Source organism: Microbacterium gorillae (assembly GCF_050990725.1).
Lineage (GTDB): Bacteria > Actinomycetota > Actinomycetes > Actinomycetales > Microbacteriaceae > Microbacterium > Microbacterium gorillae_A.
On sequence record NZ_CP158844.1, the window covers coordinates 3,481,226 to 3,538,265 of the forward strand.

51 protein-coding genes and 1 tRNA gene (2 of these 52 cut by a window edge) are annotated in these 57,040 nt (G+C 68.1%); 17 read left to right on the forward strand and 35 right to left on the reverse strand.

Annotated features, from left to right (window positions below):
- Positions 1–980, forward strand: partial view of a thiol reductant ABC exporter subunit CydC gene (cydC, locus tag ABTV68_RS16110; RefSeq protein ID WP_433674708.1) — the 3' portion only. Its footprint begins 691 nt before the window's first position; only the last 980 of its 1,671 coding nucleotides appear in the window; its start codon lies off the left edge, out of view; it ends in the stop codon at positions 978–980.
- An 89-nt stretch (positions 981–1,069) separates the two neighbouring features.
- Here cydC and ABTV68_RS16115 read toward each other — a convergent pair whose 3' ends face one another.
- Together ABTV68_RS16115 and ABTV68_RS16120 are read right to left on the reverse strand one after the other, a co-directional pair.
- Positions 1,070–1,672 (reverse strand): GNAT family N-acetyltransferase, encoded by a 603-nt coding sequence (locus tag ABTV68_RS16115; protein WP_433674709.1) that lies wholly within the window; start codon positions 1,670–1,672, stop codon positions 1,070–1,072.
- A gap of 45 nt (positions 1,673–1,717) precedes the next feature.
- Positions 1,718–2,947 carry a multidrug effflux MFS transporter gene (locus tag ABTV68_RS16120; protein WP_433677632.1) on the reverse strand — a complete coding sequence of 410 codons (1,230 nt, stop codon included), beginning with the start codon at positions 2,945–2,947 and terminating at the stop codon, positions 1,718–1,720.
- Between the two features lie 380 nt (positions 2,948–3,327).
- Between ABTV68_RS16120 and ABTV68_RS16125 the strand changes: the two genes are divergently transcribed.
- Together ABTV68_RS16125 and ABTV68_RS16130 are read left to right on the forward strand one after the other, a co-directional pair.
- Entirely contained in the window at positions 3,328–4,581 is a 1,254-nt protein-coding gene (locus ABTV68_RS16125; protein WP_433674710.1) for a hypothetical protein, read from the forward strand.
- 285 nt (positions 4,582–4,866) lie between these two features.
- On the forward strand, positions 4,867–5,451 hold the full coding sequence (locus ABTV68_RS16130) for a nitroreductase family protein (RefSeq protein ID WP_433674711.1): 585 nt from the start codon (positions 4,867–4,869) through the stop codon (positions 5,449–5,451).
- Positions 5,452–5,589: 138 nt separating this feature from the next.
- On the opposite strand, the gene ABTV68_RS16135 is transcribed toward ABTV68_RS16130, so the two are convergent.
- The 3 genes from ABTV68_RS16135 to ABTV68_RS16145 form a co-directional block, all read right to left on the reverse strand.
- On the reverse strand, positions 5,590–6,561 hold the full coding sequence (locus ABTV68_RS16135; RefSeq protein WP_433674712.1) for a carbohydrate ABC transporter permease: 972 nt from the start codon (positions 6,559–6,561) through the stop codon (positions 5,590–5,592).
- Complete coding sequence (locus ABTV68_RS16140) at positions 6,561–7,883, reverse strand: carbohydrate ABC transporter permease (protein WP_433674713.1); 1,323 nt, start codon at positions 7,881–7,883, stop codon at positions 6,561–6,563. The genes ABTV68_RS16135 and ABTV68_RS16140 overlap by 1 nt, the downstream gene beginning before the upstream one ends.
- A gap of 104 nt (positions 7,884–7,987) precedes the next feature.
- Complete coding sequence (locus tag ABTV68_RS16145; RefSeq protein ID WP_433674714.1) at positions 7,988–9,331, reverse strand: ABC transporter substrate-binding protein; 1,344 nt, start codon at positions 9,329–9,331, stop codon at positions 7,988–7,990.
- 287 nt (positions 9,332–9,618) lie between these two features.
- Here ABTV68_RS16145 and ABTV68_RS16150 point away from each other — a divergent pair, with 287 nt between their 5' ends.
- Complete coding sequence (locus ABTV68_RS16150) at positions 9,619–10,629, forward strand: LacI family DNA-binding transcriptional regulator (RefSeq protein ID WP_433674715.1); 1,011 nt, start codon at positions 9,619–9,621, stop codon at positions 10,627–10,629.
- 250 nt (positions 10,630–10,879) lie between these two features.
- On the opposite strand, the gene rplL is transcribed toward ABTV68_RS16150, so the two are convergent.
- Positions 10,880–11,263, reverse strand: a complete 384-nt coding sequence (gene rplL, locus ABTV68_RS16155; protein WP_433674716.1) for a 50S ribosomal protein L7/L12 — start codon at positions 11,261–11,263, stop codon at positions 10,880–10,882.
- Between the two features lie 51 nt (positions 11,264–11,314).
- Positions 11,315–11,803 carry a 50S ribosomal protein L10 gene (rplJ, locus tag ABTV68_RS16160; protein ID WP_231091777.1) on the reverse strand — a complete coding sequence of 163 codons (489 nt, stop codon included), beginning with the start codon at positions 11,801–11,803 and terminating at the stop codon, positions 11,315–11,317.
- A 257-nt stretch (positions 11,804–12,060) separates the two neighbouring features.
- On the opposite strand from rplJ, the gene ABTV68_RS16165 reads away from it, so the two are divergent.
- The gene (locus ABTV68_RS16165; RefSeq protein WP_433674717.1) at positions 12,061–12,825 is read left to right on the forward strand and encodes a hypothetical protein; all 765 of its coding nucleotides are present in this window, start codon (positions 12,061–12,063) and stop codon (positions 12,823–12,825) included.
- Positions 12,826–12,849: 24 nt separating this feature from the next.
- Here the strand turns inward: ABTV68_RS16165 and ABTV68_RS16170 are convergent, their stop codons facing one another.
- The 4 genes from ABTV68_RS16170 to ABTV68_RS16185 form a co-directional block, all read right to left on the reverse strand.
- A complete protein-coding gene (locus ABTV68_RS16170; RefSeq protein ID WP_433674718.1) occupies positions 12,850–13,857 on the reverse strand; it encodes a sugar phosphate isomerase/epimerase family protein in 1,008 nt (335 codons plus the stop codon).
- On the reverse strand, positions 13,850–14,959 hold the full coding sequence (locus ABTV68_RS16175) for a Gfo/Idh/MocA family protein (RefSeq protein ID WP_433674719.1): 1,110 nt from the start codon (positions 14,957–14,959) through the stop codon (positions 13,850–13,852). The genes ABTV68_RS16170 and ABTV68_RS16175 overlap by 8 nt, the downstream gene beginning before the upstream one ends.
- Before the next feature lie 74 nt (positions 14,960–15,033).
- A complete protein-coding gene (locus ABTV68_RS16180) occupies positions 15,034–16,155 on the reverse strand; it encodes a Gfo/Idh/MocA family protein (protein WP_433674720.1) in 1,122 nt (373 codons plus the stop codon).
- On the reverse strand, positions 16,152–16,964 hold the full coding sequence (locus tag ABTV68_RS16185) for a sugar phosphate isomerase/epimerase family protein (RefSeq protein ID WP_433674721.1): 813 nt from the start codon (positions 16,962–16,964) through the stop codon (positions 16,152–16,154). Before ABTV68_RS16185 ends, ABTV68_RS16180 begins: the two co-directional genes overlap by 4 nt.
- 102 nt (positions 16,965–17,066) lie before the next feature.
- Between ABTV68_RS16185 and ABTV68_RS16190 the strand changes: the two genes are divergently transcribed.
- The 4 genes from ABTV68_RS16190 (at position 17,067) to ABTV68_RS16205 (ending at position 21,028) form a co-directional block, all read left to right on the forward strand.
- Positions 17,067–17,798 (forward strand): TetR/AcrR family transcriptional regulator, encoded by a 732-nt coding sequence (locus tag ABTV68_RS16190; RefSeq protein ID WP_433674722.1) that lies wholly within the window; start codon positions 17,067–17,069, stop codon positions 17,796–17,798.
- A gap of 121 nt (positions 17,799–17,919) precedes the next feature.
- A complete protein-coding gene (locus ABTV68_RS16195) occupies positions 17,920–18,600 on the forward strand; it encodes a YqaJ viral recombinase family protein (RefSeq protein WP_433674723.1) in 681 nt (226 codons plus the stop codon).
- Positions 18,601–18,802: 202 nt separating this feature from the next.
- Positions 18,803–20,530, forward strand: coding sequence for an MDR family MFS transporter (locus ABTV68_RS16200; RefSeq protein WP_433674724.1), 1,728 nt, complete (start codon positions 18,803–18,805; stop codon positions 20,528–20,530).
- 9 nt (positions 20,531–20,539) lie between these two features.
- Entirely contained in the window at positions 20,540–21,028 is a 489-nt protein-coding gene (locus ABTV68_RS16205; protein WP_433674725.1) for a MarR family winged helix-turn-helix transcriptional regulator, read from the forward strand.
- A gap of 62 nt (positions 21,029–21,090) precedes the next feature.
- On the opposite strand, the gene ABTV68_RS16210 is transcribed toward ABTV68_RS16205, so the two are convergent.
- Together ABTV68_RS16210 and ABTV68_RS16215 are read right to left on the reverse strand one after the other, a co-directional pair.
- Positions 21,091–22,800, reverse strand: coding sequence for an AMP-binding protein (locus ABTV68_RS16210; RefSeq protein ID WP_433674726.1), 1,710 nt, complete (start codon positions 22,798–22,800; stop codon positions 21,091–21,093).
- 75 nt (positions 22,801–22,875) lie between these two features.
- Complete coding sequence (locus ABTV68_RS16215) at positions 22,876–23,784, reverse strand: LysR family transcriptional regulator ArgP (protein ID WP_433674727.1); 909 nt, start codon at positions 23,782–23,784, stop codon at positions 22,876–22,878.
- 70 nt (positions 23,785–23,854) lie between these two features.
- On the opposite strand from ABTV68_RS16215, the gene ABTV68_RS16220 reads away from it, so the two are divergent.
- On the forward strand, positions 23,855–24,511 hold the full coding sequence (locus ABTV68_RS16220) for a LysE/ArgO family amino acid transporter (protein WP_433674728.1): 657 nt from the start codon (positions 23,855–23,857) through the stop codon (positions 24,509–24,511).
- A gap of 114 nt (positions 24,512–24,625) precedes the next feature.
- On the opposite strand, the gene rplA is transcribed toward ABTV68_RS16220, so the two are convergent.
- The 7 genes from rplA to ABTV68_RS16255 all read right to left on the reverse strand — a co-directional run bounded on the left by rplA (position 24,626) and on the right by ABTV68_RS16255 (position 28,156).
- Positions 24,626–25,312, reverse strand: a complete 687-nt coding sequence (gene rplA / locus ABTV68_RS16225) for a 50S ribosomal protein L1 (RefSeq protein ID WP_231091765.1) — start codon at positions 25,310–25,312, stop codon at positions 24,626–24,628.
- Positions 25,313–25,325: 13 nt separating this feature from the next.
- Complete coding sequence (gene rplK, locus ABTV68_RS16230; protein ID WP_433674729.1) at positions 25,326–25,757, reverse strand: 50S ribosomal protein L11; 432 nt, start codon at positions 25,755–25,757, stop codon at positions 25,326–25,328.
- Positions 25,758–25,871: 114 nt separating this feature from the next.
- A complete protein-coding gene (locus ABTV68_RS16235; RefSeq protein WP_433674730.1) occupies positions 25,872–26,288 on the reverse strand; it encodes a type II toxin-antitoxin system VapC family toxin in 417 nt (138 codons plus the stop codon).
- Positions 26,285–26,548 (reverse strand): hypothetical protein, encoded by a 264-nt coding sequence (locus tag ABTV68_RS16240; protein ID WP_433674731.1) that lies wholly within the window; start codon positions 26,546–26,548, stop codon positions 26,285–26,287. Before ABTV68_RS16240 ends, ABTV68_RS16235 begins: the two co-directional genes overlap by 4 nt.
- A gap of 99 nt (positions 26,549–26,647) precedes the next feature.
- Positions 26,648–27,718, reverse strand: a complete 1,071-nt coding sequence (gene nusG / locus ABTV68_RS16245; protein ID WP_433674732.1) for a transcription termination/antitermination protein NusG — start codon at positions 27,716–27,718, stop codon at positions 26,648–26,650.
- 64 nt (positions 27,719–27,782) lie between these two features.
- Positions 27,783–28,046: a preprotein translocase subunit SecE gene (secE, locus tag ABTV68_RS16250; protein ID WP_433674733.1), complete on the reverse strand. Its 264-nt coding sequence runs from the start codon at positions 28,044–28,046 to the stop codon at positions 27,783–27,785.
- A gap of 37 nt (positions 28,047–28,083) precedes the next feature.
- Positions 28,084–28,156 (reverse strand) — tRNA-Trp (locus ABTV68_RS16255).
- 297 nt (positions 28,157–28,453) lie between these two features.
- On the opposite strand from ABTV68_RS16255, the gene ABTV68_RS16260 reads away from it, so the two are divergent.
- Entirely contained in the window at positions 28,454–30,253 is a 1,800-nt protein-coding gene (locus ABTV68_RS16260; RefSeq protein WP_433674734.1) for an HSP90 family protein, read from the forward strand.
- A gap of 19 nt (positions 30,254–30,272) precedes the next feature.
- Positions 30,273–33,059, forward strand: a complete 2,787-nt coding sequence (locus tag ABTV68_RS16265) for a hypothetical protein (protein WP_433674735.1) — start codon at positions 30,273–30,275, stop codon at positions 33,057–33,059.
- A gap of 72 nt (positions 33,060–33,131) precedes the next feature.
- Here ABTV68_RS16265 and ABTV68_RS16270 read toward each other — a convergent pair whose 3' ends face one another.
- The 6 genes from ABTV68_RS16270 to gabT all read right to left on the reverse strand — a co-directional run bounded on the left by ABTV68_RS16270 (position 33,132) and on the right by gabT (position 41,290).
- Positions 33,132–34,502, reverse strand: a complete 1,371-nt coding sequence (locus tag ABTV68_RS16270; protein WP_433674736.1) for an NAD-dependent succinate-semialdehyde dehydrogenase — start codon at positions 34,500–34,502, stop codon at positions 33,132–33,134.
- A gap of 16 nt (positions 34,503–34,518) precedes the next feature.
- Entirely contained in the window at positions 34,519–35,982 is a 1,464-nt protein-coding gene (locus tag ABTV68_RS16275; protein WP_433674737.1) for an NAD-dependent succinate-semialdehyde dehydrogenase, read from the reverse strand.
- Between the two features lie 28 nt (positions 35,983–36,010).
- Positions 36,011–37,594 carry an APC family permease gene (locus ABTV68_RS16280; protein WP_433674738.1) on the reverse strand — a complete coding sequence of 528 codons (1,584 nt, stop codon included), beginning with the start codon at positions 37,592–37,594 and terminating at the stop codon, positions 36,011–36,013.
- 2 nt (positions 37,595–37,596) lie between these two features.
- Entirely contained in the window at positions 37,597–38,472 is an 876-nt protein-coding gene (locus tag ABTV68_RS16285; RefSeq protein WP_433674739.1) for a universal stress protein, read from the reverse strand.
- Positions 38,469–39,827 (reverse strand): flavin monoamine oxidase family protein, encoded by a 1,359-nt coding sequence (locus tag ABTV68_RS16290; RefSeq protein WP_433674740.1) that lies wholly within the window; start codon positions 39,825–39,827, stop codon positions 38,469–38,471. Before ABTV68_RS16290 ends, ABTV68_RS16285 begins: the two co-directional genes overlap by 4 nt.
- 104 nt (positions 39,828–39,931) lie before the next feature.
- Positions 39,932–41,290, reverse strand: coding sequence for a 4-aminobutyrate--2-oxoglutarate transaminase (gene gabT, locus ABTV68_RS16295; protein ID WP_433674741.1), 1,359 nt, complete (start codon positions 41,288–41,290; stop codon positions 39,932–39,934).
- 224 nt (positions 41,291–41,514) lie between these two features.
- Here gabT and ABTV68_RS16300 point away from each other — a divergent pair, with 224 nt between their 5' ends.
- The 4 genes from ABTV68_RS16300 (at position 41,515) to ABTV68_RS16315 (ending at position 47,283) form a co-directional block, all read left to right on the forward strand.
- Positions 41,515–43,044 carry a PucR family transcriptional regulator gene (locus ABTV68_RS16300; RefSeq protein WP_433674742.1) on the forward strand — a complete coding sequence of 510 codons (1,530 nt, stop codon included), beginning with the start codon at positions 41,515–41,517 and terminating at the stop codon, positions 43,042–43,044.
- A gap of 138 nt (positions 43,045–43,182) precedes the next feature.
- The gene (locus ABTV68_RS16305) at positions 43,183–43,968 is read left to right on the forward strand and encodes a DeoR/GlpR family DNA-binding transcription regulator (protein WP_433674743.1); all 786 of its coding nucleotides are present in this window, start codon (positions 43,183–43,185) and stop codon (positions 43,966–43,968) included.
- Between the two features lie 254 nt (positions 43,969–44,222).
- Complete coding sequence (locus ABTV68_RS16310) at positions 44,223–45,167, forward strand: 1-phosphofructokinase family hexose kinase (protein ID WP_433674744.1); 945 nt, start codon at positions 44,223–44,225, stop codon at positions 45,165–45,167.
- A gap of 91 nt (positions 45,168–45,258) precedes the next feature.
- The gene (locus ABTV68_RS16315; protein ID WP_433674745.1) at positions 45,259–47,283 is read left to right on the forward strand and encodes a PTS fructose transporter subunit IIABC; all 2,025 of its coding nucleotides are present in this window, start codon (positions 45,259–45,261) and stop codon (positions 47,281–47,283) included.
- A 207-nt stretch (positions 47,284–47,490) separates the two neighbouring features.
- Here the strand turns inward: ABTV68_RS16315 and ABTV68_RS16320 are convergent, their stop codons facing one another.
- Positions 47,491–49,005, reverse strand: coding sequence for a PfkB family carbohydrate kinase (locus ABTV68_RS16320; RefSeq protein WP_433674746.1), 1,515 nt, complete (start codon positions 49,003–49,005; stop codon positions 47,491–47,493).
- The gene (locus tag ABTV68_RS16325; protein ID WP_433674747.1) at positions 49,002–49,520 is read right to left on the reverse strand and encodes a flavin reductase family protein; all 519 of its coding nucleotides are present in this window, start codon (positions 49,518–49,520) and stop codon (positions 49,002–49,004) included. Before ABTV68_RS16325 ends, ABTV68_RS16320 begins: the two co-directional genes overlap by 4 nt.
- A gap of 98 nt (positions 49,521–49,618) precedes the next feature.
- On the opposite strand from ABTV68_RS16325, the gene ABTV68_RS16330 reads away from it, so the two are divergent.
- Positions 49,619–50,212, forward strand: a complete 594-nt coding sequence (locus ABTV68_RS16330; RefSeq protein ID WP_433674748.1) for a PadR family transcriptional regulator — start codon at positions 49,619–49,621, stop codon at positions 50,210–50,212.
- A gap of 55 nt (positions 50,213–50,267) precedes the next feature.
- On the opposite strand, the gene ABTV68_RS16335 is transcribed toward ABTV68_RS16330, so the two are convergent.
- From ABTV68_RS16335 to phnE, 7 genes are all read right to left on the reverse strand, one after another.
- Positions 50,268–51,620: an NtaA/DmoA family FMN-dependent monooxygenase gene (locus ABTV68_RS16335; protein WP_433674749.1), complete on the reverse strand. Its 1,353-nt coding sequence runs from the start codon at positions 51,618–51,620 to the stop codon at positions 50,268–50,270.
- A 36-nt stretch (positions 51,621–51,656) separates the two neighbouring features.
- A complete protein-coding gene (locus tag ABTV68_RS16340) occupies positions 51,657–52,508 on the reverse strand; it encodes an ABC transporter permease (protein WP_433674750.1) in 852 nt (283 codons plus the stop codon).
- Positions 52,501–53,295, reverse strand: a complete 795-nt coding sequence (locus tag ABTV68_RS16345) for an ABC transporter ATP-binding protein (RefSeq protein ID WP_433674751.1) — start codon at positions 53,293–53,295, stop codon at positions 52,501–52,503. The genes ABTV68_RS16340 and ABTV68_RS16345 overlap by 8 nt, the downstream gene beginning before the upstream one ends.
- A complete protein-coding gene (locus ABTV68_RS16350; RefSeq protein WP_433674752.1) occupies positions 53,292–54,401 on the reverse strand; it encodes an ABC transporter substrate-binding protein in 1,110 nt (369 codons plus the stop codon). Before ABTV68_RS16350 ends, ABTV68_RS16345 begins: the two co-directional genes overlap by 4 nt.
- Positions 54,402–54,556: 155 nt before the next feature.
- Positions 54,557–55,483 carry an endonuclease domain-containing protein gene (locus ABTV68_RS16355; RefSeq protein WP_433674753.1) on the reverse strand — a complete coding sequence of 309 codons (927 nt, stop codon included), beginning with the start codon at positions 55,481–55,483 and terminating at the stop codon, positions 54,557–54,559.
- A gap of 144 nt (positions 55,484–55,627) precedes the next feature.
- Positions 55,628–56,503, reverse strand: coding sequence for a MurR/RpiR family transcriptional regulator (locus tag ABTV68_RS16360; RefSeq protein ID WP_433674754.1), 876 nt, complete (start codon positions 56,501–56,503; stop codon positions 55,628–55,630).
- Positions 56,487–57,040, reverse strand: the 3' portion of a protein-coding gene (gene phnE / locus ABTV68_RS16365; RefSeq protein WP_433674755.1) for a phosphonate ABC transporter, permease protein PhnE. It continues 274 nt past the right edge of the window; the window shows 554 of its 828 coding nt (coding positions 275–828); the start codon falls outside the window, past its right edge; its stop codon occupies positions 56,487–56,489. The genes ABTV68_RS16360 and phnE overlap by 17 nt, the downstream gene beginning before the upstream one ends.

Here is a 57,040-nt window from a genome sequence, read left to right on the forward strand (position 1 = left end):
GGCTGGTCACCCGCACGACGAGCGCGCAGGGGGCGTCGTCTGCCGTCCTGTCCGCCCTCGCGGGAATCGCCTCACTTGCGGCCGTGGCCGTCACCGCACCCACCATCACCGACCCGGCGTCCGGGGCGTGGCTGGCGGTGGTGGCGCTCGTGCCGATGGTCGTGTTCGAGACATTTGCCGCGGTGCCGCTGGCAGCTTCGTCGTGGCGGCGCGTGCACTCCGCGGCGGGACGGCTCGCCTCGCTGCTTCCTGCCGAGCTGCCCGCTGAGCTGGCTCCGGATCTGCCAGAGGACCCCGAGGGCGACGTCCCGATCGGGACCGGTGTGCGCCTGCGCGATGTCCGGGCCGGATGGCCGGACGGTACGGGACGGGATGTGCTGCGTGGCCTGGACCTGGATATCGCTCCCGGCGAGCGCATCCTGGTCACGGGACCGAGCGGCGCGGGGAAGTCGACGCTCGCGCACGTGCTCGTGCGTTTCCTTGAGAGCCGCGGCAGCTTCACCGTCGGCGGAGCGGATGTTCATGACGTCGCCGGTTCGGCGATCCGCCGCACCATAGGGATGAGCGAGCAGCAGCCGCACCTGTTCGACGAGGACATCCGGCAGAACCTGCTGTTCGCTCGTCCCGACGCGTCCGATGCCGAGTTGGAAGCCGCGTTGGAGCGCGTAGGCCTCAGCGACTGGCTACGCCAGCGGGGCGGACTCGACGCGCGCGTGGGCGAGCGTGGTGCGCTCGTGTCTGGTGGTCAGGCCCAGCGACTCGCGCTGGCTCGCGCCCTGCTGCACGACGTGGATGTCCTCGTCCTGGACGAGCCCACTGCGGGGGTGGATCCGGCCATGTCCGACGCGCTGCTGCGGGACCTGCTCGGTGCGTCCGCGGGAGAAAACGACCGCGCGGTCGTCCTCATCTCGCACGTCGACGTGCCCGCCGAACTCATCGATCGCGCGCTGCGGCTGGAGGACGGCAGACTGGTTCAGTGAGTTCGGCGTGACCAGGATGATCTGACGCCGGCGCGATGAACTGGCGTAGGCGCGATGAACTGGCGTAGGCCCGCCCCGCCGCTTCTGGTTCAGTCGAAACGCCGGCCGAACGCCTGCGATCCTGGCGCCGACGGCAGCCGGGTGAAGCCGAGTCGGTCGTAGAAGCCGAGCGCGTTCTCGTTGCGCGACGACGCCACGAAGTGCAGACCTCGAACGCCGCGTCGCCGCAGCTCCGCCTCCATCGCCTCGATGAGGCCACGTCCAAGACCCCCGCCCTGCCCCTCGGGGAGGATGTCGATGTGCAGGTGCGCCGGGTACTCCGCCGCGTACTCGATGGGCTCCGTGCCGACCCGTTCGGCGCCCGCCAGCATCGCCGCGTCACGCTCGGCCACCTCGTCGCCCGCGTACGTGTCACGCACCGACGGCCACCACTCGTCGTGGAACCAGCGATTGAACGACTCGGTGTCGTCGGTGGCGATCACGTAGCCGATGGCCCGGCCGGCGCCGTCGTCGATGACGAACGCGAGATCAGGATGACGCTCCACATACGGCACCGCGTAGATGTCACCGAGCAGGGAATCGTGGCGATACAGTCCCTCCGCGTTGGCCCCGGAATCTCCGGTCTTCACGCAGATCTCGGACATGGCGGAGCGGTCGGAGTCGCGATAGGGGCGAATGGTGCGAGCGGTCATGCTCTCATCCTTTCAGCACGCAGCGGAAGACGAGGAAGCGGTCCATCACGGCGTCAGCATCGCCACCGTGCGGGGGCGCACGATGAACCACAGCGCGAGGATCCCGATCACCGCACAGCCCACCATGACGGCCGCCATGGTGGTGGGCGTGATGCCGGCGTCGGTCGAGATGAGCCCGACGAGCGGCGACACCAGCGCGGCGATGACGCTGTTCGACATCCCCAGCACGCTCGCCGCGGTCCCGGCGGCCTTGCCATGCCGGTCGAGGGCCAGCACCTGCACGCACGGGAAGGTGAATCCGCAGGCGGACATGAAGAAGAACAGCGGGATGATCGTTCCCCACATGCCGAGGTTCAGCAGGTCGCACACGACGATGCCGAACCCACCCAACAGCATCGCGATGGTGGAACCCGCCAGCACCCACTGCGGACCGATCCGTGCGGCCAGCCGCGAGGCGATCTGGTTGCCGATGACGAGACCGACGGAGTTGGCGGCGAACAGCATGCCGTACTGCAGCGGCTCGAAGCCATAGGTCTGCTGGAAGAGGAAGCTCGAGGCGGACAGGTAGGAGAACAGGCCGCTGAAGGTCATCGCCCCGATGATCAGCACGCCGATGAAGACGCGGTCGCTGAAGACGCTGGCGTACCGCTGCCAGATGGTGCTGGAGCCCTTGCCCTGGCGCCGCTCCTTCGGCAGGGTCTCGGGCAGGAAGAAGATCGAGCACACGAACATCAGCACGCCGTAGGCGGCGAGGAACACGAAGATCCCGCGCCAGGGCATCACCGTGAGCAGCGCTGACCCGATGAGCGGCGCGATCACCGGTGCCACGCCCGAGACCAGCGCGAGCCGAGAAAGCATGATCACGAGGCGCCGCCCACCGAACAGGTCGCGCACGATCGCCATCGCCACGACGCCGCCCGCGGCGGCCCCCATCCCCATCACCACGCGTGTGACGCCGAGCAGCAGGAGGGTTGGCGCGATGACGGCGCAGATCGACGCGGCGACGTGCAAGGCCGTAACCACGAGCAGCGGGACACGCCGACCCACCTTGTCGCTCAACGGTCCCACGATCAGCTGGCCCAGGCCGAAGCCGAGCATCGTGCCCGTGAGCGTGAGCTGAATGGCCGCGGCCGTGGCATCGAAGTCGTGCTCCAGCTGCACGAATGCCGGAAGGTACAGGTCGACGGTGAAGGGACCGAGCGCAGTGAGCGCGCCCAGCAGCAGAACGTAGAGCACCCGGCGTCGGGGGGAGATGGCGTCGCCGGGGTGCAGCATGATCGGCGCCGTCGCGGGGTTCGACCCCAGCGTCCGAATAGCGGCGGTGGGCGACGACGGCAGGCGGATCGACCCGGTCAGCGTGCGGATTGACCCCGTCGACGTGCGGGTCTCCCCCTCGCGCAGTTCTGATTCGGGGAGGGCGGATTCCGGGGACGCAGAGGCAGGGTCGTTGTGAGAGGTCACGGGATCTTCCAGCAGAGGGGGCGGGCGCGGCGATCGGCCAAACAGCTCGAATCGATTCGAGGTCGACTGATCAACTCTACTCCTCCTCCGCGCCGGGCGTGAGGCGGCGAGCACGCACGCGCCGACAGGCGTACGGTCGGAGGCGTGCCCGTCAGCGCGACGCGGATCACATCGCCGAGTCGGGGAGATCACTCATGACCGTGAAGGTCGGTGCGGCACGAACGGACGTCCCTGTTCCCACGGGAACGAGGATGAGCGGATACGCCGCACGGACGAGCGGAGCGACCGGAATCCACGATCCGCTGACCGTCCGAGCACTCGCGATCGACGGTGTCGTGTTCATCGCCGTCGACTGCTGTGCTCTGCACGAGGACTCCTGCGATGCGATCCGCGGACAACTCATCGCGGCGGGCGCTACCGACGCGGTCATCGCCGCAACGCACACGCACTCCGGGCCCTGCATTGCGCGCGGTCGCGTCGGCATCGACGACCCCGCCGTTCGCGTCGATGTCGAGCGGGCGGCCGCAGACACCGGCAGGCGATCGCTCGCTGCCACGCGTGTCTGTCGCGTCGGGGCGCGGGAGGCGACCGGTGTGGGAGTCGCACGGGATCGACGACACCTCGACGCCGTCATCGATCCTCCCGTACAGGGCCTCGTCTTTCGTGATGTGACCGACGGGACGGCCGTTGCCTCCCTCGTCACCTACCCCTGTCATCCCGTCGTGCTGGGTGCGGCGAACACTCAGGTCAGCGCCGACCACGTGGCCGCGTTGCGAGACGAGGTGGAGGCCGCACTCGGCGGCGCACTGTGCGTATTCCTGACGGGCGCTGCCGGTGATGTCAACGACGGACACGCTGCGTCCGCGTCATTCCACGCCGACGTCACCTCAGGGCGAGACTTCGCCACCGCCGCGGCACGCGGTCAACGGATCGCCCGCGCCCTGCTCGAAGCGGCGGAGCATGACGTCGCGGTCGACGCCGTGCGATTCTCATCCGCCACGGTGGCGCCGGAACTCGCTCCCGTCGATCGCGATGTCATCGCTCGACAGCGCGAACGCTGGCTCCGCGAGCGGCGGTCAGCGTCGTCCGGCCTGCGTGCGCTGCTCGACATCTGGATCGCGTGGGCGGACTCGCTCCCCACCGACCCGCCCAGCCATTGGCTCGGCCGCATCAGCTGCACGCGCATCGGCGCCGTCCGCATCGTGACGCTCCCCGGGGAGCCCTTCCTCGTTGCGGCGGATCTTCTTCGATCGAGCACCTCCGATCCAGTGTTCGTGCTGGGGTATTCAGACGGTGTTCCGGGCTACTTGCCCAACCGCGACGCCTATGCGGAGGGGGGCTACGAGGTGGAGGACGCACACCGCTACTACGGCATGCCGTCGCCGTTCGTCGCGGGCTCTCTGGAAGAGCTGATCGCCGCCGCACGAGCCTTGATGCACGAGGAATGATGTCGTTCCGACGTGGAGCGAGCGCGGAATCTTGCAGAGCGAGCGCGGAATGTTGCAGAACGAGCGCGGAATGTTGCAGAGCGAGCGCGGAATCTTGCGGAACGAGCGCGGAATCTTGGAACGAGCGCGGAATTTTGCAGAGCGAGCGCGCCCTTCTGCGTCCGCATCTCCCCGATGGGAGACCGACGACGACTCACGGGAATATTCGCCCGTATGGATCGTTGGACCCTCCAGACGGACGACGAGGTCCCGTGTCAGAACATCGATCCGAAAGGCCTCATCCCCATGAGCACCCCCACCTCCGGCCGCACCGCGGTCACCGACGCCCCGATCCTCGACGTTCTCGCCGAGCGCTGGAGCACACGCATCTTCGACGCGACCTCGACGATCGACGAGGACGCCCTGGCCAGCGCGCTCGAGGCCGCCCGCTGGGCGCCGACCGCCGCCAACACCCAGCCGTGGCGTGTGATCGTGGCCCGCCGCGGTTCCGACGCCCATGCGAAGGTTCTCGGCACCCTCGCCGGCTTCAACAGCGCGTGGGCCGGCGACGCCGCGCTGCTCGTCGTGTTCGTGGCAGAGACCACCCGCGACGACAAGCCGATGACCTGGGCCCTCTACGACACCGGCCAGGCTGCCGCGCACTTCACCGTGCAGGCGCACGCCAACGGCCTTTCCACTCACCAGATGGGCGGATTCGACCGTGCCGCGATCTCGGCCGCGTTCGACCTGAGCGACGACTTCACGCCGATCTCGGTCATGGCCGTCGGCGAGCTCGGCGACATCCGCACCGCGTCGGAGGAGCTGCAGCAGCGCGAGAACGCACCGCGCGAGCGCCGCCCGATCGCAGATGCCCTCATCGTCAACGACTGAACCGGTCAGGTCTCCGGCCTGACGCGTCCCTGATCAGGACGACCTGCTGAGCGACCCGCGTGACTGGTACCACCGGGGAGCAGACGACAATGCCCGCCGGCTCCGTGGAGCCGGCGGGCATTGTCGTTGTGTGTGCGTTCAGCCCTTCGTCGCACCGGCCAGAAGGCCGCGGACGAAGAAGCGCTGCAGGGCGAAGAACACGATCAACGGGACGATGATCGAGATGAACGTTCCCGCGGACTGCAGGAACCACCTGTTGCCCCAGGTTCCCGACAGCGAGTTCAACGCCTGCGTGATCGGCAGGGCACCCGGCGAGGCGAAGATCGTCGCGACGAGCAGATCGTTCCAGACCCAGAGGAACTGGAAGATGCCGAACGAGGCGATCGCCGGCATGGCCAGCGGCAGGATGATCCGGAAGAACACCTGGCCGTGACCGGCACCATCGACGCGTGCCGCCTCCACGACCTCACCTGGAATCTCCGAGATGAAGTTGTGCAGCATGAACGTCGCCAGCGGCAGCGCGAAGATCGCGTGCGCGATCCACACACGGGCGAAGGAGTAGCTCACATCGTTGAGCCCGAAGCCGGGGAAGATCTGCACGCCGTTGAGCGTGAGCCCCTCGGAGAACAGGCTCAGCAGCGGCACCAGGGCCATCTGCAGCGGCACGATTTGCAGCGCGAACACGAACACGAACAGCAGGTTGCGACCCTTGAAGTCGATCCAGGCGAACGCGTAGGCGGCCAGTGCCGCGATGACGATCGGGAACACCGTCGCCGGGATCGTGATCGCCAGCGAGTTGATGAACGCCGATGCCAGCGTGGTGGAGGTCCCACCCGCGGTCAGCGCTTCGACGTAGTTCTCCAGGGTGAATCCCGGGTTGGTGAACACAGTCCACCAACCCGTGGACTGGGTGTCCGCACCCGGACGGAACGACGTGACGAACAGGCCGAAGGTCGGAATCGTCCAGAAGATCGCGATGATGATGGCCGCGATCGTGGCGCCCTTGGACGTCAGCTTCTTCTGGGCGATCGCCTCGTTGCGACGAGTGTCGCGCGCGACCTGACGCTTGGTCCGGTTGTCGGCCGTGATGACGGCTTGCGTGGCACTCATCAGCGGATCTCCCTCTGCTTGCGCATCGATCGGGCGTTGTAGATGATCAGCGGCAGCACGAACAGGAACAGCACCACGGCCAGCGCCGAGGAGTGTCCGTAGCTCTGGAACCGCTGCTGCTGGTTGACCATCTCGAAGCCGAGCACGGTGGTGTCATCACGACCACCGGTCATCACGGCCACGATGTCGTACACCTTCAGCGAGGCGATCGTCACCGTGGTGAGCACGACGATCAGCGACGAGCGGATGCCTGGGACGGTCACGTTGGTGAAGCGCTGCCACGCGTTGGTGCCATCCAGCTGCGCGGCCTCCAGCTGCTCGGTCGGAACGGCCTTGATGGCGGCGGAGAGGATCACCATGGCGAATCCGGTCTGCGTCCAGATGAACACGATCAGCAGCATCAGGGTGTTGATCAGCGGCTTGACCGCCAGCCAGTTCACCGGATCTCCGCCGAACAGTGTGACGATCGCGTTGAGCAGACCGAGCTGGTCGCCCTGGCGGTAGTCGTACATGAACTTCCAGATGATGCCCGCACCCACGAACGAGATCGCGACGGGCATGAAGACCAGGACCTTGAGCACCTTCTCGCCGCGGGCACGGTCGATGAAGACGGCGTAGGCCAGTCCGATGACCACCGAGATGGTGGGGGCGAGAACGGCCCAGATCAGGGTGTTGACCACCGAGACCCATCCGGCCGAGTTCGTGAAAACCCACACGTAGTTGTCCAGGCCGACGAACTCCGCGCCTTTCTTGTCGAAGAACGACTTGAAGAACGTCGAGACGGCCGGGTAGATGAGGCCGAGCAGCAGCATCAGCGCCGCGGGAGTCATGAACAGGATCAGCTGGAACAGGTAGCCGGCCCCCTGACGGGAACGGAAGTCGGCGAAGAAGAGCAGAGCTCCCGCGAGCAGCGCGATGGCGACGACGTAGAACACCGCATTGGAGTACGGGCGCAGCAGCATGAAGCCGAGCACCGGGATCGCGAGGCACGCGACGAGTCGCATGATCATGTAGCCGCGCCCCGGGCGGGGAGCGAACTCGATCAGGACGAGGACGATACCGACGACGGCGGCGAAGATCACCAGGATGATCGGAATCTGCAGGAGCGGGTGAAGACCACCCATCCAGACGAACAGCTGGTTGAGAGAGAACCCGATGGAGATCCGCTTGGGATCCTCCACGGGGGCGCTGAAGATCAGCACGAGGAAGAGCGCGACGATGATGGCGAAACCGATGACGACGAGGGTGCGGGTGAGCGCGCGCCCCTTCGCGTCGGTCCCGTGCGTCGTCGTCGGCGGACTGACGGCGGTCTGCTGGGACATGGAGACCCCTTCTGAGTGCTTCGGCGCACTCGGTCGGTGCTGAGAGATGCGGGGCCGGGCCCCCAGGACCCGACCCCGCATCCACTCAGCGGGTTGCGATCAGATTAGTTCTCGTAACCGGCCTGGATGTCGCTCAACACCGTCTTGGTGTCCTTGCCGTCGATCCAGTCGACCATGCCCTTCCAGAACGAGCCGGAGCCCACGGTGGCCGGCATCAGGTCGGACGCGTCGAAACGGAACACCGTGTTCTCGTCCTGGAGCGTCTTCATGGCGTCCTGCAGGAACTCGCTGGAGGCCAGCGTCGGGTCGGCGTTCTTGTTGGCCGAGATCACGCCACCGAGCTTGACGCGGGCGTCAGCGAACTCGGGCGAGGCCATGAACTCGAGCACCTTCTGGGTGGACTCGTCGTCGGAGAAGCCGGCGACGAACTCGCCACCACCCTCGACCTGGAGCGCACCCTCGGTCACACCCGGCAGGATGAACGCGTACACGTCGCCGTCAGCGGCGACCGTCGGCGTCTCACCCGCGGCGTTCTTCACGTCGAGGAAGTTGGCCGAGAGGAACGACGCCTGGTGCGTCAGAGCGCACGAGCCGTCAGCGACCTTGGCGGCCACGTCCGCGAACGCGGTGGAGTTGATGCTCTTGACATCACCGAAACCGGCGTTGACGTAGTTCGGGTCCTTCAGGATCGTGCCCACGGCGTCGAAGGCCTTCTCGATGTCAGGGTCGGTGAACTTCACGTCACCGGAGACCCACTTGTCGTAGACGTCGGGGCCGGCCTGGCGAAGAACGAGGTCCTCGATCCAGTCGGTGCCCGGCCATCCGGAGGCGTCGCCCGAGGCGAAGCCGGCGCACCAGGGAGCCGCACCGGTCTTCTCCTGGATGGTCTTCGTGAGCGTCATCAGCTCGTCCCACGTCTTGGGGACCTCGACACCCCACTCCTCGAACTTCGCCGGCGAGTACCAGACGTAGCCCTTGAGGTTGGCGAGCATCGGCGCAGCGTAGAACGTGCCGTCGAACGTGCCGTAGCTCTTCCAGTCCTCAGACCAGTTCTCGTCAACAGCCGTCGAGACGGCATCCGGCGCCGCCAGGACCTTGCCGGTCTCGACGAGGGTCTTCAGCAGACCGGGCTGCGGGACGATGGCGATGTCGGGTGCGTCGCCACCGGTCACCTTCGTGACGATGTTTCCCTCGAAGCTCTTGTCACCGGTGTACTCGACCGTGATGCCGGTGTCCTTGGTGAACTGCTCGAACGATGCGTTGAGGTCGTCCGCCTCGGAGCCGGTGATACCGCCCGAGATGCGGACGGTCTTGGTCGAGCCGCCGTCTCCGCTGCCGGAGCCTCCGCCGGTGCCGCCGTCGCTCTCGGCACAGCCCGCGAGTGCGAGACCGAGGATGCCTGCGAAGGCCAGGGGTGCAAGCACCCGACGTCGCTGAGACATGCCCATTCGTTCCTCCTTTGGATCGCGCGGGGAGCTCTTCCTCGCGCTCGGGTTCAATCAGGAACCGCTTCCAGGCGAACGTAGTCGGTTGCGGCGCGAATCACAACATTTGGGAAGTCACAACTCGATAACCGCCCAAACCGGTCCGCGGGAGCGCTCCCAAATGCACTTCGACACTCCCGGCGCTGAGAACAGGCTTCACAACCGGTTCCACATCAGTGCTGGTATGGATTACAGTTGACCGACACGGACCGCGATCGGGGTCTGCGAGAACGGAAAGCGGAGGGCGTGCGATGAGTGGAATCGCCGAAGTGGCACGCCGCGCGGGCGTGTCGAAATCCACCGCGAGTCGCGCTCTGAGTGGCCGCGGCTATGTCTCCCCCGCCACACAGGAGCGGGTACAGGAGGCCGCGAACGCCCTCGGCTACGTTCCCTCGACCAACGCCGTCAGCCTGGCCACCGGGCGCACGCAGACCATCGGCGTGATCGTCCCGCACGCGAATCACTGGTTCTTCGGGGAGGTTCTGGAGGGCATCCAGCGAGCGCTCATGGAGCGCGGTTTTGACCTTGCCCTCTACTCCGCACAGCCCGGAAGCCTGGAACGCTCCCACGTGTTCGAGACGTATCTCGGTCGCAGCCGATTTGACGGATTGATCACGGTGGGCATCGAGCCCGATCAGCAGGAGCTGGAGCGCATCGCGGCGCTCGGGAAGCCCTTCGTGTCGATCGGGAGCTACGACATCGGCAACAGCGCGGTCTCGATCGACGACGCTGCCTCCGCCCGGATCGCGACCGAGCATCTGCTGGCGCTGGGACACACGGACATCGTGTTCCTCGGCGGTGAGGCGAACAAGGCCTGGCCGAGCTTCGGCGACGCCCACCGCGTCACCGGCTACGCCTCGGCGATGCGTGCGGCGGGGCTGGAGAGCACGATCCGCCTGGCCCCCTGTGCGGTGTCCATGCCCGCCGGCTACGACGCGGCCGTCGATCTCTTGAGCGACGCGCGCAACCGCCCCACGGCGATCGTCGCCGTCGCCGATGAGGTCGCGATCGGCTCGATCATCGCGGCGCGACGCATGGGCATCTCCGTGCCCGCGCAACTCAGCGTCGTCGGCATCGACGACCACGAGAACGCCGAGATGTTCGCCCTCACGACGCTGCGGCAGAGCCCGCGCGAGCAGGCCGCTCTGGCTGTCGAACTGTTGGAGGAGCACATCGACAGCCCCGACGCTCCCCCGCGCCGCATCTGGGCTCCCACCCGCTTCGTGATCCGCAACTCTACCGCCGCTCCCACCGACTACTGACGCGCTCCGTCCCGGACCGCGAAACTTCCGTCTGTGGGTGACAATCGCCGCACTGCGCGGGTTCTCGCCCACAGACGGAAGTCTCACGGGTATGACACCCGCCTCAGGGGACGCGAACGGCGGCGCAGGCGGGAGCGGCGCAGGGGAACGGCGCGGGCGGGAACGGCAGGCGGGAACGGCGAAGGCCCCCGGAGTGAACCGGGGGCCTTCGTGGAACGGTGTGCCGGAGATCCGGCGAGCGTTCGAGAAATTACTTGACGGAAACCGTCGCGCCAGCCTCTTCGAGGGCAGCCTTCGCCTTGTCAGCGGTCTCCTTGTTGGCGCCCTCAAGGACAGCCTTCGGAGCGCCGTCGACGACAGCCTTGGCCTCACCCAGGCCGAGCGAGGTGAGCTCGCGGACGACCTTGATGACCTGGATCTTCTTGTCGCCAGCAGCCTCGAGGATGACGTCGAAGGAGTCCTTCTCCTCTTCCTCGACAGCGGCAGCGCCCGCACCAGCGGCGCCGGCAACGGCGACCGGAGCGGCAGCGGTGACGTCGAACTTCTCCTCGAACGCCTTCACGAACTCGCTGAGTTCGATGAGCGTGAGGCCCTCGAACTGCTCGAGCAGCTCTTCGGTGGTGAGCTTCGCCATGATGTATCTCCTACTGAGTGTTTGTGGTTTGTGAAAGAGAGCGGGGACCGCTTACGCGGCCTGAGCGCCCTCGAGCTTCTCGCGAAGAGCGTCGATGGTGGCGGCAGCCTTGCCCATCGTCGCCTTCATCATTCCCGCTGCCTTCGCCAGCAGAACCTCGCGGCTCTCCAGCGACGCGTACTTCTCGACCTCGGCAGCGCTGAGGGTGTTGCCCTCGAAGACGCCGCCCTTGATCACGAGAAGCGGGTTGGCCTTGGCGAAGTCACGCAGAGCCTTCGCGGTGGCGACGAAGTCGCCGTGCACGAATGCCACGGCCGACGGACCCTTGAGGTCGTCGTCCAGAGCGGTGATCCCTGCGTTGTTGGCAGCGATCTTGGTCAGCGTGTTCTTCACCACGGCGTACTGCGCGTCCTGACGGATGCTGTTGCGCAGCTGCTTGAGCTGGGCAACCGTCAGACCGCGGTACTCGGTCAGCAGGACGGCGTTCGAGTTCTCGAAGTTCTTCGTGAGCTCGGCGACCGATGCATCCTTCTGCGCCATGGTCACTCCTTGATGTGCTTGTGACATCACGCGGGTGCGTGGTGTCCGCCTCGACCGCTCGCAGTGCAAACAAAAACGCTCCGGCGCAAGCGCACGGAGCGTGATCCCAGAGGGAAGATTCTCTATGACACCTGCGCGGGCCCCTGCTTTCGCAGTGCTTCGATCCTCGAAAGGACGACCGGCGGTCTTCGGCTCCGATAACTCTAACAGCGCGCGGGACGCCCACCAAATCGACCGCAGCCACCTAGCATGCAGGAATGGCGAACCTGTTCCTCGACCTGGTCCGCAGCGGCCAGGTGACCGAGCGAGAGCAGCGCCGCCTCGACATCATCGCCCGCGACCCCGCACCCCGATTCCCCGCGCTGGAGACGCTGTCCGACGGTGCCGGGCGCGACGTGGAGTTCGAGGGTGACGCCCCGCCGCGAGCGCGGGAGCACACGGTCACACGTCTGACGGAGATGGAGCGCGATGAGGCGAAACGCATCGCGTGGGACTTCGCCGACGGGTACTGGTCGCTTTGGCGGCTGACGCTCCAGGTCATCGCCGCCGGTGTGATCGCGGCCCTGGTCGGCTTCGGCACCGCGGGAATCGTGTCCGCGGTGCAGTTGGGACCACGCGGGTTCGTGCCGGGATTGCTCACCGCCGGACTGGCCGTGGGAACGATCGTCGGACTCATCACGCTGAACTCCCGCGTCTCGCGCACACGCCGGACTCTCGGCGTGGGCGCCGTCCGCTGGGCCGAACACGCGGCGGCAGTGGGCGCACCGGCCGACATCTCGGGCGGATGGCGACGGATCACCCGGTTGGTGTTCGCCGCGGTCGTGGCGCTGGTATCGCTGATCGCTCTGATCGGCTTCATCGCGACACTCGTCCTGGGCTCCCCGGACATCTCTCGAACCTCCGCCGGAGTGTGGCTCTGCGCTGTCAGCGTCACCGCCCTCGTGCTCGCGACGCGCAGCCTCACCTCATCCGCACGGGGTCTGAGAGCCGGTGAGAACGCCGGGAGGGACCCGCGTCCATGACGCAGGCCCCTCCTGTTGTTCACCTCACTGGTTGCTGAACGCGGCGTCGAAGGACGCCGTCGGCTGCGGCCACAGCAGCGAGCGGACGAAGCCGACCGCCTCGGCGGCGCCGTGGAGGCGATCCATGCCGGCGTCCTCCCACTCGATGGAGATCGGACCGTCATAGCCGATCGCGTCGAGAGCGCGGAACGAGTCCTCCCACGGCACATCGCCGTGACCGGTGGAGACGAAATCCCACCCGCGACGCGGGTCGGCCCATGCCAGGTGCGAGCCGAGCACTCCGGCACGACCGTTCTGCGGACGCAGCCGCGTATCCTTGCAGTCCACGTGGTAGATGCGGTCCTGGAAGTCCCAGATGAAGCCGACCGGGTCGATGTTCTGCCACATCATGTGGCTCGGGTCCCAGTTGAAGCCGAAGGCGGCACGGCGGTCGATCGCCTCCAGTGCGCGAACGCTGCTCCAGTAGTCGTAGGCGATCTCGCTCGGGTGCACCTCATGGGCGAAACGCACACCCTCGGCGTCGAAGACGTCCAGGATCGGGTTCCACCGATTCGCGAAGTCCTCGAACCCGGCATCGATCACGTCCTGACCCACGGGCGGGAACATCGCCACATAGGGCCAGATCGACGAGCCGGTGAAGCCCACGACGGTGTCCACACCGAGCTTGCGCGCCACGCGAGCCGAGCGCTTCATGTCTTCGGCAGCACGCTGGCGTACGCCCTCGGCGTCTCCGTCACCCCAGACGTAGTCTCGCAGGATCGCCTGGTGACGGAAGTCGATCGGCGCATCGCAGACGGCCTGCCCGGCGAGGTGGTTGGAGATCGCGAACACCTGCAGACCGTGGCGGTCGAGGATCTCCTTCCGGCTTGCGACGTAGTCGTCGTCCTCATCGGCGCGCTTCAGATCGAGGTGGTCACCGGATGCGGCGATCTCCAGACCGTCGTAGCCCCAGGATGCGGCAAGTCGCGCCACTTCCTCGAAGGGCAGGTCCGCCCACTGACCGGTGAACAGCGTTACGGGACGCTCAGCCATGCTGTGTCTCCTTCTCATCGACATCGGGGATGCTCACCCAGGCGCGGGTGAGCGCGGATTCCAGGACTGCGGCGGTCACGCGGGCAGCGCGCAAGCCGTCACGGAAGGTGGGAAGTGCGTCCGACGCCTCCCCGCGCACAGCGGCGTAGGCGTCGGCGACGAACGCGTTGAACGCGTCCTGATAGCCCATCGGATGACCCGACGGAACAAGGGACAGACCATCGTCACCGGGACTCTCCGGGTCGCGAAGCACCAGTTGTGAGCCGGTGAGGGCGCCGATCCAGAGTTCCTCGGGACGCTCCTGCGCGAATCGCACCGACTGCGTCGTGCCATGCACCTCGAGGGTGAGCCCGTTCTTGCGCCCCGGTGCCATCTGCGACACGAGGAGCGTGGCGAGGGCGCCGTTGTCCAGTTCCGCGACGACGGCCACGAGATCCTCGGTCGTCACGGGCACTCCCCCGCGCTCGGGGAAGACCGTGCGAGTCCGCGCGGACACGGCGCGAATGGGGTGGCCGGTGACGAACTCCAGCAGGTCGCACAGGTGGGAGCCGATGTCCGCGAACGCCCGCGACGCACCGCCCGCCGCGGAATCGACCCGCCAGTTGGAGTCGGTCTCGCGCAGCAGCCAGTCCTGCAGGTAGGCACCGTCGACGCTCAGCACCGTACCGACGGCACCGGAGCGAACCAGCTCACGGGCGTGCCGCACCTGCGGGTGGTAGCGATACACGAACGGCACCGCACCCGCCACGCCGGCAGCGTCGGCCGCCTCCACCACCGCCAGCGCGTCGGACACCGTGGTGGCCAGCGGCTTCTCGCAGATCACGTGACGCCCGGCAGCGAGCAGCGCGATGGTCTGTGCGGCGTGGTCGCGGTTCGGCGTGCAGACGTGGACGATGTCGCTCAGCTCGGCGACCTCCGTCACGTCAGCCGCTCCGCGCTCAATGCCCAGTTCGGTCGCGGCAGCCGCGCCGCGCTCCGGCGTGGAACTGGCGAGAGCGACGAGCCGCGCGCGAGCGGCCCGGGCCGCGCGGGAATGGACGGCGGCCATGAAGCCGCCACCGAGGAATCCGGCGCGCAACGCGGTGAGGGATACGTCGTTCATCGGGAACGTTCCTTTCGGTCGTCGTTGTTGGGTGCGGTCACGGGCGACAGGCGCGCAACGTGGTGGCGCACCGCCTACAGCGTCGCCGCGAACGGGTCGCGGTCCTCGGGCACGAACGGAATCTCGCCCACGGTGCTCTCGACGGTGACGAACTGCCCCGAAGCGACCGACTCCTCAATCGCGGTGAGAGTGTCGAAGACGTGGTAGCCGATCTCGCCGGTGGCGATGTGGGCGGTACCGCCACGGATCGCGCGGGCCATGTCCAGCACCCCGAGCCCACGACCGGACTCGATTCCCACCGGAGCGAGGGTCTCGTACTGCGGCCCGTCACCCATGCGGTCGATCGAGGGAGCCCGTGTGATCTGCACGTCACCGCCGAAGGTGTTCGGGTCGGGAATGATCAGGGTGCCCTCGGTCCCCGTGATCTCCACGACGCCGGTGCGCGCGAGGGGCGAATCGAAGCTGAACACGCTCTGCGACTGCTGGCCCGATTCGAAGCGCGCGATGGCCTGAACCAGCGTCGGCACCTCCACCGGGAACTCCTCGCCGGTACGCGGCCCGACCTGGACGGTGCGGCTCTCACGGCCCCGAAGCCCCACAGCGGCGACGGCGTCGACCGGGCCGAACAGGTGCACCAGTGCGGTCGCGTAGTACGGGCCCATGTCGATGAGCGGACCCGCGCCGCGCGCGAACAGGAAGTCGGGGTTGGGGTGGAAGATGTCCGGTCCGATGTACTGCATCGCCGTCTGTGCAGCCAGCGGCACACCGATGTCGCCACGGGCGATGGCACGACGCGCGGTCTGCAGACCCGGGCCCAGCACGGTGTCCGGCGCGATGCCGACGCGCACGCCGGCAGCGTCCGCGGCGGCGAGCATCGCCTTCGCCTCCTCACGGCTGACGCCGATCGGCTTCTCGCTCCACACGTGTTTGCCGGCGGCGATCGCAGCCAGGCTCACGGGAACGTGCGCCTGCGGGATCGTGAGGTTCAGGACCAGGTCCACCTCGGGGTGCGCGAGTACCGCGTCCGGGTCACCGCTCTCCGCGACGCCGTACTTCTCGGCCTGCGCGGCGGCACGCTCCGTGTCGAGGTCCCCGATGATGACGACGCGGACGTCCGGGAACTGCGTCAGATTGGTGAGGTACTGATCGCTGATCATGCCGGCTCCGATGAAGCCGATGCCGAAGGGAGCGGTCATCGCACGCCCTCCTCACGGAGGAAGGCGGCGCTGGCGTCGATCGCGCCGAAGAGGTCACCGTCGAACGTGTCGAACTCCACCACGGCGAACTCGGCAGCCGGCGCGGCCGCGAGCACCTCGCGCAGCGGAACCTCGCCGGTGCCCGCAATGCGCTGCTGCAGGGTGACCGACGTCGGGTCTGCGGCGCGGAACGGGTCCTCGCCGAGGATGCCGTCCTTCATGTGCAGCAGTCGCACGCGGTCGCCGAGACGACGCAGCAGCGCGGGAACGTCCTGTCCGCCGATGGCCGCCCAGTAGACGTCCACCTCGAGCACGATGCGCGGATCCAGCAGCGCGGTGAAGGCCTCGAGAGCACTGACACCATCGAACGAGGCGATGAACTCCTGGGAGTGGTTGTGGTAGCCGAGGCGAATGCCGCGTGCCTCGGCGGCGTCGACGTAGCTGTTGAGTCGATCGGCGGTGGCACGAATCTCCTCGATGCTCTGCCAGCGATCCGGCGAGACCATCGGGTCGATCAGAGTAGTGGCCCCGAGCGTCTCGGCGTCGTCGAGGACCTGCTCGAACGGCGGGTTGACGATCACCGTGTCGCCGTAGCGCACCTCATCGGTGAGGAAGCCGGCGTGTGCGCTCGGCGAGACCAGCCCGGCCGCGTCGAAGGCCGCGCGAAGCTCGGCGGCACGACCGACGAAACCGAACGCCTCCACGTTGCGGAAACCGGACTCGGCCAGACGCGCCAGCGTTCCGGGAGTGTCCTCGGTGAGCGCGTCGCGCACCGTGTAGAGCTGGACCGAGAGTTCCGGTGTGGACATGAGGGCCTTCCTCGTCATCGAGAGTCGGTCGCTGAATTCGACCTGTGGTTGGGATTGGCATCATCGTAGTCTCAAAACTCGACCAGCGGTAGAGTTTCCGACATGACTTCCGAACCGACCCGCAGCGGGGAACCCAACAGCGCGCCCGGCGCAGACGCAGCGCGCGGCGCTTCCTCGGGCGCGGGGCGCGGGATCGGCTCCGGCGTCGCGCGCACGGCCGGTTCGGGCATCGCGCAGGGGATCGGGTCCGGGGCCGCGCGCGGACCGTACGCGAAGACCGAGCAGTTCCGACTCGACGTGCTCGACGCGGCCTTGCGGATCCTGGCCGAACGGGGCTTCGACGCCACCACGCTGCAGCTCATCGCCGACGAAGTGGGACGCTCGAAGGCAGGCCTTCTGCATCATTTCGGCTCACGCGAGGCCCTCATGCTGGAGATCGTGCGACACCGCGACGCGGTCAACCGCCGCGCCTTCCCCGCCGTTCCCGGCGACGACTTCACCACGACGCTCGACCTTGTCACGCACAACACCACGGTGCCGGGGCTCGTCGCGCTGTTCAGCATCACGGCGGCGCTTGCTGCCGGCGACCCCGACGACACCGATCGCCGCACGTACTTCCGCGAGCGCTATGAGCGCAATCGTGCCGGCTTCGCCCGCCGCCTCGCCGAAGCACAGGCAGCCGGAACGGTGCGCGACGACATCCCCGCCACAGACATCGCGAGTCTCCTGCTCGCCACCATGGACGGGCTGCAGATCCAGTGGCTCCTCGACGACGGCGTCGACATGGCCGCACAGCTGTCGTCGTTCATCCGCCTCCTCCAGCCCGCAAGCTGAGACCTGACGCGCCGGGGTCGGTGTCCGACGAGCCCACGTTTGGAGACCGACCGATGCGTCAGGACCTGACGCGCCGGGGTCGGTGTCCTTCAGAGTCGGTGGTGGGGCGTAGCCTCGAAGGGTGACTCCGGAACTTCAGGCGCGCATTATCGCGGACTCTCGCGATCGCGTCGGCTGGCTCCGCGCACGATCCCGCGGCATCACGGCCACAGACGTCGCCACCCTCACCAGCGAGCGGTCGATCGCCCGCGCCGCGGACGCGAAGTTGGGCGGCGGATCACGCTTCGGCGGCAACGCCTACACCGATCACGGCCGACGGCGTGAGCCGGAGATCGCGGCCTGGGTCGCGGCCACGCACGGCATCTCGCCTTCCAGCGCCCTCTTCTGTGCCGAGGTGGAGAAGCGCCATCTCGCAACGCCCGACGGGATCGGGCTGGATGAGTCCGGCGCCGTCGTGCTGGCGGAGATCAAGACCACGAACAAGTCGTGGAACTCGATCCCGCGCAACTACCTCCGTCAGGTGTGGTGGCAACAGCACGTGCTGGGTGCAGAGCGCACGCTTTTCTGCTGGGAGGAGCACGAGGACTTCGTGCCCCTGCACGATGAGCCACGAGCCGTCTGGATCGATCGCGACGACCGCGAGATCGCGAAGCTCGTGCGCCTCGCCACCGGGCTGATCGACGAACTGCATCGTCGCACCCACCCCGACACCACTCTCCTGCCGCCGCGCCCCACGGCCGCCGGCCCGCGGCAGACCCCTCGTGAGCGCGACATCTTCCGCGCCCTCGCCCTCGCGGACTGACCCGAAACACCCAAGCAAGTCCGAAAAAACCCTGCAACGCGGGGTTTCTCGGACTTGCTGGGGTTTCTCGCGGGCGGATCGAGGGCGTTGCTGGGCGTTTCATATGAACGCCGGCGGATTCGTGGGAATAGTTGGCGTTCGTCAACCATTTCACTTATCGTTGACTCTTCTCAACTACTTGAGCGAATACACGAAAGCCGCAATGTCAGCCATCACCGCACCTCCCGCCGCACCGGCGAAGATGACGCACCGCCAGGTTCTCGAGGCCCTCTCGGGCCTCCTCCTCGGCATGTTCGTCTCCATGCTCGCCAGCACCGTTGTCTCCTCGTCGATGCCCGTCATCGTCTCCGACCTCGACGGCGACCAGACCGACTACACCTGGGTGATCACCTCCACGATGCTCACCACCGCGATCTTCACCCCGATCTGGGGCAAGCTCGCCGATCTCACCAACCGCAAGCTGCTGATCCAGGTGGCCCTCGTGATCTTCGTGGTCTCCTCCGCGACGGCCGGCTTCGCACAGAACCCGGAGATGCTGATCGCGTCCCGCTTCGTGCAGGGTGTGGGTGCCGGCGGTCTCGCGGCGCTCAGCCAGGTCATCATGGCCGACATCATCAGCCCGCGTGAGCGCGGTCGCTACATGGGTCTGTTCGGGGCCGTGATGGCTGTCGCCACTGTCGGTGGCCCGCTGCTCGGTGGCTTCATCACCGACGTCGCCAACTGGCGCTGGAACTTCTTCATCGCGGTGCCGTTCGCAGTGCTCGCCCTCATCCTGCTGCAGACCACCCTGCACCTGCCCAAGCAGCCCAAGCGCAAGGTGAGCATCGACTACCTCGGCATCGTCTTCCTCGCGGTCTCCGTGTCGCTGCTGCTGATCTGGGTGACCGAGGCAGGCACGCAGTTCGAGTGGGCCAGCGCCGAGACCGCGTGGATGACCTCCATCGCGGGTGCCGCCGCCATCGCCTTCGTGGTGACCGAGCTGCTCGTGAAGGAGCCGCTCATCCCGCTGTCGCTGTTCAAGAACCGCACCTTCACCCTCTCGGTGATCGCATCGATCTCCATCGGCGTGGCCATGTTCGGCACCTCGGTGTACCTCAGCCAGTACATGCAGATGTCTCGCGGCGCGACGCCCACGGAGGCGGGTCTCATGAGCATCCCGATGATGGCCGGCGTCCTGGTGAGCTCGATGGTGATCGGTCAGATCATCACGCGTACCGGCAAGTGGAAGCGCTGGGTGGTGCTCGGCTCGATCATGCTGCTCGTGGGCATCTCGATGCTGGCGACCATCCGCTACGACACCAACTACTGGCTGCTGTCGGTCTACATGTTCCTCACCGGTGCCGGCGTCGGCATGGCGATGCAGAACCTCGTACTGGTGGTGCAGAACACCGCCCGCCCGCAGGAGATGGGTGCGGCGTCCTCGGGTGTGGCGTTCTTCCGCTCGCTCGGCGGCACTGTGGGCGTGTCGGTGATGGGTGCGATCGTCGCGTCCAGCCTGACCACCCTGTTCACTGACAGCAAGCAGCGCCTCGCCGATGCCATCACCGAGGTCGCGAAGACCGCGGGACCCACCGCCGCTAAGGAGATCAGCGACATCATGTCCAGCGGCAAGCTGCCGGTGGTGCACGAGCTGCCGGTCCCGTTCCGCGGCGTGCTGGAGGACCTGTACGCGCAGGCCATCTCGCACTCCTTCCTCATCGGCATCCCGCTGGCTGCGATCGCCGTGCTGGCCATCGTGTTCCTGCCGAACATCTCGCTCACACGGCAGACCACCACCGAGCGTCTGGCCGAGGACGAGGCAGGCATGGTGGCCGTCACCACAGGAATGGCCACCACGGGCCCCATCCCGGTCGTCACGGGTGCCACGTCGACCGTGAGCCGCGACAGCGGGGACACCCGCTCGTCGCGGTCGGATTCGCCCCGCGAGTAGGCAACCGCGATGATGGAGAACGTGACCAGCGAGATCGACCAGCCCGCAGCGGCCGACGTACGCACCGCGGCGATGCGTGCCCTGGAGTCGGAGTTCAGCGGACTGATCGCCCGCATGCGCCACCTGTACATCGAGTACGCGAACCGCGTCTCGCCGGGGATGCTCCCCGGCACCTACAAGGTGTTCTCCATCATCGCGCGGCGCGGGCCCATCACGGCGTCCGCCGTCGGTGAGACGCTGATGATGGACAAGGCGCAGATCAGCCGGATCACGCGCGAGCTGTCGGAGCTGGGACTGGTCGAGCGAACGCCCGATCCGAAGGACGGCCGCGCGAGCCTGCTGTCGGCGTCCGAGGAGGGACATCGCCGCATCCGCGCGGCGATGGACTCCGGCGACAACCACCTCGTGCGAGCGCTTGAGGACTGGGATGTCGCGGACATCAGTCGCCTGACCGTGTTGCTTCACGCTCTCGGCGAGGGAAAGCCTCCGGCGCCCTGAGGCTCTCCCTCTGCGAATGGCCCCTCTTCCCGCGGGAAGAGGGGCCATTCGCGTACCAGGGGCTACTGCCGAAGCCCGGGGAAGTCGGCGTCGCGGAACTCGGGACCCCGCTCGCCCGCGGCAGCGCGCTCACGCTCCCGGGCGCGCAGCTCCGCACGACGGATCTTTCCCGAGATGGTCTTGGGAAGCTCGTCGACGAACTCAACACGTCGCACGCGCGTCCACGGTGCCAGGTGCTCGCGCGCGTAGCGCAGCACCTGCTCGGCGGTGGCCGCATCGGGCGCCGCGCCCGCCACCAGCGTCACGTACGCCTTCGGCACCGCCTGCCGCCCGGCATCGGGAGCGGGAACGACCGCGGACTCGGCGACGATCGGGCACTCCAGCAGCACCGACTCCACCTCAAACGGCGAGATCTTGTAGTCGGATGCCTTGAAGACGTCATCGGTGCGACCCACGTAGGTGACGTATCCGTCGGCATCGCGTGCGGCGATGTCACCACTGTGGAAGAAGCCGTCGGCGAACGCCTGCGCCGTACGCTCGGCATCCCCCACGTATCCGGTCATCAGGGCGAGGGGACGCTGGGAGAGGTCCAGGCAGATCTCCCCCTCCCCGACGCCATCCACTACGAGTCCGGTCTCGGGATCCACCAGCACGGACGGAACCCCCGGCAACGGCATCCCCATGGAACCCGCGCGAACCGGTGTGCCGGGTGGATTGCCCAGCTGCGCGGTGGTCTCCGTCATGCCATAGCCGTCACGGATCTCCAGACCCCACGCGTTCTTGACCTGGGCGATGACCTCGGGATTCAGCGGCTCGCCCGCACCGACCAGCTCCCGCAGTGACGCGGGCCGTGCGCCGAGCTCCGCTTTGATGAGCATGCGCCACACCGTTGGCGGCGCGCACAGCGTGGTGACGTGCCGCTCGCGCAGCTGGGCCAGGAACGCGGCCGCGTCGAAGCGGGCGTAGTTGTAGACCAGCACGGTGGCCTCAGCGATCCACGGTGCGAAGAAACTGGACCAGGCGTGCTTTCCCCATCCGGGCGACGACACGTTCAGATGTACGTCTCCGGGTTCCAGCCCGAGCCAGTACATCGTCGACATCATGCCGACCGGGTATGACACCTGGGTGTGCTCCACCAGCTTCGGACGGGAGGTCGTGCCGGAGGTGAAGTACAGCAGCAGGCGATCATCCGGCGCGGTGCCGGGGTGCTGTGCGGGAGCAGCGGGAGCCGCGAACGCATCGGAGAACGAGACCCATCCCTCGCGCGCAGTGGTGGAGATCCGGACGTAGTCGCCCGCGATCGCGTCGAACTTCCCCGCGTCCGCGTCGTTGCAGATCACCGCGCGCGCCTCGCCGCGCTCGATCCGGTCGGCGAGGTCCGCCGGTCCCGCCGCTGTCGCGGTGGGCATGAGCACGGCGCCGAGCTTGATCACGGCCAGCATCGCCACCCACAGCTCCACCTGGTTGTTGAGCATCAACAGGACCGAGTCGCCGCGGCCGATGTCGTGCGAGCGCAGGAACGCCGCCACCTGATCGGACTGCACGGCGAGCGTGTCGAAGCTGTACGACGCCTCGCTGCCATCGGCCTCGACGATCACCAGCCCCGGGCGCTCATTGCCCCGCGCGAACGCGTCGAACCAGTCGATCGCCCAGTTCCAGCTGTCTCCCACGTCCGGGAAGCGGAACTCGGCGGTGGCTCGTGCACGATCTGTGCGAAGCGCGAGCAGCTGATCCCGCGCGATCCGGTACTCGTCAGTGGGCGATGCGGCCATGCAACTCTCCTTCAGGTCTGTCACGATCGTACGCTTCGTCCCTTGTCCGCCACGGGCCTCGCCGGGTCCGGGACATCAGCGGGCGGCGCGCTCGGCAACGGGGATCAGCACCGCCCGCGCACGGGCGACGACGGCGTCGCCGACCTCGTCGAGCAGCGCGGAGCGCAGGTGCCACTGCTGCCAGTACAGCGGGACGTCGATCCCCGCGTCCGCGAGTGGGCGGATGCGCCCGCTCGCGTGCGGCTCATCCGACTGGAACGGCAGCAGCTGCCCCCAGCCCATGCCCATCAGCACGGCGTCGGCGAAGTCGGCCGATGCCGGCACCCGCTGGCGCGGCGGGAGCGCCGGATCAACGCCCTGGCGCACGAGCCACCGCGTCTGCAGATCGTCTCGCCGGTCGTAATCCACGAGCGGTGCCCGCTCCAGCGCCTGCGTGGTGACGCCGTTCGGGAACCACCGATCGTGGAAGGCCACCGTGGCGAAGGGGACGTAGCGCATCGCACCGAGCGGCGTCACCCGGCAGCCGGCGATGGGCTCGGCACGCGACGTCACCGCGGCGATCACGGTGCCCTCCTCCAGCAGCCGCACGGTGAAGTCCTGATCGTCGCGGTGCAGGTCGAACACCACCGGCAGGCGGGCGCTCAGCTCGGCGATCGCGGGCAGGAACCACGTCGACAGCGAATCCGAGTTGACCGCGATGGGCAGGCTCGTGAGGCTCCCCTCCTCGCGGATGCCGATGGCCGACATGGCATCGGCCTCCAGATGCGCGAGCTGGCGGGCATAGCGGATGACCGCCTCGCCCGCCTCGGTCGGGCGCACCGGACGGGAGCGGACCAGCAGCACCTGCCCCAGCAGCGACTCCAGGGTGCGAAGGCGCTGACTCACCGCCGGCTGGGTGATACCGAGCGCCGTCGCCGCCGGCTCGAACCCGCCTTCCGACACCACTGCGGCCAGCGTGAGTGCAAGATCGGGCGGGATCCTCATATAAGCGATGCTAATGCAGCTGAAGAAACCATGACTGGTGTTTGTGGCAAGGGGTTTCTAGCCTGGAACCATGCCCTTCCTCACTGGTCTCGGAGTCGGACTCTCCCTCATCATCGCCATCGGCGCACAGAACGCCTTCGTGCTGCGCCAGGGCATCCGACGCCAGCATGTCTTCATCGTGGCGCTGATCTGCGCCGCCTCCGACGCCGTCCTCATCTCCGCCGGCGTCGTCGGCGTGGGCGTCGCGCTGGAGACGGTGCCCTGGCTGGTAACCGTCGTGCGCTGGGTGGGCGTGGCCTTCCTCGTGACCTACGCATTCCTGGCGCTGCGTCGGGCGTACAAGCCGTCCGGCGAGGCGCTGGAGGCCGCGGCCGATGCCCCGGTTCCCGACGCTCCGACCGGTGGCGGTACGACGGTCGCCACCCGGACGGCGACGTCGTCGCTGCTGGCCGTGGCCGGCGCCACGCTCGCGATCACCTGGCTCAACCCCCACGTGTATCTGGACACCGTGATCTTCCTCGGCTCCGTCGCGCAGGCGCAGGGTGCCGCGCGCTGGATCTTCGCCGCCGGCTGCATCACCGGCAGCTTCCTGTGGTTCTTCGCGCTGGCGTACGGAGCGCGGCTGCTCGGCCGCTGGCTGAGCAGCCCGCGCGCCTGGCGGATCCTCGACGTCGTCGTCGCCGTGTTCATGCTGATCATCGCGGGCGTCCTCGCCTTCGGAGGGTGAGACTGGTACGAGCGCTGACACTGGTATCAGCACTGACAGGAAACGGGCGCTGAATCCCGTACCAATGACGAAAGCCCCCACCTCGCGGTGGGGGCTTTCGTGCGATTCAGCGCATCAGATGGCGTTGACATCCAGCGGGATGCCGGGGCCGAACGTGGTCGACACCGAACCCTTCTGGATGTAGCGACCCTTCGAGCTGGACGGCTTGAGACGAACGATCTCGTCGAGCGCGGCACGCAGGTTCTCGTTCAGGGCGTCAGCCGAGAACGAAGCCTTGCCCACAACGAAGTGGATGTTGGCGTGCTTGTCGACGCGGAACTCGATCTTTCCGCCCTTGATCTCCTCGACGGCCTTGGCCGGGTTCGGGGTGACCGTGCCGGTCTTCGGGTTCGGCATGAGGCCACGCGGACCCAGGACCTTACCGAGGCGTCCGACCTGACCCATGAGCTCCGGGGTGGAAACCGCGGAGTCGAAGTCGGTCCAGCCGGCGGCGACCTTCTCGATGAGCTCGGTGCCACCGACCTCGTCAGCACCAGCGGCGATGGCGGCCTCAGCAGCCGGGCCGTTGGCGAAGACGATGACGCGGGCGGTCTTGCCCGTGCCGTGCGGCAGCATGACGGTGCCACGGACCATCTGGTCCGCCTTGCGCGGGTCGACCGAGAGCTTGAGCGCGACCTCGACGGTCGAGTTCATCTTCGACGAACCGGTCTCCTTCGCGAGCTCAACAGCCTCGCTCGGAGTGTAGAACTTGCCAGCCTCGATCTTCTCGGCGGCGGCGATGTAAGCCTTGGACTTAGCCATGTTGGTCTTCCCCTCAGCCCTCAACCGTGATGCCCATGGAACGGGCGGTGCCGGCGATGATCTTCGAGGCAGCCTCGATGTCGTTCGCGTTCAGGTCAGGCTGCTTGGTCTCGGCGATCTCGCGAACCTGCGCCTGGGTGAGCTTGCCCACCTTGGTGGTGTGCGGGGTCGACGAGCCCTTGGCGACGCCAGCGGCCTTCTTGATCAGCTCAGCCGCCGGGGGCGTCTTGAGGATGAACGTGAAGCTGCGGTCCTCGTAGACGGTGATCTCCACGGGGATGACGTTGCCGCGCTGCGACTCGGTCGCGGCGTTGTACGCCTTGCAGAACTCCATGATGTTGACGCCATGCTGACCGAGCGCGGGGCCGATCGGCGGCGCCGGGTTGGCTGCACCGGCGTTGATCTGAAGCTTGATCAGGCCGGTCACCTTCTTCTTCGGTGCCATTTCCTCTTCCTTTCTCCGAACGGACCGGACGGCCCGCTCTCCCGCGGTTCCGGCGGATCCGGAGCGCGGTGCAGGTTCGCGCGCGATCGAAGAACGCGCACAAACCACAAAAGTCTACCGCATCCGCCCCGGTGCTCCCGCACCCACCTCGTTCGGCAGCGCGATGAGCCCGTTCTCCAGCACCGCCTGGCGCAGCCGATCATCGAATGTCGCCACCGCCGCACCGAGGCGACGTCCGGCCAACAGCACACAACAGTCCGGCAGTTTGAGACCAGAGCGCGCTCGAAGGCTCGCCAGAGCCGCGGGCTCGTCCAACTCGTCGATCGACTCGATGCCCAGGTCGCGAAGAGCATCAACGGCCTCTGCGCCGCGGCCGACCCTCATGGGTCGGACCAGCACCTCCGTGATGGTCACGCGATGTGCCAGCAGTCGCTCATCGGCGTGATTCTCGAAGAGTTCGCGAGCTTCCGGAAAGTGGGCGTCCGTCCGGTCCAGTACGGCGATCATCACGCTCGCATCGAGGACGATCATGCGGGCCAGTCCTCGCGAAGATCTACCAGGTAATCCGGCGGGTAGACACCCGTCAGGCCGCCGGCGACCCTGTTGAGTGCCGCACGCCGTCGCGCTGCATCGCCTCGACTCACCTCCTCGAGGTGCTCTCCATTACTCGTGATGAGGCGGACGATCAGTCGGGATCGCGGCTCCCCCGGCCATCGCTTCTCGGCGGCATCCAGCGCGCGCGCGACCTCATCAGTTTCGGTGATCTGATAGCGATGACGAGCGGTGGGCATGACGAGAGTGTACCACCGGCACCTCCGTGCACCACCTGGGAGTGCAGGCATAAAATAAACCCCCGCGGCGCAGGCCGCGGGGGTTCGTGAAGACGGATGTCAGATCATCTTGGTGACCTGGTCGAACGACAGCTCCACCGGAGTCTCGCGCTCGAACAGGGAGACCAGCACGGTGAGCTTGCCGCTCTCCGGCTTGATCTCGGAGATCGTTCCGGGAAGGCCGGCGAACGAGCCCTCCTTGATGGTGATGGTCTCGCCGATCTCGAAGTCGACCTCGGCGGTGACACTGCGCACCGGGGCAGAGCCGCCGGCTCCACCGGACTTCGCCGATGCGGACTCGCGAACCTCGACGAGGGACTTCAGCATGTTGAAGGCCTCTTCGAACCGCAGCGGTGTCGGGTTGTGGGCGTTGCCCACGAAGCCGGTGACACCCGGGGTGTGACGGACGACCGACCAGGTGTCCTCATTGAGCTCCATGCGCACCAGCACGTAGCCGGGGATACGGACGCGCGTGACCATCTTGCGCTGACCGTTCTTGATCTCGACGACGTCCTCCATCGGGACCTCGATCTGGTAGATGTCGTCCTCGACCTCGAGCGTCGCCTTGCGCTGCTCGATGTTCTGCTTCACCTTGCGCTCGAAGCCGGCGTAGGAGTGGATGACGTACCACTTGCCCGGAAGGGTGCGAAGCTCCAGCTTGAACGCCTCGTACGGATCCTCGTTCGACGCGTCAGCGTCGTTCTCGTCGGACTCAGACTCGGACTCGGCGACCACGCTGCTGTCCTCGGCGATCGCGTCCACCTCGGCCGATGCGTCGCGCACCGATTCCGTGAACTCCGGGTCGAGCACGGGCTCATCCGGCTCGCCGTTGATGTCGGGACCGTCGTACGGGGTCACGTCCTCGTCCTCCTCCAGAGCAGGGTGTGCATCCAGGAACGCGTCGGCTTCCGCCTCCAGCGCCTGCTCGTTGTCATTGTCGAAATCATCGTCCGAGGCGTCCGCCTCGTCATCGTCGTTCTCGTCATCGATCACGTGGATCGCGGCGGTTTCGGCGGCATTACTCGCCCGGTCTTCGACCAGATCGATATCACCGGTCTGGTGTTCGTCGACTTCGCTGGACTGCTCGGCCGTGGGGCCCCAGTCGGCGTCGTCGTGGAATCGTTCGGACACGGACTCTCCTTCGGTCACATCAGCCGGTCATCCGCAGTCGCACCGTGCGGGATTGCTCGGAATCTTACTCCGGCGAGCCGAACACGTACTGGGTGAGCAGGGTGAAGAGCGTGTCGAGGCCGTAGACGAGGGCCATCATGACCACCACGAAGCCGAGCACCACGAGGGTGTACTTGACCAGCTCCTGGCGCGTCGGGGTGACGACCTTGCGAAGTTCGCCGAAGACCTGACGAATGAAGAGCGCGATGCGAGCGAAGACATTCAACTTCTTCTCACGGGTGGCGCCGCTGGTCGTCGCGACATCGTCGCGCGAAGCGTCCTGATCCATCCTGCATGCACCTTTCATTGCCAGCGTGCGCTGAGCGCAGGGCGGACAGGAATCGAACCTGCAACCTGCGGTTTTGGAGACCGCTGCTCTGCCAATTGAGCTACCGCCCTAGAGATCCGGGGATCTCACGGGAGATGTCTGCATCTGCTGTGCGAGGCACAGCGAAACAATGCAGACATCGACTGCGTATCCCAGCATAGGGCATGCACACGACAGTGGCGAACCGAGGGCGGCTGTTGCCGCGTCCCGCGCGTGTCGCTTCCGCTTCGATCGCCGGCGCGCCGGATCTGTCCGCGGACCGCGAAACCGCGCGCTCGAACCCGGGTGCGCCCTTCCCCCGCTGATAGGCTCGCCGTTCCGGCGGAGCACGGTCTCCGCCGCCTGTTTCCAACGAATCCGAGGGTGGCGTGAGCACAGACGAGCAGCACTTCCAAGTCGACCTGCGCGGTGTGGTCGACCTGCTCAGCCGGCACATCTACTCGGGTCCGCGCGTGTACCTGCGCGAGCTGCTGCAGAACGCGCGCGACGCGATCACGGCCCGCGGTGAGGTCGACGGTAGCGGCGGACGTATTCGCATCACCCCGCTCAGCGACCGCTCCGATGAGTTCGTGCTGCGCGATGACGGCGTGGGCCTCACAGCTGACGAGGTGGGCGAGCTGCTCGCCACGGTGGGGCGCAGCTCGAAGCGGGACATCTTCGACCTGCCGCGTCACGAGTATCTGGGCCAGTTCGGCATCGGCCTGCTCAGTTGCTTCATGGTGGCCGACGAGATCGTGATCCGCTCTCGCAGCGCACGCGGCGGCGACCCCGTCGAGTGGTCCGGACGCACCGACGGCACGTTCACCGTGTCCCCCGGTCCCGCCGACACCCCGATCGGCACCAGCGTGCACCTGCGTCCGCGATTCGGCTCGGAGGACCTGCTGCGCACGACATCCGTGATGCAGCTCGCGCAGACGTTCGCGGAGTTCCTCGGTGTGCGCATCGACATCGATCTGCCCGGCGGCGGGGAGAGCCGTATCGACCGGGCAGCGCCCTTCCTGGACGCCCGCAGCACCCCCGACGCTGCCGTGGAGTACGGTGCCGAACTGCTGGGCACCGCTCCCTTCGCCGTGGTGCCCATCGACGCCGCCAGCACCGGAACACGCGGGCTGGCCTACGTGCTCCCGTACGCGCCTCCTCCCGGTTCGCACCAGGCTGCGCGGGTGTACCTCAACCGGATGCTGCTCAGCGAGCGCGTCGATGACCTGCTGCCGGAGTGGGCGTTCTTCGTGCGCGCCGTGGTGGATTCCACCGCGCTCTCGCCCACCGCGAGTCGCGAATCACTCGTGGAAGACGACGCGCTGGAGACCACCCGCGCCGACCTCGGTCAGGCGATCCGACGCTGGATTCTGGATCTCGGGCTGTCCGCGCCCGAGCGGCTCGCGCAGTTCGTCGCGATCCACGAGGTGTCGCTGAAGGCGCTGGTCCGCCACGACGATGAGCTGGCGCGCTTCATCACTCGCTGGCTGAGCGTGGAGACCACCAGCGGACGGATGACCATCGGCGACCTCGTCACGCGATTCCCGTCCGTCCGTTACGCCGCCACGGTGGACGAATACCGCCAGGTGGCGGGGTTGGAGAGCGGCGCCGGTCCGCTGGTGAACGGCGGCTACCTGTACGACTCCGAGATCATCGAGCTGCTGCCGGAGCTGTTCCCGGCCGTCACCGTGGAGCGCGTCGACGTGCTCACGGAGTTCGAACGCCTGGATCCGCCGCCCTTCGATGATCGTCCGTCGGCGATCTCTCTGGAGGACCGCGCCACCGCCGCGCTGGCGGACGTGGACTGCACCGTGATCGTCCGCTCCCTGGAGCTCGAGGACGTCCCGGCCGTCTATGTCGCCGACCCCGCCGTGCTGCGCCGCATCGACCGCGGACGCGCGCGCGGCGCCACCGGCGGACTGTGGTCGTCGGTGCTGAACACCATCGATGACGCCACCGCGGGCGTGCAGGAAGATGCGGCCACGAGCGCGCGGCTGTGTCTGAACTGGGCGAACCCCGTGGTGCAGAGCCTGGTGCGGGCCGAGGGTGAGCCGTTCGATCGGACCGTCCAGCTGCTCTACGTGCAGGCGCTGCTGGCCGGACACCGACCGCTGGCTCCGCGCGACCGCGCCCTCATGACGCGCGCCCTCGGCGCAATGATCGACCTGTCCGCGCGATCCGCGGACTGAACACCACCGCAGGAGTGACATGACCACGGCCAGCACCCGCATCCGCGAACTGTTCGCACAGATCGACATGACCCCCTGGGGTCCCGAGGAGCAGTCGCTCGTCGCGGAGGCGGTGAAGCTGTCGGTCGAGCTCGGCGATGAGGAGCTGGAGTACCGCGCGCGCATGCGGCAGACGTCATCGGCGAACATGGCCGGCGACACCGAGCTCACCCTCAGCTCGTTCGCCTGGTGTCTCGCCCGCCACGACGCCGATCCGGTGCGCTTCCCCACCGACATCGGCTCCGGCGCGGATCTGATGTGGCAGTTCAAGTGGATGGCCGGGTCCCTGCGCTGCTCCCCCGCGTTCACGGAGGAGCAGATCGACGCAGTACTGGACGACATGGAAGAGCACTACCGCCGCGAGGGTCTCGGTCTCAGCGGCGTGTGGATGGCGCGCTTCGAAAGCTCCTGGTCGCGGGGACGACTCGACGACGCGGAGAAGTATCGAGCCCTCCTCACCAGCACGCCGCGCGACGAGCACAGCCACTGCGACGCCTGCACGCGCAGCCAGCTCGCCGGCTTCTTCGTGGATCAGGGTCGCGCGGACGAGGCGCTGGCGCTGATCGATGAACTCGTGGAGGGCGGCTTCAGCTGCGCCGAAGAGCCCGAGCATGCCCTTGCCCGAGGACTGCTGTCGTATCTGCGCGCCGGACGCGTGAACGATGCGGTGCTCGCCCACCGTCGCAGCTATCGACTGGCGCGCACCGATCCCGACAACCTCGCGATCGTCATGCTCAATCTGCAGTTCGTCGTGGTCACCGGGAACTATCCCCGGGCGCTGGCGATGGTCGAGCGTCACCTGGCATGGCTCGCGCACGACGGTCTCAACGACGACGCCCACGCTGTCGCTCTCGCGACGATCGCGCTGGCGCTGGAGGCCGTGGACAGCGACGGTCACGGGGATGCCGTGGTGCGTGGCGCAGATGCTCCCTCCCTCGTCCGGTTCTTCGGCGAGCACGAGGGCACGTGGACGGCCGCGGAGCTGGCCGCTGCGGCGGGTGCCGGAGCCGATCGGATCGCACGGCTCTTCGACGCGCGCAACGGCAACACCAGCTTCAGCGAGCGCATCGCCGCGATCCGCGACCTGCGCGACGAGCGCATCGAGGTTCCGCTGGGATCGGAGGGGTACGCCCCGCAGGCCGCAACGGACGCCCCGGCGACCCCGGAAGACCGACTGCACCGCGCCGTGTGCCTCGCCGACTGGGGCGCCGCCCCCGAAGCCATCGCCGCCGCGACCGCTGCGCTGGCGGATGGCCTCGACGTCGCGCGCTTGCACGGCATCATCGTGGGCGCCCATGCCGCGCGCGACGACTGGGACGCGGCCACCGCTGCCCTCCCCGCCCGCATCGACGCGCTGCAGGCCGCCGGCCGCGACGCTCAAGCCGACGTGGAGGCGATCGCGGGGCTTGCCCTGTACGGACGGACCCAGGAGGGCGACGCCGAGAGCATCGCGACTCTGCTCGCCCGCCAGGATCTTCCGGACGAAGCCCGCGGTGACCTGGAACTCGCCGTGGCGTCGGAGCGCGTGGACAATGCGGACACCGAGGGAGCGATCACCCACACGCTTTCCGCGATCGGTGCCTTCCATGACGCCGGGCTCGAGGATCGGGCGGCCGCCGCGGAGATGGTGCTGCTCTCCCTGCGCGCCGGCAGCGGCACACCGGTGCTCGACGACATCGACGCGCTGCTGGAGCGACCCGCGCTCACCGCGGGCAGTCGCGGCCGACTGCTGGAGCTGCGCGCGCGACTGCGCGGAGCTGCCGGCGACTACCACTCGGGCGCACTCGACGCCGATGAGGCCAGCCGCATTGCGGCATCGCTGGGCATCACGGCCGACGTCTACACGGTCTACGGACTCGCCGCGATGCTGTTCCACGATGCCGGGGCGCCCGCAGAAGCGGCGGCCCGGTACCGCGTGGCGGCACGGCTGGCCGAGTCCGACGGCAACCCGCAGCAGTACCTGACGCTGCGCTATCAGCTGGGTGTCTCGCTCATGAACGCCGGGGACGCCGGAGAATCCGCCGAGATCCTCGGCGACACGCTGAGTCGCGAGACGGAGCTCGGGGTTCCCGACGCATCGCGCGGGCAGACCGCGGGTGCGCTCGCCCAGGCACTGGAGCTGGATCAGCAGTTCGAGGACGCGATCGGTGCCTGGCAGTACGCGGGTGAGCTATTCGCGGCCGGCGACGACCACGTCATGTCCGCGCACTGCCACGTGCACGCCGGGCGGCTGTTCGGGAAGTTCGGCATGCACGAGGAGTCCGTGGAGGAGCTCACCGAGGCCGTCACGATCGCCCGCGCCCACCCCGACGAGGGTGAGCTGCTCATGCGCTCACTGCACCTGTTGGGCCAGGCCACCGGGGCGGCGGGTGACCCTGTGTCCGATGCGCACCTGGACGAGGCGTATGCCTTGGCCGAAGCCGAGGGCAACGCCTGGACGATGGCCGACATCACAGATTCCCGCGCCCGCGCTCGTGCGGCACGCGGCGACGTGGACGGTGCTGTCGCCGCCGCGCTGCAGGCGGCCGATGCGTTCGTCTCGGCCGGGGATTCGGACGGTGCCGCGGGCAGCGAGCTGTTCGCGGGGCGCGTGCTGGCCGGAAACGGTCGCGCCGCCGACAGCGTTCCGGTGTTCCGCGCGGCGCTGGAGCACGCCGATCCGGAGGGCCCGCTGCGCCAGCTGTCGGCCATCGAGTTCGGCGAGGTCCTCGCCTCCCTCGGCCGCCACGGCGAAGCCGCCGAGATCCGCGGCATCGCCGACGCCTGAGCCGGGAAACGCCGAGGCCCTTCGTCTCGTCGCAGAACTCCTGCCACGAGCCGAAGGGCCTCCGACTGCCTGTCAGGCGGTGCGGATGAGCTTCTTGTTCACGAACTCGTCGGCCGCAAGCGTGCCGAGCTCACGACCGGTGCCGGAGGACTTCACACCACCGAACGGGAGCTCGGGAGCGTCGGCCAGCACCAGGTTCACGTACACCATGCCGACGTTGAGCTTGTTGGCGACGCGGTCGGCCTGCTCGGGGTCCGTCGTGAACACGTAGGAGCCGAGCCCGAAGGGCGTGTCGTTCGCCAGGTCCACAGCGGCGTTCTCATCCGCGACGCGGTAGACCACGGCGGCGGGGCCGAACAGCTCCTCGCGGTACACGTTCATCTCCGGCGTGACGTCGGTGAGCACGGTGGGGTGGAAGTACGCCCCCTCGCGCTTGCCTCCGACAGCCAGCGTCGCACCCTGCGACACGGCCTCGTTGACCTGCGCCTCCAGGCGCTCGGCCGCGACGAGCGACGACAGCGGACCGAGAACGGTGTCCTCCTCCGTGGGGTCGCCCACCACGGCATCGCGCATGGCCGCCGTGAACTTCTCCAGGAACGCGTCGTACAGACCGTCCACCACGATGAAGCGCTTGGCACCGTTGCAGGCCTGACCGGTGTTGTCCAGTCGGGCATCGACACCGGCCGCGACCACCGCGTCCAGGTCGTCCGCGGCCAGCACGATGAACGGGTCGGAGCCGCCGAGCTCCAGCGCCACCTTCTTGAGGTTGCGTCCGGCGACCTCGGCCACCGCGGCGCCCGCGCGCTCCGAACCGGTGAGCGAGACGCCCGCGACACGGCGATCGGCGATGATGTCCGCCGACTGCTCGTTCGTGGCACGGATGTTGACGTACGCGCCCTCCGGGAAGCCGGCGTCGAGGAAGATCTGCGCGATCGCCTCGGCGGATTCCGGGCACTGCGGTGCGTGCTTCAGGATCACCGTGTTGCCGTTCATCAGGTTGGGCGCGGCGAAGCGAGCGACCTGATAGTACGGGAAGTTCCACGGCATGATGCCGAAGATCACGCCCAGGGGTGCCCGACGGATCACGGCGGAGCCCTCACCGCCGGAGATGAGCTCGATCGGCTCATCGGCGGTGAGCTTCTCAGCCATGTCGGCGTAGTACTCGATGATGTCGGCCGCGAACTCGGCCTCGCCCACGGCGGCGGCCTTCACCTTGCCCATCTCGCGCACGATGATGTCGCCGAGCTCCTCGGCACGCTCGCGGTGCAGGCGCGCCGCGTTGCGCAGCAGGCGCGCGCGCTCCGCGGCGGACGAGTTGACGGCCCAGTCGCGGAAGGCGGCGGATGCGGCGGCGACGGCGGCGTCCACCTCGGCAGCGGTGGCGGTGGCGTACTCGGCGACGGTCTCACCCGTGGCGGGGTTCACGACGGCATAGTCGGTCATCGGTTCATCCTTTCGATCAGCTGACGGGGATCAGGGTGTACTTCGTGGACAGGTACTCGTGGATGCCCTCCAGGCCGCCCTCGCGGCCCACACCGGACTGCTTGACGCCGCCGAACGGCGCAGCCGCGTTGGAGACGACGCCCACGTTGAGACCCATCATTCCGGTCTCGAGCTTGTCGATCATGCGCTGTCCGCGCGCGAGATCCTGCGTGAAGACGTAGGAGACGAGGCCGTACTCGGTGTCGTTGGCGAGGCGGACGGCCTCCTCCTCGTCCTCGAACGTGGCGATCGCGAGCACCGGCCCGAAGATCTCCTCGCGGAGGATGTCGGAGCCGGCCACCACGCCGGTGACGACGGTGGGCTGGAAGAACGACCCCTCCCCCGCGATGGCCTGGCCACCCGTGGTGACCGTTGCGCCCCGGGTGACGGCGTCGTCGACGAGCTCGACGGCCTTCGCGACCGCGTCATCGTCGATGAGCGGACCGATGGCGACGCCGTCCTCCGTGCCGCGGCCGATCTTCATCGCCGTCACGCGCTCCGTGATGCGGCGCGAGAACTCCTCGGCCACGGACGAGTGCACGATGAAGCGGTTCGCCGCGGTGCAGGCCTGGCCGATGTTGCGGAACTTCGCCGCCATGGCGCCCTCGACGGCCTTGTCCAGATCGGCATCATCGAACACCACGAACGGCGCGTTTCCGCCGAGCTCCATCGACACACGCAGCACGCCGTCGGCGGCCTGGGCGATGAGCTTGCGGCCCACCTCCGTGGAACCGGTGAAGGAGAGCTTGCGCAGCCGCGGGTCGGCGAGGATCGGAGCCGACAGCGCCGATGAGCGCGACGTCTGCACGACGTTGACCACGCCGGCGGGGAGCCCTGCCTCCTCCAGAAGCTTCACGAAGAACATCGTGGTGAGCGGGGTGAGTGCCGGCGGCTTGATCACCACGGTGCACCCGGCCGCCAGCGCCGGCGCGATCTTGCGCGTGGCCATCGCGAACGGGAAGTTCCACGGGGTGATGAAGAAGCACGGCCCCACCGGACGCTGCGAGACCACCATGTTGCCGGTGCCTTCGGGGTTCAGTCCGTACCGGCCCGCGATGCGCACCGCCTCCTCGCTGAACCAGCGGTTGAACTCGTTGCCGTAGGTGACCTCGCCCTTCGCCTCGGCAAGGGGCTTGCCCATCTCCAGGGTCATCAGCAGGGCCAGGTCGTCGGCGCGCTCACGTACCAGGTCGAAAGCCCGACGCAGGATGTCGCTGCGAGTGCGCGGGGCCGTCGCCGCCCAGGAGTCCTGGGCGGCGACAGCGGCGTCCAGCGCGCGCTTGCCGTCGGCGGCGCTCGCGTCGGCGATGACCTTGATCACCACGTTGGTGGCGGGGTCGCGAACCTCGAAGGTGCGTCCCTCCTCCGCCGCGACCCACGCGCCATCGATGTACAGGCCGTCGGGAACGTCGGCGAGGAGTGCTGCTTCGCGCTCAGTCATGAAAATGTCTCTTTCTGTGGGGGGATCGTCAGCGGGTCGTGCGCTGGCTGGGCGGTGCGTCCATGCTCAGCGTCTTTCCTTGGAAGAACGCGGGAGACACGGCGCGCATGACCAGCATCAGCACGGCGCCGAACACGAGCAGGCCGATGCCGATGAAGAACACGATGCCGATGCCGCCCTCACCATCGGCGTTGGCACCGATCGCGATGGAGCCGTAGTCGGGCGCGAGGCTGTCGATCGCGGTGATGACGAACAGCACCAGCAGGATCACGCCGCCGACGAGGGGGCTGGCGAACTTGAAGAAGAAGTCCTTGCCCGAGTCGAACCACTGGTGGCGGAAGTACCAGACGCACGACAGTGCGGTGATGCCGTAGTAGAAGCAGATCATCATGCCGAGGGCGAGGATCGTGTCCCACAGCGCATCCTCGCTGAGGAAGCGCATCACGGCGTAGAAGCCTCCCGCCACGATGGCCGAGGCGATCGTCGCGAAGCCCGGGGTGAAGAAGCGCGGGCTGACTCCGGAGAACTTCTTCGGCACGGCACCGTAGTGACCCATCGCCAGCAGCGTGCGCGCGGGCGAGATGAAGGTCGACTGCAGCGACGACGCGGACGAGGTCAGCACCGCCAGCGACAGCAGGAACGCCAGGCCGCCCATCACCGGACCGGACAGCGCGAAGAACACGTTGCCGCTGATGTCCTCGTTGGTGAGTCCGAGTTCGCCGTCTCCGATGCCGGAGTACATCAGGCTGCTGATGGTGAGCAGCAGGTAGATCGCGATGATGGAGATCACCGTGAGCATGGCCGCGCGTCCGGGCGTGCGCTCCGGGTCCTTGGCCTCTTCGTTCATCGTGAGGGTGACATCCCACCCCCAGAACATGAAGACCGAAGCCGACAGGCCCATCACGATCATCGAGATGCCGCCGTCGATGGCGAACGGGTTGAACCAGGAGAACTCGGGAAGGTGCGGGTCGAAGCCGCCACCGTTCACGACCTGCACGATCGCCATCACGGCGAACACCACGAGGATCACGACCTGGAACGCGACGAGGCCGTACTGCAGCTTCTGCGAGGTGGACACGTCACGGTACGACACCCAGGCGGCGAGCGCCACGAACACCAGACAGACGCCCACGTTGACGAACGGGTTGCGGGTGATCTCCGCGATGGCCTCGTTCCCGGAGATCTGCGAGATCAGCAGGAAGAGGAAGTCCACCGCGATGCCGGCGAGATTGGACAGCACCAGGATGGTCGCGACGATCAGACCCCAGCCGGCCATCCAGCCGACGTAGGGACCGAAGGCGCGCGTCGCCCAGGTGAAGCTGGTGCCCGAGTCGGGCATCGCCTTGTTGAGCTCGCGATAGCCGAAGGCCACCAGGAGCATCGGGATGAAGCCGAGCAGCAGGATCGCGGGCACCTGGAACCCGACGGCGCCCACGGCGCCACCGATTCCGGCGGTGTAGGTGTATGCCGGGGCGATGCAGGAGATGCCCATGACGAGAGCACCGAGCACGCCGACCGTTCCGACGCTGAGCCCCTTGCGGGAGATTCCTCCGGTGACAGGATCCGGCTCGCCTGCGGCCGGGGAGAGCTGAGACTTCGCTGACTCGCTCATGGTCATGCTCCTTCGGGACGTTCGCGGGGCACGACGATCATCGGCACCGGCAGTTCGTGCAGCATGCGCGCTGCGGTGGAGCCCAGGAACAGCCGACGCGGCTGTGCCAGGCGGCTGGAGCCGACGAGGGCGACCTCGTTCGCGTCCCAGTCGAGGTGTTCGACGGCGTCCTCGATGCTGCGGCCTCGGGCCACCTCCACCGCGACGGTCTGACCGTCGGGCAGGTTGGCCGTGGCCTCGGCCTGGATCTCGTCGGCACGATCACCGGCGGCGATGCGCGCCTCGTCGGCGGACATGCCCCCCGGCAGATCCATGGCGGCCAGCGACAGCAGTCGCAGCTCCGCCTCCAGAGCGCGTGCCAGGGCCACGGAGCTCTCCAGCAGGTAGTCGGAGCCGGAGCGATTGCCGACGGCGCAGGTGATGCGGGAGATCGGGTGATCCGCATCCACGCCGCCGGAGGTGGCGAGCGCCACCGGCACCGGCGAGGAGTGCAGGAGCTGCTGAGCCACGGAGCCCAGCGTGTAGCGACCGAACCGGCCGCCGCCCGCACCGCCGATGACGATCATCGACGCACCGAACTCGTCAGCCGCGGCGATCAGGCCCTCCCCGAACGACTCGGCGAAGCGCACGTGGGCACTTCGCGTGACTCCGGCGGGAACATGCACAGCCGCGTCCCGCAGCCACTTCTCGGCCTGCGTGCGCAGATACTTCTCGTAGGACTTCTCCGGCGGAACGATCGGGCTGCGGGTGCCTTCGTTGGGCAGCACGATCACCAGGTGAAGCGTCGCACCGAGCCCCGCGGCGAAGCGAGAACCCAGGCGCAGCGCGTCGCGGCCGGCGTCGGTGGCGGTGTATCCGACGACCACCGAGCCGCTCATGCGCGGACCCGGGCGACGATCTGCTCGGCGACCAGGCGACCCATGCGGATCGCGCCGTCGACGTGCTGGAATCCGGCACCGGCCATGTCGGAGCAGGCGAAGTGGATCGGTCCGACCGCCTCGCGCAGGTCCTTGCCGTAGCGGCTGAGGCCACCGAGGTCGAAGCTGGCGGCGTACGCGCCACGCGTCCACTCCTCCGAGCCCCAGTCGCTTTCGTAGTAGACCACGGGGTTCTTCGCCTCTTCGCCGTAGTAGTGCGAGAGGGACTCGAGGATACGAGCCTTGCGCTCGTCGGCGCTCAGCTCGAACACGCCGTCCGCGTTCAGGTCCGAGACGAATCCCACGAGGGTTCCTCGCTCGTCGCCGTAGTTGGTGTTGTCGTACGCCTCGTGCGAGAGCTCGTAGGGGCTGAACGCCGTACCCGACAAGCCCTTGTCGCGCCAGAACGGGGTTTCGTACACGGCGTGAACCTTGATTACGAAGCCCATCGAGATGTGCTGGTGCATCTGGTGCTGACGACGCGGCAGCGCGGGCACGAAGGAGATGCGGTCGTACAGAACCGGAGCGTGAGCGAGCAGCGCCTGGCGGGCGTGGACCACCATGCCGTCCGCACGAGCGGTGACGCCCTCATCGCCCCACTCCAGGAAGCGCACGGGCTGCTCCAGGAAGACGTCTTCCCCCAGACGCTCCGCGAGCAGGATCGGAACCTGCTGCAGGCCGCCGACCACGCGCTTGTCGAGGATGAAGTCCGCATCAACCAGGTGCGAGTAGCTGCCGGCGGACGCCGCCATGTGCAGCGACTGCAGCAGCGAGACGGTTGCGACGGGCTTGGTGAGCATCGCGGAACCCGTCGGGAACGCGAGGTTGCGGATGGCCTCGTCGTCGGAGGTCTGCGACTTCAGCCACTCCAGCCAGGAGATCGAGTCCCACTCGGCGGCCTTCGGGTGCGCCCAGGGACGATCCGCGTCGACCTCCGCCGTCATGGCATCCAGCAGCTCGGTGATGCGGTCGATCTCGCGGCCGGTCTCCTCCGACACCGGGAAGTGCTCGCCGGTGAACCGGGACAGCGTCCCGTCGGGTCCGACGTAGACGCTGTCGCCCTCGCGGTAGCGGTCGTAGGTGGACAGCCCCAGCTCTGCCACCGTCTCCTGAAGTGCGGTCTGATCCGGGCTGATCCACTGTCCGCCGATCTCCAGCATCGCGCCGTCGATCACGTCGGTCCACAGCCGCCCGCCGACGCGGTCGCGCGCCTCGAGGACGGCAACGGACAGACCCTGCTTGCGCAGCTCGTTCGCTGCAGTGAGGCCGGCCGCGCCGGCTCCGATGATGACGACATCGCGAGTGATCTCGTTCATGAATGCTCCCTTGCTCTCATACTGCGAATTGCGGGCGCGCATGTCGGCTGCGCGGTTGTCGAATCCCGGCCCGGCGCCCCCCAAGAGCGCCGGGACGGGCGATTTCAGGCTGCGGCGAGTGCGCCGAGCACGACGTCCAGTCCCTCGTTGAGAAGGGCGTCGTCAATCGACAGCGGCGGGAGGAAACGGATCACGTTTCCGTAGGTGCCGCAGGTGAGGACGATGACGCCCTCCGCGATCGCCCGCTTGGCGATCGCACCGGCCAGCGCACCGTCGGGCGCGCCGGTGGCCGGGTCCACGAACTCGACGCCGATCATGGCGCCGAGACCGCGCACCTCGCCGATACGGTGGTCGCTCGTGGCGGCCTCCTGCATGCGGCCGACCAGGATGCGGCCGATCTCCACCGCACGGTCTGCGAGGTTCTCCTCCTGGTACGCCTCGATGGTGGCGAGGGCGGCAGCACACGCGACGGGGTTGCCGCCGTAGGTGCCACCGAGGCCGCCGGTGTGGCTGGCGTCCATGATCTCGGCACGACCCGTGACACCGGCCAGCGGCATTCCGCCGGCGATGCCCTTGGCCGTGGTGATGAGGTCCGGCTCGATGCCGAAGTGCTCGCTGGCGAACATCGCGCCGGTGCGGGCGAATCCGGTCTGCACCTCGTCGGCGATGAAGACGACGCCGTTGGCGCGGCACCAGTCCACGACGGCGGGAAGGTAGCCGTCGGCCGGGACGATGAAGCCGCCCTCACCCTGGATGGGCTCGATGATCACGGCGGCGAGGTTGTCGGCACCGATCTGCTTCTCGATCATCGAGATGGTCTTGGCCGCGGCCTCGGCACCGGTGAGTCCGTCGCGGAACGGGTACGAGGCGGCCGTGCGGTAGACCTCGGGGGCGAACGGGCCGAAGCCGCTCTTGTAGGGCATCGCCTTCGCGGTGAGCGCCATCGTCAGGTTCGTGCGACCGTGGTAGCCGTGGTCGAAGGCGAGGACCGCCTGACGACCGGTGTGCTTGCGGGCGATCTTGATCGCGTTCTCGACGGCTTCAGCGCCGGAGTTGAACAGCGCGGTCTTCTTCGCGAATGAACCGGGCGTGAGCTCGTTGAGCTTCTCGGCGACGGCCACGTACGACTCGTACGGCGCGATCATGAAGCAGGTGTGCGCGAACTGGGCGATCTGCGCCTGGACGGCGGCGACCACCTTCGGGTGCGCGTTTCCGACGGTGGTGACGGCGATGCCGGCACCCAGGTCGATGAGCGAGTTGCCGTCGGCGTCGACGACCACGCCGCCACCCGCTGCGACGGCGGCCACGGGCACGGTGTGTCCGACACCGGAGGGAACGGCTGCGGCCTTGCGGTCCAGCAGCTCCTGCGAGCGCGGGCCGGGGATTGCGGTGACGAGGCGACGCTCCTGCGGGAGCGAAGGTCCGCCGAGGGGGGTGGTCTGGGTCGCGTCGATGAGGCTCATGGGGCCGAGCGTACGATGCACGATTCCGCATCGCACTATCCAGTGTGTACATTCTTTTCAGCACTGCTGTACAGGGTGGAGAGAGCGGGTGGGTCACGGCATGGACGAACGGAATCTCGCGTCGAGTGTGAATTCACGAACGTACCCGATGGTTGAACACAGCGTCGTCCCCACCGTGCGGATCGATATGAGCTCAGGAACGTACCGTCGTGTCGGAGCCGTCCGTGGCTGAGCAGAGCGTCGTGCCCAGCGTGCGGACCCTGCTCGGCCGCGCCGACCTGCGACTGAACCTCGTGGGCTCCCCCGAACAGCAGCCGGACGGGGACCTGGATCGTCCGGTGCGGTGGGTGCACAGTTCCGACCTGATCGATCCCACGCCGTTCCTCTCTGATGAGGTCGTCCTTCTCACCACGGGGCGGCAGTTCGAGGAGGACGAGGATCCCGCGGCAGACGTCGACGGGTATGTCCGCCGGCTTGTGGGTCGCGGAGTGCTCGCTCTCGGATTCGGTGCCGGCGTCGTTCGTCCCGGCGTCCCGGAACCCTTGGCCGAAGCGTGCGCCCGGCATGGGCTGGTGCTGTTCGAGGTCCCCTACCGGACCCCGTTCATCGCCGTCGCTCGCGCGAATGCCGAAGCCGTGGCCGCGCAGGCGTATGAGCGTCGGTCGTGGGCGCTGTCCGCGCAGCGCGCGATCTCCCTCGCCGCGCTCCGCCCCGATGGACTCGCGCGCACCCTCATGGAACTGGGCCATCAACTGGACACCTGGGTGGGCCTGTATGACGCGGCCGGGGTGCTGCTGCGCGAACACCCGACCCACGCGCTCTCCCCCGCGGTGTCGGCGGCGGTCGACGCCGAGGCCGAGGCGGTGCTGCGTCGCGGTGCTCGCGCAGCCTCGGCCATCACCGTCGAGGGGGAACCCTTCACCCTGCAGACGCTGGGCCGCGGCGGCCGACTCCGCGGCGTCCTCGCAATCGGCTCAGCGGAGTTGGATCAGGAGGGTCGCGGTGTGGTCACGTCGGTGATCGCGATGGCGGGACTCGCCATGGAGCAGCAGGAGGGCCTGCAGCGAGCGCGCTCTCGGATTCAGGCGGGAGTAGTGGAGCTCCTGCTGGGCGGTCACACGACCCTCGCTCGCAGCGTGGCACGGGAGCTTACGACGCCGCTTCCGACCGGTCCGGTGCAGATCGCTCTGGCGGAGGGAGCGGGTCGCACGCTCGCCATCGCGGAGTGGCTGGAGTTGTACGCCGCCGACCACGGCGGCGAGGTTTTCGCTGGACGCACCGGCAACGATCTGATGCTCGTCGTGGCGGAAGGCTCCCCCGCTCCCGCGGAGGTGTCGAGCCGATTCGACACCCGCGTCGGACTGTCGGAGCCGTTCGCGTACGCCGAAGTGGTGACCGCCGTGGAGCAGGCCCGCGCGGCTCTGCATGCGGCGGGCGACGGACTGCTGCCATTTCGCGATCGACGTGCCCGCGGCGTGTTGGATTCGCCGTCGGCCGACGCCCTCACGGTGGCGCGGGCCGCCCTCGCGCCGCTTCGGGAACACGACGCGCAAACCGGATCGGACCTCACGCGCACGCTCCGCGTGTTCCTGGAGAACGACGGATCGCACGAGGCGACAGGGCGGGCGCTTGCCGTGCATCGGCACACCGTGCGCGCCCGCATCCAGGCCGCGCAGCGCCTGCTGGGCGTGGATCTGGCGTCGTTCCCCGCGCGCGCCGAGCTCTGGGCCTCCTTTCGCGCCACCGACGACTGACGCCCGCCGAAAGCTGGAAATCGCTCCTCGCATCGCGCTACGAGGAGCGTTTTCCATCTCCGCGTCCGGTCGATTCTGTGTTTGTGTTGCTTTTTCTGTGATTGCTTCGTATTCTGTGGGAACCAGCAAGGAGGCAGGATGTACGCGAGCGAACGGCAGGACGAGATCCGCGCGGTGTTGCGAGAGGACGGACGCGTATCCGTACTCGCGCTGTCCGAGCGTTTCGACGTCACTCCCGAGACGATCCGACGCGACCTGGATCTGCTCGAAAGCGAGGGCCTCGCCACGCGCGTTCACGGCGGTGCCGTGCTCGGCGCGCGGACCAGCCGCGTGGAGGTCCCCCTCCTCGAGCGATCCCACCGGGTGCCGGAGGCGAAGCAGCGCATCGCCGCTCGCGCGCTCCAGGCACTGAAGCCGGGCTTCCGCGGATCGCTGTATCTGGACGCCGGCTCCACAACAGCCCAGGCGGCCGCGAACCTCGACACGCACCTGGAGGCCATCGGCGGACGTGCGGAGGTGGTCACCCACTCCATGCAGCTTGCGGCTGCCCTTTCGGGTGCCGAGAACATCGCCCTCACCGCGATCGGCGGACGGGTGCGCGGTCTCACGGCGGCGGCCGTGGGCGGCGAGACGATCCGCGCGATCGGCGCACTGCGACCGGACATCGCCTTCGTCGGCACCAACGGTTTGTCGGCGGACTTCGGTCTGAGCACCCCGGACCCCGATGAAGCCGATGTGAAGGCAGCGATCGTTGCGGCGGGTCGTCGGATCATCGTGCTCGCCGACGCCGAGAAGTTCGAAGAGGATCTGCTCGTCCGATTCGCGTCGCTGTCCGACATCGACGTGCTGGTGACCGACGCCGCACCGCCGCAGCCGCTGGCGGATGCGCTCGACGGCGCCGGCGTGGAGGTGTGGATCGCATGAGGATCGTGGTTCTGAATCTGGCGCGGGATCGCGCTGGATCGCGAGACGGACGCGGTCGGTACACGTCGGGAGGTGGGGTCGCATGAGGATCGAGGTTCTGAACCTGGCTTCGGATGGCGCTGGATCGCGAGACGGACGCCGTCGGTACGCATCGGGAGGTGGGGTCGTATGACGATCGCGGTTCTGAACCTGGCTTGGGATCGCGTGGGATCGCGAGACGGACGCGGTCGGTACGCGTCGGGAGGTGGGGTCGTATGACGATCGTCACCCTGACCCTGAATCCCGCCCTCGACCAGACCGTGCGCCTCACGGATGCGCTGCAGCCCGGCGAGGTGCAGCGCGCTGACGAGCAGCGCACCGACGCCGCCGGCAAGGGCGTGAACGTCGCGCGCACCATTGCGGCTGCCGGGTCGTCCGTCATCGCCGTGCTCCCCCTCGCCGAGGACGATCCCTACGGTCCGCTGCTGCGCTCCACGGGACTCGTCATCCGTGCGGTTCCCGTGAACGCGCGCGTGCGTACCAATCTCACACTGACGTCACCGGGCGGCGAGACCACCAAAATCAACCTGCCCGGCGGCGCGCTCGACGATGCGGAGCTTGATGCGATCATCGCGGTCGTCATCGCCGCGGCACGCGGGGCCGAGTGGCTGGTTTTGGCCGGCTCACTGCCTCCTGGAGTCCCGGAAGACGTGTACGCACGGATCGCGGCGGCCGTGCGCGCCTCGATCACTCCCGCCCCGCGCATCGCCGTGGACACGGCAGGACCGGCGCTCGCCGCAGCGGTGCACGCAAGTGCCGGGGGACGACCTGATCTCATCAAGCCGAACGAGGACGAACTCGCCGAACTGGTGGGCGCTGCGTCCCTCTCCGGTGCGGAGGAGGTCGCTGCCGCCGCCACCGAACTCGTCCGCGCGGGAGTGGCGAACGTCCTCGTGACCCTCGGCGGCGACGGAGCGATCCTCGCCGACACGGCGGGCGCGCTGGCAACGCCCGCACCGCGGATCCGAGTGAGCAGCACCGTCGGCGCGGGCGACAGTGCGCTGGCCGGATACCTGCTGGCTGACACGGCCGGCGCGGGTCGCGAGGAGCGACTGCGTCAGGCCATCCGATACGGGTCGGCAGCAGCCACCCTGCCCGGAACCCAACCCCCTTCTCCCGCCGACCTCGGCACCGACCACCTTCCCGTACGCACGCTCTGAGCAGTCGCGACCACCCGTCGGCCCTCCCACGGGTGCTCAGCAACCGCAAGCGACACGGATACACGCCCAACCTCGACCAACGGAGGTCATCATGAATTCAGCAATCACCACCGAGCTGGTGTCTCTCGACGTGTCTCTCGGCGCGGACAAGAGCGCCGTCATCACGGCGCTCGCCCAGCGCGTGGCGGGCACCGGTCGCGCCACGGACGCGGCCGGACTCTACGCCGCGGCGTGGGCACGCGAGGAGCAGGACGAGACGGGCCTTCCGGGCGGCATCGCGATCCCGCACGCCAAGACCGCGGCCGTCACGGTGCCGTCGCTCGCTTTCGCCCGCCTGAACCCGGGCGTCGACTTCGGTGCCGATGACGGCCCGGCAGACCTCGTGTTTCTCATCGCGGCGCCCGCCGACGCCGACGAGGCGCACCTCGGCATGCTCTCCAGCCTCGCCCGCGCCCTGATGACCGACGAGTTCACGGACGCGCTGCGCGCCGCGGTGACGCCCGACGACGTGGTCTCACTGGTGCGGATCGCCGTCGGCGAGGAGGAGGCGGCGCCCGCTGAGATCGCCGCTGTGACGGCCACGCCGGTCGCAGTGACCGTGGACGACGCGCTGCTGATCGAGGGACGTCCGGCGCGCATCATCGCGGTCACCGCCTGCGCCACCGGCATCGCTCACACTTTCATGGCGGCCGACGCCCTCACCGCGACGGGACGGGAGCTGGGGATCGATCTGGTGGTCGAGCCGCAGGGCTCCAGCGGCTACAAGCCGATCCCGCAGCAGGTCATCGACGACGCCGACGCCGTGATTTTCGCGGTGGATGTCGACGTGCGCTCCCCCGAGCGCTTCGCCGGCAAGCCCGTCATCCGCTCGGCGGTGAAGCGCGGCATCGAGCAGCCGAAGCAGATGATCGCCGAGGCGATCGCGGCCAGCCGCGACCCGCAGGCGGCACGCGTGGCCGCCACGACGCAGACCACCACGGCGGAGACCTCGAGCGAGAGCGCCGGAGCGGCCGTCAAGCGCTGGCTGCTCACCGGCGTCAGCTACATGATCCCCTTCGTGGCCGGCGGCGGTCTGCTGATCGCCCTCGGGTTCCTGCTCGGCGGATACAACGTCACCGACGATGCAGCCAAGGTCATCACCGACAACTCGCTGTGGCAGTTGCCTGCAGGTGGGCTCGGTCAGTACCTCGGTTCCGTAGCGTTCATGATCGGCAAGACGTCGATGGGCTTCCTGGTGCCCGCACTCGCCGGCTACATCGCCTTCGCGATCGCGGATCGCCCCGGAATCGCCCCGGGCTTCGTCGCGGGAGCTGTCGCACTGCTCATGAACGCCGGGTTCATCGGCGGAATCGCCGGTGGTCTGCTCGCGGGCTGGATCGCCTGGTCGCTCGGCCGCCTCGACCTGCCGCGCTGGCTGCGCGGACTGATGCCGGTGGTGATCGTCCCGCTGATCGGCTCGATCGTCGCCTCCGGCATCATGATCCTCTTCCTGGGCCGCCCGATCGCGGCGCTGATGGAGGCGATGACCAACGGTCTGAATGATCTCGCCGGAACCGGTGCGATCGCCGTCGTGGGGCTGATCGTCGGCATCATGATGTGCTTCGACCTCGGCGGCCCGGTGAACAAGGTGGCCTACGCGTTCGCGGTAGCGGGCCTCGGCACCGCGACGACCGCCAACAGCACGCCGTACCTGATCATGGCCGCGGTGATGTGCGCGGGCATGGTGCCGCCGCTCGCGATGGCCCTCGCCTCCACGGTGCTCGCTCGTCGCCTGTTCTCCCCGGTGGAACGCGAGAACGGCAAGGCTGCCTGGCCGCTGGGCCTCGCCTTCATCTCCGAGGGTGCGATCCCGTTCGCCGCCGCGGACCCGTTCCGCGTGATCCCGGCCTCGATGATCGGCGGCGCGATCACGGGCGTGCTGAGCATGCTGTTCGGCGTCACCTCCCGTGCGCCGCACGGCGGCGTCTTCGTCTTCTTCGCGCTCGACCCGTTCTGGGCCTTCCTCCTCTCCCTCGCCATCGGGACCGTGGTGTCCGCACTCGTCGTGGTGGCGCTGAAGAAGTGGGCCCGCCGCACTCCCCTAGGGGAGGCGGTCGCGGAGCCGGTCGCCGCGTGATGTGAACGCGACAGCGCCGCTCGGACACGTTCCGGGCGGCGCTGGCGCATCCATGCCCCGGGATGGATGTCTGTCGCCCCCGGCCCTGCGGCGAGCACAGGAACATGCGCCGAAACCAGGACGAATCGCGTGAACCCCTCCTCCGTTCGCCGCATGATCATGCACTCACGACGTCGCAGGTGTCATTCCGCCTTCGGCGCACACCCGTCACACACGGATCACGCCGGACGCGACGGCGTCGTCGAGTGCCGCGGCGGAGATCCGATACGCCGCCGCACCGACGCAACATGCGGCGATGGCGCCCGCGGCGTTCGCGCGACGGACGGCGGCCTCCACGTCCAACCCCCGCGCGAGGCTCGCGGCCAGCGCACCGCAGAACGCATCGCCCGCACCGGTGGTGTCCACGGGTTCGATGTCGAAGGCCGGAACGTGAAACGCCTCCGCATCCCGTGGATACACACGAACTCCGGCGCCGCCCAGTGTGACGACCACCGTGATCCCCGCCGCGTCGAGGGTGTCGATGCCGCCGAGCGACTCGCACTCGGTCTCGTTCACCACCAGGATGTCCACGACGTCCAACAGCTCGCACGCATCTGCGCGGGCGGGCGCAGCGTTCAGGATGCGCACGGCATGATCGGCGGCGGAGAGCGCGCTGCGGACGGTGGCGGACGGAACCTCCAGCTGCGCGAGCACAACCGTTGCTTCGCGGACGGCGGCAGCCGCGTCCGCTGCAGTAAGAGCGCCATTCGCGCCCGCGGCGACGGCGATGCTGTTGTCTCCGTCGGGGTAGGAGAGGACATGGGCGATGCCGGTGGGCTGGTCGACCACGCGCACATGATCGACGCTGACACCCGCAGCCACCAGGGCACGCGTGAGTTGCGCCCCCGCGTCATCGTCACCGATGGCAGCGCAGAATCGCACGTTGGCGCCGCTGCGTGCGGCTGTCGTCGCCTGGTTCAGCCCCTTTCCGCCGGGAAATCGTCCTCCCGCTGTCCCCAGCAGCGTCTCGCCGACGGCGGGCGGACGCTCGACGCGCACGACGATGTCAAGGTTGGCGCTGCCGACAACGGCAACCGTCCCGCGCCGATCGCGATCGGCACCCGGATCGCGTGTCGCACGTACACGTTCAGGATGCTCGCGCGAACCGGATGCAGTCCGCGCTCCGACCCGTGTCGGCCGAGACTCGCGTGCCACGCCGGACTCCTCGCGCACAGCGAGATCGCGTCTCCCGTCACAATCACCCGGCATACCCGGCTCAACCAGGGGCTCGCCCCCATCCGCGACGGCAGACAGTCTCCGCGCGGGAGCCGCGCTCGGTCCCTCGGGCCCCCGCACCCCTCGCTCCGAGAGTGCGCGGCGGGATGCCGCGATGTCACGATGGGTCTGCGCGATGAGCTCATCCACGCACGCGAACCGCAGCGTCTCGCGCAGCCGCCGTACCAGCGCGACCTCAACGCGCCGGCCGTACAGATCGAGCTCCACGTCGTGCAGGTGCACCTCGATCCGCCGCGCACGTTCGCCGGCGAAGGTCGGATTGGAGCCGATGCTCACGCTGGCCCCGATACGCGCCCCGCTCTCCACCCGGACCCAGGCGGCGTAGATCCCGTCCGGGGGCAGCTCATCCGCATCCACGGCGAGGTTGGCCGTGGGGAAGCCGAGCACCCGACCACGGCCGTCGCCGGGAACGACAACCCCGGTGACGGTGCCGAGGTCGTGCGTCATGCGCGGGCGCTCGCCTGCTCGGCAAGGATGGCGCGGTACCGGCTCTGATGGAACACGAGCGGCTCGACGTCATCGAACAGCGTCACATCGAGGATCTCGTACAGCGCGATCTCGTGGTCCCCGCCGTCGAACCGGCTGTGGGGCCGGCAGGTGAGCCACAGCGCGGCGCCGTCGAGCAGGATCGCTCCCCCCTCGCTGCGCTGCCAGGTGTGGTCGCCGAAACGATCCTGGTCTCGTGACGACAGTCGTCGGCTCAGCGGTTCATGGTCGGCCGCGAGCACGCTCATCCCGAGCTCAGGAGCTGCGGCCAGCACCGGCCAGGTGCGCGACGACCGAGCGGCGCTGATCGCCACGAGCGCGGGGTCGAGCGAGATGGAGGTGAACGAGTTCACCGCCATCCCCACCGGACTGCCGTCGACATGCGCGGCGAGCGCGACGACACCGGTGGGATAGACGGAGAACGCCCGTCGGAGGGCCAGATCGCGCGGAAGGGGCTCGGCGGCTGCGGTCGTCATGTCTGAACCTTTCATTAGTCAACATTGACTAATGAAGATGATACTAATGGCCGGCGCTCCGAGCAAGCGGCGAACAAACCATTCAGTACGCTTTGTCCATGTCGACCACACGCCTCGTCGTCCTCGGTGCCGTGAAGCAGTTCCAACCGGTGCACGGCTACTTCCTGCGTCGCGAGCTGATGAGCTGGCACGTGGACGAATGGGCACACATCCAGCCGGGCTCCATCTACAACGCCCTGCGCGCGCTCGAGGTGGACGGCTACATCCGCGAGGCCGGCACGGAGACCGATGGCAAGCGCCCGGCCCGCACCACCTACAAGATCACGCCGACGGGCGAGGTGGAGCTGCAGCGCATGCTGCGCGAGAACCTCTGGAACGTCGAACCGTTCGACACTCAGTCGGTCATGACGATCGCCTCCTTCATGTTCGTGCTCAGCCGTCAGGAGGTCATCGCCGGCCTGGAGCATCGCCTGATCAAGAGCGACGCGATCATCACCACCAACGGCTTCAACGTGGAGGACACGCTGCGCTCGGACACGACACCGCGCTACGTTCGGGAGATCTTCGACCTGTCCACGGCTCGACTCGTTGCCGAGAAGGAGTGGGCGATGCGCCTGCTGGAGCGCCTGCGCAACGGCGAGTACGTCTTCGCCGGTGAGACCGTCCCCGATCCGGTCCCGCGCACGGATTGAGCGTGACAACGACAGAACCCCCGACGACGTCGGGGGTTCTGTCGTTCGAGACGGTTCAGCGCGCGCGGTAGGCCGCTCCGGGGTGCGAGTCCGCGAGTGCGGGCGAGGAGGTGCCCATGATGCGCTCACGCAGCGTCTGCGGCTCGTCGCTCGGCTCGGCGATCGCGCCGCGCTCCTTCAGGATCGGCAGCACCTGCTCGATGAAGTCCTTCGTCGACGCCGGCGGGATCACCGGAGAGAACAGGAATCCGTCGAGGTCGGCGCCGTCTGCCAGCTCGATCATCCGATCGGCCACCTGCTCCGGCGTTCCCACGACCGGGCGTGCGCCGACACCGTGCCCATGCCAGTCGCGCAACACATCGCCGACGGTCTTGTCGGCGAAGCGCGCCACCTGCGTCTGCGACAGCTCCGTGTGCAGCTCGCTCATCGGGGTCTCCGGGGCGTACGCGGACAGATCGAGTCCCGTGAACCACGCGTAGGAGGCGACGGTGACATCCGGGTTCTGCGCCTCGGCCACCGACGCGTACTTGCGCTGCGCCTCCTCCTCGGTCCCGCCGATCACGGCGGAGAACGCGGAGAGGATCTTCACCTCGTCGGCGCGGCGGCCGTTGGCGATCGCCTCCTGACGGATCGCCGTCGAGTGTCCGAGCAGCTGCTCGACGCTGCCGGAGCCGACGAACATCGCCTCGCCGTGCTTGCCGCCGAAGCCACGCCCCGCGGGTGATGCGCCGGCCTGCAGCAGCAGCGGTGTGCCCTGCGGCGAGCGGGACGTGTTGCCGAAGCCGTGCGAGCGGAAGTACTTGCCGTCGTGCGAGATGCGGTGCACCTTGCTGGGATCGGCGAACCGGCCGGACTTGTCCCGCTCCAGCGCGCCCTCCTCCCAGGCCTGCTCCCACAGCTTGTAGACCACCTGCATGAAGTCGTCGGCCATCTCGTATCGGTCATCATGGCCCACCATCGGCACACCGAAGCCCTGCACCGCGGTGTCCGCAGTGCCCGTGGTGACCACGTTCCAGCCGATGCGTCCGCCGGAGAGGATGTCCAGCGTCGCCATCCGTCGCGCGAACGCGTACGGCGGCTCCAGCAGGGTGGATCCCGTGGCGACGAGGCCGAGCCGCGTGGTCTCCGGGATCAGCGCGCCGAGGATGATCGCGGGATCCAGGCGCGGCAGGTCGAGGCCCTCCACGCTGCAGATCTCGGGACGCTCACCGGCGACGTCGGCCCAGCCCCACGCGTCGGCGAGGAAGAGGAAGTCGAAACCGGCGTCCTCGACCATGCGGGCGGTGTCACGCCAGTAGTCGAGCTTGTCGAAGAGGTAACGTCCGTTGTCCGGGTGACGCCAGGTGGCCGTTCCCGAGTCGTTGGCCTGTGCGTTCTCGAACAGGCCGAGCCGCAGCTGCTTCACCATGGGTGGTGCCTTTCTGTTGGGTGGTCTCTATCGGGCTCAGCGCGCGTTGACGTCGCCGTCGCTCCACCACAGCACGCGCTTGCGCACCACGGCGAGGAGGACGATCAACAGCACACCGAGCAGGGCGAGAAGGGTGATGGCGCCCCAGGTGACGGGGAGGTTGGCCTGAGCGGCGGAGGTCGTGACGAGGGAGCCGAGACCCGCCTGCTGACCGGCGGCGACGAACTCCGCCACCGCCGCGCCGACGACGGCCATCGGCAGGGCGATCCGCAGTCCCGCGAACACGTACGGCAGGCTCCCCGGCAGACGCAGTTCGCGGAAGGTCTCCCAGCGGCTGGCGTGCAGGGTGTGGAAGACGTCCAGTGCCCGCGGATCGACATCGCGAAGTCCCGCGAGCGCGTTGACGAGCATCGGGAAGAACACCACGAGGGCCGTCACGATGAACTTCGGAATCATGCCGAAGCCGAACGCCACCACGAGCGCGGGCGCGATGGCGACGATCGGCGTGACCATCACGATGACCACGAGCGGCATCACCGCCCGCTCGATGATGCGGAACTCCGCCATCACCACGGCGACCAGGAAGCCGGCGAGGATGCCGCTCGCAGCACCCACCACCACCTCCAGCAGGGTGGTGAGGAAGTTCGCCCAGTACATGCCCGCATCCTCGACGAGGCTCGCGCCGATGTCGTTGAGCGCCGGAATCACGTAGGGGTTCGCGATGGCGACGACCTGCCAGAGGATCGCCGCGATCACGAACGTGATCACGGTGGGCAGCCACGCGCCGGGACGGAGCCAGGCAGGGGTGGCGCGCTTGCCCGTCGCACGGGCCTCGCGGGTGAGCAGGGTGCCGGTGGCGGTGCTGCGAATGGTGTCGGTGTCAGACATGGACCTGCTCCATCTGGGCGCGGAGGGAACGGCGAACGACGGCTTCGATGTCGCGGAACGCGTCGGTGGCGTAAGCGTCTTCATCGCGGGGACGGGGAAGGTCGATGTCGATGACATCGGCGATGCGGCCCGGGTGGGCGGACATCACCACGACGCGGTCCGACAGCATGATCGCCTCGGGCACCGAGTGCGTCACGAACATCACGGCCTTGCGGTTGGACTGCCAGAACTCCAGCAGAGCGATGCGCTGCAGATCGCGGTTCATCTCATCCAGCGCGGAGAACGGCTCGTCCATCAGCATGATGGCCGGATCGAAGGCGAACGCCCGGGCGATCGCCGCACGCTGCTGCATGCCGCCGGAGAGCTGGCCGGGGTGCTTGTGGATCGCGTGCCCGAGCCCGAACGTGCGCAGCAGCTCCTCCGGATCCCGCAGCTGACGCTTACCGTTGGCCGCGCGATTGATCTGGACAGGAAGGCGCACGTTCTCCAGCACCGTCTTCCACGGCAGCAGGGCGGGCGACTGCGGTACCAGGCCGATGTTCTTCTTGCGCGACGCTTCCCGCACCGGTTCGCCGTCGATCGTGACGGATCCGGAATCTGCGTCGAGGAGGCCTGCCACCACCTTCAGCAGTGTGGACTTTCCGCTGCCGCTGGGGCCGATGACCGAAACGAACTCGCCCATCCCGATCGTGAGGCTGATGTCGTCGAGCACGGTGACGCGCTTGCCGTCCACACCGAACGACTTGCTGACACCGCGGACCTCGACTCCCGCTCCGCCGGCCGTCATTTCGCGGGCCAGACGAGAGCGTCGTCCTGGTACAGGTCGGCGACGAGATCCGCGTCCATCATGTCGGCGATGGCCGGCGGGCTCTTGACGTCACCGTACTTCTGCACGAGCGCGTACTCGGGCTCCCACATCGCAGCGGTCTGCACACCGGGAGCGCCGCCCGCACTGTCACGCACCCAGGCGGACTCCACCTCCCACGTGCGCGCCAGCTGCTCGCGCGGGAAAGCGGCGCCCTGGTTGTTGGCCTCGGCGAGCGCGGCGAGCTTGTCGATGCACATGTCCGAGTCGTCCAGGCACTCCCCCAGCGCCCGCAGGCTCGCCCGCATGAAGTCCGCTGCCACCTCGCGGTGCTCGGACAGGAACTTCGAGTTGACCTCCATCACGTTGTAGGTGCCCTGCACGTCGAACTCATCCGGCAGGAACTCCACGAACGGCTGGTCCGCGGCGCGCAGCGCCTGCGGCTGGTTGGAGGCGTAGCCGACGATGGCGTCCACCTGGTCACGCACCACGACCGTCGGGTCGTAGTTGGTCATTTTCACCATCTCGACCTTCGACGCGTCGACGCCGGCGTTGTCCAGCATCGCCGAGGCGATCGGGGTGAGGTTGATGAAGTAGCCGAGCGATCCGCCCTCGAGATCCTTCAGGGACTGAAGCTTCTCGTTGCCGAAGATCGAGAACGGCGGCGTGGTGCCGTAGGTGGCGATCGCGGTGAGGTTCTTCGAGTTCGCGGCAGCGAGCATCACGTCGCTTGCGCTGCCCAGTGCGGTGAACTGCGCCTGGCCTGCTGCCACGAGCTGCTGACCGTTGGCACCGGAGGCGTTGATCTCCACGTCCAGGCACAGCTCATCGAAGTAGCCCAGCTCCTTGGCGAGGAAGACGTCCATCTGTCCCGCGCTGGCGGAGTATCCGTAGCCGGAGATGTAGGTGATGGTGCCGACCGCCTTGTTCCGTGCGCACGTGTCGGTGTCGACGGCCGCGTTGCTGGGGGCTGCGGTCGACGAGCCCGGCTGCGTGGAGCAGCCGGTGAACACGAGTGTCAGAGAGAGTGCGGTCGTCACAGTGGCGGCTACCCGTCGTCGGGTGCGCTGCGCAGAGGGAGTGGCCATGGGGGGTCCCTTCTCGGCCTTCGTCATTGATTGGCTCGATCAAAGTAACATAGTCAATCTTGACTGTGCAAGATCAAACCAATCGGGACGCTCCGGTGCCGCCGAAAGCTGGAAAACGTCGCTGTGGCAGCGATCCGAGCGGCGTTTTCCAGCTTTCAGTTCCCGCGAGAGGCGATGGCACGGCGCACGGTCGCCAGCAGCTCCGACCCGTCGGACACCAGATCCAGGTGGGTGAGCCGGATGACGATCCACCCGCGTTCCTCCAGCGCGCGCTGACGCTGGATGTCCCGTCGCCATTGCGATGCATCGGTGCGATGCCCGTCGCCCTCGTACTCGATCGCGATGCGCCAGTGCGGGTACGCAAGGTCGAGGCGCGCGATGAGTCGGGCCCCGTCACGCGCCTCGTACTGGATGACGGGCTCGGGCAGACCGGCGGCTACCAGCACGAGACGCGTCTCGGTCTCCTTCGGAGATTCCACGCCCGGCCTCGCCAGGTGGAGAGCCGCACGGATCGTCGCGACGCCGGGAAAGGGTCCCCAGCGTCGCAGATGCTCGGCGATGAGGTCCGGGGTGAAGATCGGTCGACCGCGACGCAGCCCGGGATAATTGTCGGCCGACGTCAACAGTGCGTCGAGCATGACCGTCGCTGACATGGTTGTCAGTTCCGGGGCGCTGCTGAACGCGGCCGATACCGGATCGACGACGGCGATCTGTCCCATTCGCCACTCGTCAGCGCGATCGGCAGCCAGCCGTCGTCCCTGTATCCCGCGCGCGATCGGCGGCGTCGTGCTCGTCGGCACGCAGACGTGAAGCGGCTCGCCGACCTGCCACGGGCGCGGATACGGCAGACCCCAGAGGCGCGCCGCGGTCACACCGACGAAGAGTTGTCCGGGCTTCAGACGCAGCGCTCCGCTTGCGACGGCTTCAGCGAAGCTGTCCGGTCGAGAGGCCGCACGCACGCCGGGGTACGGCCGGTGCAGGTCACGGGCATCGGCTCGCCCGCGGCGAACGCCGAGCGCCTGCGCATCCCGCAGGGTGAAGACGGAGCCCAGTTCGGGCGGAAGCGGTATTCGATGGCGCACCGGCCCGATCCTGCCCCCGGCTCCTCTCCCTCACTCCCGTTCTCCCCCGTCTCCGCTCCTGTGGAGGAACCGATGCCGGATCGAAAGCTGGAAAACGCGGCTCAGAACGCGTTCCAGGCAGCGTTTTCCAGCTTTCGGCGGTGACTACTCGCCGGCGTCGGTGAGGTTCTCCGAGAGGATCTCCAGCACGCGACCCCGCGCATCCGCGGCGCGGGAACCCAGCTCGCGAGCAACCGCATCCACGAACACCTCGACAAACACCGCGTGCGCCACGCGCGACGTGTGCTCCAGCTCATCGCGGAACGAGACGCCCGAGGGTGCGATCACCAGCGACCGATCCGCCAGCTCGGTCAGCGCGGACGATGCGAACGACGTGAGCGCGACGATGCTCGCCGCGTTCCGGGCGGCGGCCGCGGCGCGCAGCGACGACTCGTTGGCACCCGAGCCGGAGATCACGAGGCACACGTCCTGCCAGCCGAGACCGCTCGCCGCGATCTGCTGCGCGATCGCGTCGGGAACGAATTCCGCGGGTCGCCCCACGGCGGTGAGCCGCATCGACAGGTCGCTCGCGATGGGTGCCGAGAGTCCGTTCGCGACGACGAGCAAACGCCGGGCCTCGGCTACCGAGCGGACGGCCGCCGACACCACGTCGTCGTCGAGCATGCTGATCGCCTGCGGGAGGGACTGCGCGACCCGATCGATCGCCGCGCGCATGCGGCCCACGACACTCTCGTCGTAGTCCGAGCCGGCGTCGCCGTGCGCGGCGAGCTCGGCCGCGAGCGCCACCCGCAGCTGCGGGAATCCGCGGTAGCCGAAGCTCTGGCAGGCGCGGATCACGCTGGAGCGGCCGATGCCCACGCGATCGGCGAGCTCCTGGGCGGTCAGCTCCACGACGGTCTCGGGCGACTGGAGCACCAGATCCGCCACGCGACGCTCGGTGGGCTGCAGCGAGTTCAGCACCGTGGCGATGCGCACGCTGGGTGGAGCGCTCCGAGCACCCGATTCACTGCTGCTTGACACGTGCACCCTCCATGATCCGCCGGCGCAGCGCCCCGGAGACGGCGTCGATGGTCATCGTGACGACCACCACGACGATCAGCAGCACGCCGACCGTCGACCACTCACGGTACTGGGTGTAGGAGGTGAGCATGTCGCCGATACCGCCGACACCGATCAGCCCGAGCACCGCCGACGAGCGGACGTTGATCTCGAACCGGTACAGCCAGAATGACAGGAAGGCGGGCGTGACCTGCGGCCACGCTCCCCACCGGATCACCTGCAGCGTGCCGCCGCCGGCGGCTCGTGCCGCCTCGATCGGGCCCGGGGAGACCGACTCGACCGCCTCATATCCCCATTTGCCGAGAGTGCCGACACCGTTGATCGCGAGCGCCAGCGCCCCCGTCAGCGGCGTCAGTCCGGTGACCGAGAGGATGATGATCGCGAAGATGATCTCCGGAACGGCGCGGATCAGCGAGAAGATTCCGCGCAGTAGCCAGCGCAGCCAGGCAGGGCCGAATCCCCGCGCGGCGAAGAAGCTGACCGGGGTGGCGAGCAGGA

Bases quoted from the DNA above. Each gene is read 5' to 3' on its own strand.
- ABTV68_RS16115 (WP_433674709.1), bottom strand. From the start codon at position 1,672: ATGACCGCTCGCACCATTCGCCCCTATCGCGACTCCGACCGCTCCGCC.
- ABTV68_RS16120 (WP_433677632.1), bottom strand. From the start codon at position 2,947: ATGCTGCACCCCGGCGACGCCATCTCCCCCCGACGCCGGGTGCTCTAC.
- ABTV68_RS16125 (WP_433674710.1), top strand. From the start codon at position 3,328: ATGACCGTGAAGGTCGGTGCGGCACGAACGGACGTCCCTGTTCCCACG.
- ABTV68_RS16130 (WP_433674711.1), top strand. From the start codon at position 4,867: ATGAGCACCCCCACCTCCGGCCGCACCGCGGTCACCGACGCCCCGATC.
- ABTV68_RS16135 (WP_433674712.1), bottom strand. From the start codon at position 6,561: ATGAGTGCCACGCAAGCCGTCATCACGGCCGACAACCGGACCAAGCGT.
- ABTV68_RS16140 (WP_433674713.1), bottom strand. From the start codon at position 7,883: ATGTCCCAGCAGACCGCCGTCAGTCCGCCGACGACGACGCACGGGACC.
- ABTV68_RS16145 (WP_433674714.1), bottom strand. From the start codon at position 9,331: ATGGGCATGTCTCAGCGACGTCGGGTGCTTGCACCCCTGGCCTTCGCA.
- ABTV68_RS16150 (WP_433674715.1), top strand. From the start codon at position 9,619: ATGAGTGGAATCGCCGAAGTGGCACGCCGCGCGGGCGTGTCGAAATCC.
- rplL (WP_433674716.1), bottom strand. From the start codon at position 11,263: ATGGCGAAGCTCACCACCGAAGAGCTGCTCGAGCAGTTCGAGGGCCTC.
- rplJ (WP_231091777.1), bottom strand. From the start codon at position 11,803: ATGGCGCAGAAGGATGCATCGGTCGCCGAGCTCACGAAGAACTTCGAG.
- ABTV68_RS16165 (WP_433674717.1), top strand. From the start codon at position 12,061: ATGGCGAACCTGTTCCTCGACCTGGTCCGCAGCGGCCAGGTGACCGAG.
- ABTV68_RS16170 (WP_433674718.1), bottom strand. From the start codon at position 13,857: ATGGCTGAGCGTCCCGTAACGCTGTTCACCGGTCAGTGGGCGGACCTG.
- ABTV68_RS16175 (WP_433674719.1), bottom strand. From the start codon at position 14,959: ATGAACGACGTATCCCTCACCGCGTTGCGCGCCGGATTCCTCGGTGGC.
- ABTV68_RS16180 (WP_433674720.1), bottom strand. From the start codon at position 16,155: ATGACCGCTCCCTTCGGCATCGGCTTCATCGGAGCCGGCATGATCAGC.
- ABTV68_RS16185 (WP_433674721.1), bottom strand. From the start codon at position 16,964: ATGTCCACACCGGAACTCTCGGTCCAGCTCTACACGGTGCGCGACGCG.
- ABTV68_RS16190 (WP_433674722.1), top strand. From the start codon at position 17,067: ATGACTTCCGAACCGACCCGCAGCGGGGAACCCAACAGCGCGCCCGGC.
- ABTV68_RS16200 (WP_433674724.1), top strand. From the start codon at position 18,803: ATGTCAGCCATCACCGCACCTCCCGCCGCACCGGCGAAGATGACGCAC.
- ABTV68_RS16205 (WP_433674725.1), top strand. From the start codon at position 20,540: ATGATGGAGAACGTGACCAGCGAGATCGACCAGCCCGCAGCGGCCGAC.
- ABTV68_RS16210 (WP_433674726.1), bottom strand. From the start codon at position 22,800: ATGGCCGCATCGCCCACTGACGAGTACCGGATCGCGCGGGATCAGCTG.
- ABTV68_RS16215 (WP_433674727.1), bottom strand. From the start codon at position 23,784: ATGAGGATCCCGCCCGATCTTGCACTCACGCTGGCCGCAGTGGTGTCG.
- ABTV68_RS16220 (WP_433674728.1), top strand. From the start codon at position 23,855: ATGCCCTTCCTCACTGGTCTCGGAGTCGGACTCTCCCTCATCATCGCC.
- rplA (WP_231091765.1), bottom strand. From the start codon at position 25,312: ATGGCTAAGTCCAAGGCTTACATCGCCGCCGCCGAGAAGATCGAGGCT.
- rplK (WP_433674729.1), bottom strand. From the start codon at position 25,757: ATGGCACCGAAGAAGAAGGTGACCGGCCTGATCAAGCTTCAGATCAAC.
- ABTV68_RS16235 (WP_433674730.1), bottom strand. From the start codon at position 26,288: ATGATCGTCCTCGATGCGAGCGTGATGATCGCCGTACTGGACCGGACG.
- ABTV68_RS16240 (WP_433674731.1), bottom strand. From the start codon at position 26,548: ATGCCCACCGCTCGTCATCGCTATCAGATCACCGAAACTGATGAGGTC.
- secE (WP_433674733.1), bottom strand. From the start codon at position 28,046: ATGGATCAGGACGCTTCGCGCGACGATGTCGCGACGACCAGCGGCGCC.
- ABTV68_RS16265 (WP_433674735.1), top strand. From the start codon at position 30,273: ATGACCACGGCCAGCACCCGCATCCGCGAACTGTTCGCACAGATCGAC.
- ABTV68_RS16270 (WP_433674736.1), bottom strand. From the start codon at position 34,502: ATGACCGACTATGCCGTCGTGAACCCCGCCACGGGTGAGACCGTCGCC.
- ABTV68_RS16275 (WP_433674737.1), bottom strand. From the start codon at position 35,982: ATGACTGAGCGCGAAGCAGCACTCCTCGCCGACGTTCCCGACGGCCTG.
- ABTV68_RS16280 (WP_433674738.1), bottom strand. From the start codon at position 37,594: ATGAGCGAGTCAGCGAAGTCTCAGCTCTCCCCGGCCGCAGGCGAGCCG.
- ABTV68_RS16285 (WP_433674739.1), bottom strand. From the start codon at position 38,472: ATGAGCGGCTCGGTGGTCGTCGGATACACCGCCACCGACGCCGGCCGC.
- ABTV68_RS16290 (WP_433674740.1), bottom strand. From the start codon at position 39,827: ATGAACGAGATCACTCGCGATGTCGTCATCATCGGAGCCGGCGCGGCC.
- gabT (WP_433674741.1), bottom strand. From the start codon at position 41,290: ATGAGCCTCATCGACGCGACCCAGACCACCCCCCTCGGCGGACCTTCG.
- ABTV68_RS16305 (WP_433674743.1), top strand. From the start codon at position 43,183: ATGTACGCGAGCGAACGGCAGGACGAGATCCGCGCGGTGTTGCGAGAG.
- ABTV68_RS16310 (WP_433674744.1), top strand. From the start codon at position 44,223: ATGACGATCGTCACCCTGACCCTGAATCCCGCCCTCGACCAGACCGTG.
- ABTV68_RS16315 (WP_433674745.1), top strand. From the start codon at position 45,259: ATGAATTCAGCAATCACCACCGAGCTGGTGTCTCTCGACGTGTCTCTC.
- ABTV68_RS16320 (WP_433674746.1), bottom strand. From the start codon at position 49,005: ATGACGCACGACCTCGGCACCGTCACCGGGGTTGTCGTTCCCGGCGAC.
- ABTV68_RS16325 (WP_433674747.1), bottom strand. From the start codon at position 49,520: ATGACGACCGCAGCCGCCGAGCCCCTTCCGCGCGATCTGGCCCTCCGA.
- ABTV68_RS16330 (WP_433674748.1), top strand. From the start codon at position 49,619: ATGTCGACCACACGCCTCGTCGTCCTCGGTGCCGTGAAGCAGTTCCAA.
- ABTV68_RS16335 (WP_433674749.1), bottom strand. From the start codon at position 51,620: ATGGTGAAGCAGCTGCGGCTCGGCCTGTTCGAGAACGCACAGGCCAAC.
- ABTV68_RS16340 (WP_433674750.1), bottom strand. From the start codon at position 52,508: ATGTCTGACACCGACACCATTCGCAGCACCGCCACCGGCACCCTGCTC.
- ABTV68_RS16345 (WP_433674751.1), bottom strand. From the start codon at position 53,295: ATGACGGCCGGCGGAGCGGGAGTCGAGGTCCGCGGTGTCAGCAAGTCG.
- ABTV68_RS16350 (WP_433674752.1), bottom strand. From the start codon at position 54,401: ATGGCCACTCCCTCTGCGCAGCGCACCCGACGACGGGTAGCCGCCACT.